Consider the following 56179-nt stretch of genomic DNA (forward strand, 5'->3'; position numbering starts at 1 on the left):
TAAACCACTAGCGTCGATCAAAATTGAAATGGGGCCAAGACCCCCGGATTCGGACCGACCAAGCAACAGGAGGAGTTACGTTGCTGTATTCCAAGATCATCCGCGGGGCCGCCATCGCCGCCCTTGGCCTTGCCGCGCAGACCGCCCTTGCCCAGGACGTGACCCTGCCGCGCGCAATGGTCTGGACGTCCTATGACCTCGGCTCGACCGGCTATGCCGAAGCCTCGGCAATGGCCGATGCGCTGGACAAGAAATACGGCACCACCGTGCGCCTGACGCCCTCGGGCACGGCCATCGGGCGGATGCTGCCGCTGGCCCGTGGCCGGGCGACCTTTGGCTTCATGGGCAACGAGATTTTCTTTGCCTCCGAGGCCGGCTTCGAATTCGCCGCCGCCGACTGGGGGCCACAGGACGTGCGTGTCCTGCTGGGCCGTCCCGCAGCCGTGGGCCTGATCACCGGCGAAGACACCGACATCCAGTCCATCCAGGACCTGAAGGGCCGCAAGGTCGGCTTCGTGCAGGCCAGCCCTTCGACCCTGATGAACACCAAGGCCGCCCTGGCCTTTGGCGGGTTGACCGTCGATGACGTCGAAGAGGTGATCTATCCCGGTTACGGCGCAATGGTGCAAGGTTTCATCTCGGGCGAAATCGACGCCGTCCCCGTCACGCCCACCGTCTCGGCCCTGCGCGAGGCAGAGGGCGGTCGCGGCGTGCGCTGGCTGGACATGCCGGGATCGGACGCCGCGGGCTGGGACCGCGTGCGCGCCTCGTCCTCGGTGTTCTCGCCGGTGTCGATGACCGTCGGCGTCAGCATCTCGGAAGAGGATCCGGCAGACCTCTTGGGCTACCGCTATCCGCAACTGACCACCTATGCAGACACAGACGAGGACGAGGTCTACAACTTCGTCAAGGCCCTGGACGAAAGCTTTGACCTCTACAAGGACGCCAACAAGGTGATCGACCGCTGGAACGTCGGCGAGGCCGGCACCTCTCCGGCCGGCGCGCCTTTCCACCCGGGCGCGATCAAGTACCTGCGCGAGATCGGCGTCTGGACGGCCAAGGACGACGCCTGGAACACGGCCCGCATCGCGCGCATCGAGGCCGTCAAGACAGCCTGGACCGCAGCCCGCGAAAAGGCCAACGCCGACGGTGTTTCGGACGACGACTGGCCCGACTTCTGGCAGGCCTACCGCGCCGAGGCGCTGGACTGATCCACTCTTTCGACCGCGCCGTGCCGCCCGCACTCCCGGCGGCGCGGTGCGGTCCCGACGCGTGCCAGCGTGCCAGCGGCCATACCCTCCCGCCTTCCGGATATCGCCATGCAGACCGACACACTCTCTCAGACGCAGGACCAGCCAAAGCCCTGGGCGCAGCCCGGTAGCAGGCTGACCGGCCCGGCCTGGTTCACTGTCCTCGTCCTGTCGACGGCGGGCCTGGCGATCATCATCAACCAGATCTTCAACCTGCAACTCTTCGGATTCCGCCCGATCAGCACGGCCTACTACTATATCATCGTGGGCCTGTTCATGCCCGTGGCCTTCCTGAACTCCCCCGCCCGCGCCGCCGATGCGAACCGCATTCGCTGGTACGACTGGCTGCTGGGCGCGGCTGTACTGGGAACCTGCCTTTATTTCGCGCTTCACGCCAACGACATCCTGACCCGCGGCTGGGAATTCGAGGCGCCCTTGCCGGTGGTCCTGATGGCGGGCCTGCTGGTGCTGCTATCGCTGGAGGCCGTGCGCCGCTGCGCGGGCCTACCGCTGTTCGTGATCTGCGCCGTTTTCGCGGCCTTCCCGCTCTATACCGGGCACATGCCGGGGTTCCTCTGGGGCGTGCAGTTGTCACTTTCGGAAACCGTTCTCAGCCATTCCCTGGGCGTTGAAAGCATCATCGGCATCCCGATCCGCGTGATCGCGGACCTGCTGATCGGCTTTATCGTCTTCGGCGTGGCGCTGACCGTTTCCGGCGGCGGCACCTTCTTCATGGATCTGGCCAGCGCCCTGATGGGCCATGCGCGCGGCGGCCCCGCCAAAGTGGCGATCTTGTCCTCCGGCTTTTTCGGCTCGCTTTCGGGCAGCGTGATTTCCAATGTCATCTCGACCGGCTCGATGACCATCCCGACGATGAAGCGCTGCGGCTATCCGGCGGCCTATGCCGGCGCGGTCGAAAGCTGTGCCTCGACGGGTGGCGCGCTGATGCCGCCGGTCATGGGGTCGGTGGCCTTTGTCATGGCCTCCTTCATGAACGTGCCCTACGCCGAGATCATGGTCGCCGCGGCGGTGCCGGCGCTGCTGTTCTACCTAGTCCTGCTGATCCAGACGGATTGCTACGCGGCGCGCAACGGCCTGCGCGGCCTGCCCCGCGACCAGCTGCCGAGGGTCTGGGTCGTGCTGCGATCGGGCTGGGTCTTCCTGCTCAGCCTCGGTCTGCTGGTCTTCCTGTTGCTGGCCACCAATGCCGAGGCGAAATCGCCCTTCTACATCACCGTGCTGCTGCTGATCACCGCCCTGGTGCGCGCCCGCAAGACCGGTGTCCTGACCCCGATCCTGACCCTGCTGATCGAGACCGGGGCCACCATCGGGATGCTGGTGGGTGTTCTGGCCGGGGTCGGCATGGTCGTCGGCGCGCTGGCGATCACCGGGGTCGGCAATGCCTTCAGCCGCGAGCTGCTGCAATACGCAGGTGGCAACGTCTACCTGTTGCTGGCCTTCGGCGCGTTGACCAGCTTCATCCTGGGCATGGGGATGACGGTCTCGGCCTGCTACATCTTCCTGGCCGTGGTGCTGGCGCCCGCGCTGGTACAAGGCGGCCTGTCAGAGATGGGCAGCCACCTGTTCATCCTCTACTGGGCGATGCTCTCCTACATCACGCCTCCTGTCGCGATGGCCGCCGTTGCCGCCGCGTCCATCGCCAAGGCGCCCGCGATGCGAACCGGTATCCTGGCGATGCGGCTGGGCGCGATCCTCTTCGTGCTGCCCTTCCTCTTTGTGCTGAACCCCAGCCTGATCCTGCAAGGCGAACCGCTGGAGATCACGCTGTCGGTCTCGACCGCGATCCTGTCCATCCTGATGCTCTCGGCGGCTTCTGAACGCTACATCTACGTGCTCGGGCGCAGTGCACGTCGCTGGGAGGCGCTGGTGCTGCTGGCGGGTGGGCTCTGCCTGCTGGTGCCTGATCTGGTCACCGACCTCGTCGGACTGACGGCGCTGGCGCTGATCATGGGTTTCGGGCTGGTCAACAAACCTGCGATGGCGGCCAGCACGGCCGGCCAGAAAGGCCTCGAATGACCCGCATTATCTCTGTCCCCCTGCCCGATGGCGGCCAACTGAACGCCCGTATCGACGGGCCGTCCGGGGCGCCCTGGGTGGCCTTTTCCAACTCGGTGATGACCGATCTTTCGATCTGGGACGCACAGGCAAGCGTCCTCTCGGACCGCTTCCAGGTGCTGCGCTACGACCAGCGGGGCCACGGCGACTCCAGCCTGCCCGACGGGCCGATGAGCTTTGACGGCTATGGCGCGGACCTGACTGCACTGCTGGATCATTGCGGGGTCACCCGCTGCGTCCTGATCGGCCTGTCGATGGGTGTGCCCACCTGCTTGGCCGCCGCCAGAGCCCGGCCCGACCGCGTCGCCGCCTTCGTCGTCGTGGATGGCGTCGCGCGCAGCGCAGCGGGGCGCGAGGCCTTCTGGACCGAACGGCGCGAGACCGCCCGCGCCGATGGCATGGCTCGGATCGCGGCAGAGACCGCGGCGCGCTGGCTGCCCGATGTGGATGCGGACGCCCCCCTGGCACAGGGCCTGACCGCCATGATCGCCGCGACCCCGGTCGAAGGCTTTGCCGCCGCGACCCATGCGCTGGCCTCCTACGACCAGTCCGCCGCGCTGACGTCTCTGACCTGCCCCGTACTGGGCCTGGCCGGGGAAAAGGACGGCGCCATGCCCGGCGCGATCCGGACCCAGTTCGACGCCCTGAACGACGTTCGTTTCAACACCATTCCTGGGGCGGGCCATGTGCCCAACTTCCAATGCCCCGAGGCCTTCAATGCCGCGCTGGCGCCATTCCTGGACGCCGTGGCCCAAGACCAACAGGAGCTCCCGTGATGCCCGGACCGCTGTCTCATATCCGTGTTCTCGACCTTTCGCGCATCATGGCCGGCCCCTGGTGCGGCCAGATCCTGGCCGACCTGGGCGCCGACGTCATCAAGGTCGAACGGCTGGGCGCCGGGGACGACACCCGCCGCTGGGGCCCGCCGTTCCTCAAGGACAGCGCGGGCAACACCACCAGGGAGGCCGGGTACTACCTGTCTGTCAACCGCGGCAAACGCTCGGTCGAGCTGGACCTGAAAACCGAGGAAGGGCGCGATGCCGTCCGCGCCCTGGCACGCGAATCCGACATCCTGCTGGAGAATTTCAAGACCGGCACGCTGGGCCGCATGGGACTGGGCTATGATGACCTCAAGGAGGTGAATCCGCGCCTGATCTATGCCTCTGTCACCGGCTTTGGCCTGACCGGGCCCCAGGCAAACGACGCCGCCTATGACTTCATGATCCAGGGCATGGGCGGCCTGATGAGCGTCACCGGCGGCCCGGATACGGAACCGGGCGGCGGCCCGCAGAAGGTGGGCGTGCCGATCATCGACATCATGACCGGCATGTATACCGCCATCGGCGCCCTGGCGGCGCTGGCCAACCGCGACCAGACCGGCAAGGGCGATCATATCGACATCGCCATGCTGGACGTTTCTGTCGCGATGCTGGCGAACCAGGCGATGAACTACCTGATTTCCGGACAGACACCCGCGCGGCGCGGCAATCGTCACCCCAATATCCAACCGCAGAACGTCTACCCGGTGCAGGACGGTTTCATCGTCCTCGCGGTGGGCAACGACAGCCAGTTCGTCCGGTTCTGCGAGGTCATCGGTCAGCCTGCCCTGTCCGATGATCCCAAATTCGCCACCAACGCCGCCCGGGTCGAGAACCTGGAAGAGCTGGAGACGCTGCTGATCGCGGCGCTCGCCGATCGCACGATCACCGCATGGTGCGAGGCCTTTGCCGCGGCGGGTGTGCCCTCCGGCCCGATCAACACCATCGACCGGGTGTTCGAGGAACCGCAGGTCAGGCACCGCCAGATGCTGCGCGAGATTCCGCATCCGCTGTCGGGCACGGTCAAGCAGGTGGTCAGCCCGATGAACTTTCGCAACGCGCCGCTGAGTTTCGACAAGGCGCCGCCGCTGCTGGGCGAACATACCGAAGAGGTGCTGCAGGCACTCGGACTGGGGGAGATGCAGACATGAAGAACGGACAGAACACCGCCAGGGTCGAGGGACGGATCAGCTTTCCCGACCCCGAGACCATGACCGCCGCCCAGCGCGAGGTCTATGACCAGATCATTTCCGGCCCCCGCCGGACCCTGGTCGGGCCGCTGCGTGCCGCGCTGCACAACCCGGCGCTGGCCGACCGCTGGCAACGCCTGGGCCAGGTGCTGCGGTTCGAGACCTCCTTGCCGACACGCCTGTCGGAACTTGCGATCCTTGTCACTGCGCGGCGCTGGAACAGCCGCCTGGAATGGGCCGTCCACGCGCGCGACGCGGACCGGGCCGGTCTTGACCCGGCGGTGGCCGAGGCGGTCCGTCTTTGCCAGCCGCCCAGCTTCGGCGGGGACGACGAGGCCCGCGAGATCTATGATTTTGCCCGCCAGATCGTGCAGACAGGCGACGTGAGCGGCGACACCTATGCCGCCATCGTCGCCCGCTGGGGTGAGGTCGGCGCGGTCGAACTGACCGCCGTCATTGGCTATTATTCGCTGGTGGCGATGACACTGAACGTCCACCGCATCCCCCTGCCCGAGGGCGTGAGCGCCTCACTTCCCGGCGAGGCCGGTGTGCTGGCCGAGCTTCCGGCACCGGCGGGGGCCTGAGCGATCATGTTCCACGACCCCCGGCACGACGCGCATGGGCTGGCGCATGGCCCCTGGATGGCCCTGATCGCCCCCCGCCCCATCGCCTGGATATCAACCGTCTCGGCGGAGGGGCTGCGCAACCTCGCCCCCTACAGCGCCTTCAACACCGTCGCGTCCAAACCGCCTTTCGTGATGTTTTCCTCCGATGGGCCCAAGGACACACTGGCCAACATAGAGGCGACCGGCGAGTTCTGCGTGAACATCCCCGGCGACGACCTGAAAGAGGCGATGAACGCCACCTCCGGCAGCTACCCGCCAGAGGTGGACGAATTCGCCATCGCCGGCGTCACCCCCGCCCCCTGTACCAATATCGCCGCCCCGCGCGTGGCAGAGGCCCCGATCTCGATCGAATGCCGTCTGAACCAGATCGTGAGGCTTACCCCTTCCACCGGCGCCCCCTGCCACAACCGCGTGGTTTTCGGAGAGGCCGTCGGCATCCACATCGCCGACCGAATCCTGCGGGACGGCAAGATCGCCACGGACCTGCTGCGCCCGCTCGCGCGGCTGGGATACCGCGACTACTGCACCGTGACAGAGACATTCGAGATGATCCGCCCGCAGGTGGAGCAGACAGGCACGAGGACCTGACGACCATGAGCCACGAAACCCTGACCCTGGAGGTCAGCGACCATATCGCCACCCTCACCATCACCCGCCCCCCGGTGAACGCCCAGAACAACCGCTTTCGCGACGATCTGGTCGAGGTGGTGGATGCGCTTGGCGACCGGTCGGATGTACGCGCCATCGTGATCACCGGCGCGGGCAAGGCCTTTTCCGCGGGCGCCGACCTGTCCGAACGTCCGCCCCAGGACCCCGGCCACTACACCGCGCATAATCGCCGCGTGCGGGCCAGCTTTGACTGCCTGCTGGAATGTCCCAAGCCGATCATCGCCGCCGTCAACGGCGCGGCCATCGGCGCGGGCTGTGTGACTGCGCTCTGCTGTGACATCATCGTGACTTCCGAAAAGGGCTTTCTGCAAATGACCGAGGTCATGGTCGGCCTCGCCGGGGGCGTGGCCCATGTGCGGCGCCACTTCGGGGAAAGCGACGCGCGCTTGATGATCTACACCGCCCGCCGCGTCTATGGCCCCGAGCTGTTGCGCATGAACGTGGCCTCGGCCTGTGTCGCGCCAGAGGATCTGATGGCAACCGCGCGCGGCATGGCCACCGACATCGCCCGGGCCAGCCCCTCGGCCGCGCGTGCGGCCAAGAAGAGCTTTCAGGTGACGGAAGGCCTGTCGATCTACGAAGGCTACCGGTTCGAACAGGGCCAGACCAAGGCGCTGTCCACCTCCGAGGATACCGCAGAGGCGATGGCGGCCTTCCGCGAAAAGCGCGCGCCGGTCTTCAAAGGCTGAGCGGCCCGGGGCGCTGCCGCCGGGCAGGTTCGACACACCAGTCTGCCCGCCTCTCCGTTCGGGCTTGCGGCCAAAGCGGTTCTTGCGCAATGGCCTTCCCGGGAATTCCGGAATAAGACGTCCGGCAAAGTTTCATCGCGCGGGAAGACCACCATGATACCCTATCGCTCAAAGACATCGACTTCCGGACGCAACATGGCCGGCGCCCGGGCCCTGTGGCGCGCCACGGGGATGAAGGACGGCGACTTCGGCAAGCCGATCATCGCCATCGTCAACTCCTTTACCCAGTTCGTGCCCGGCCACGTCCACCTCAAGGACCTCGGCCAGATGGTCGCCCGCGAGGTCGAGGCGGCGGGCGGTGTCGCCAAGGAATTCAACACCATCGCCGTCGACGATGGCATCGCGATGGGCCACGACGGCATGCTCTACTCGCTGCCCTCGCGCGAGATCATCGCCGACAGCGTGGAATACATGGTCAACGCGCATTGCGCGGATGCCATGATCTGCATTTCCAACTGCGACAAGATCACGCCCGGCATGCTGATGGCGGCGATGCGGGTCGATATCCCCGCAATCTTCGTCTCCGGCGGCCCGATGGAGGCCGGCAAGGTCAATGTCGATGGCAAGGACATCGCGGTCGACCTGGTGGACGCGATGGTGCAGGCGGCGAACCCCGACCTGAGCGATGAACAAGTCAATGCCTTCGAGGTCAACGCCTGCCCGACCTGCGGGTCCTGTTCCGGCATGTTCACCGCCAACTCGATGAACTGCCTGGCCGAGGCCCTGGGCCTTGCTCTCCCCGGGAACGGCTCGACCCTGGCCACCCACGCCGACCGCAAGGCGCTGTTCCTGGAGGCCGGGCGCCGGATCGTGGACCTGGCCAAGCGCCACTACGAGGGCGGCGACCCATCGGTCACGCCGCGCGGGATCGCCACCCATGCCGCCTTTCAAAACGCGATGGCGCTCGACATCGCGATGGGCGGATCCACGAACACGGTCCTGCACCTGCTGGCCATCGCCCGCGAGGCGGAGGTGGACTTTACACTGGACGACATGGACCGGTTGAGCCGGAGCACGCCCTGCCTGTGCAAGGTCGCGCCTGCGGTGGGCGACGTGCACATGGAAGACGTGCATCGCGCCGGTGGCATTTTCGGCATCCTCGGGCAGCTTGACGATGCAGGGCTGATCAACCGCGACGTTTCCACCGTCCATGTGCCGACCATCGGCGAGGCCATCGACCAGTGGGACATTGCGCGCACCAAGGATAACAAGGTGCACGAACTGTTCAGCGCCGCCCCGGGCGGTGTCCGCACGACAGAGGCCTTCAGCCAGGCCAGCCGCTATCGCAGCCTCGACACGGACCGCCAGAACGGCGTCATCCGGTCCAGGGAACATGCCTTCAGCCAGGATGGCGGGCTGGCCGTGCTGTTCGGCAACATCGCGCAGGAAGGCTGCGTGGTGAAAACCGCAGGCGTGGACGACAGCATCCTGAAATTCAGCGGACCCGCCAAGGTCTGCGAGAGCCAGGACGAGGCGGTGAACCGCATTCTCGGCAAGGAGATCCAGGCCGGTGACGTGGTCATCATCCGCTACGAAGGCCCGCGGGGCGGACCGGGGATGCAGGAAATGCTCTACCCGACCAGCTATCTGAAAGCGATGAAGCTGGGCAAGGCCTGCGCCCTGATCACCGACGGTCGTTTCTCCGGCGGCACCTCCGGTCTGTCGATTGGCCACGTGTCGCCAGAGGCGGCAGAAGGCGGCAACATCGGCCTGCTGGTCGAAGGCGACATCATCGAGATCGACATCCCCAACCGGACGATCAACGTGGCGCTCAGCGATGACGAGCTTGCGGCACGCCGGGCCGAGATGGAGGCCAAGGGCGACGCCGCCTGGAAGCCCGCCAAGCCGCGCAAGCGCAAGGTCAGCCGCGCGCTCAAGGCCTATGCCTCGCTGGTGGCCAATGCCAGCCACGGCGCTGTCCGGCTGGACCCGTGATCGCCTGAGCCTGCTGGAAACAGATGCGCCCCGAACCGGACTGCCGGTTCGGGGCGCGTTTCCTTTGAACGGACGGGATCGCACGGAGCTGCTCCGCTACCGCAGTTTGACCTCTATCTTCATCATGTCGCCGCGATAGATGCCATTGGCCAGCATGATGATATCGCCATTCTGGTTGACCACCGTCCGTTGCACACGGGCAATCGGATCGCCGATCGAGATGTTCAGTTGCGAGGCGGTTTCAAGGTCCGCCGCGCCGATGGTGACGATCTGGTTTGCGTTCACCACCGTCTGCCCGGGCAGATCCGCCACCAGCCGCATGGCCGTGACCTTGGTGTAATTCTCTTCCGGGATCAGATCGCAGATGCGTTCATCAACGTAGACATCCGCCAGCAGAAAAGCCTGGTCATCGCGGCTATGACGGCGCTTGAGGTGCCGGTAGGCCGGTGCGGCATTGCCGATGTCGCCATCATGGCGGGGCAGTTGCGCGCCGCGTTCATCGCCCAGGATCTCGATCACCGCGTTGTCGCGCGCGATCAGCAGGCCGGTCCAGTCCGTCTTGACCTCGCACCAGAGGTCGCGCTTGGGCTGTTCGACGACAAAGGTGCCCTTGGCGCGGTAGCGCTCGATCAGGCCTTCTTTTTCGAGAATGTCCAGCGACTGCCGGATCGTCATCGTCGCCACGCCGCATTGATCGGCCAGCTCCTTGACCGTGGGGATCTTGTCCCCCACGTCCCATTCGCCGGTTTCGATCCGCTGGCGAAACAGGCTGGCAAGCTGGATGTATCGCGACACATTGCTTTTTTGCAGAGCCTTCACGGTCGCATTTTCAGACTTCATACCGGTCATCGCGCCCTCTTTGCCACAGTCCTGCAAGAATAGAGCGAGCGGGGCACCACTTCAATCAATAAAGCTAGTTTTTAGATCAAGCGCCTGGGCGCGGCAACCTCGGCCGCACCCGGGCACGGGGTCAGAACGACAGGTGGCCCAGGGTGATCTCGTTCTCGCCCTCGCCTTGGTCGTTGACCACCGGGTTTGCGTCAACGGAAGGGCGCGCCACCATTTCGGCCTCCCAGTTGGCCAGCGCCGGGAAATGCCCGCGCCAGCCGCAATCCGGCCAGCGGAAATCCAGCTGCCCCAACGCACAGATCACCGCCACATGACCGATCCCGAAATCTGCCGCTGTCAGGCCCGGAACCTCGGCCTCCAGCCGTGCCATCGCGGCGCGGACCTTGACCTGCCATCCCCCTGTCACCGCCTCCCAGGAGCCGGTTTCTCGGGTCAGTTCGGTCCGCCAGAGGAGCAGGATATCCGTCAGCCCGTCGCCCAGCGCCTGCCAGGCCAGGTGATCCATCCGCGCCGACGGCTCCGACGGAAACAGCGCGGTCCCCGCCCGCAGGTCGAGGTATTCGCAGATCACCCGGCTGTCGAACAGCGCCTTGCCCTCTTCGGTGGTCAGGGTCGGGATCTTGCCCAGCGGGTTGTCCGCCATGACCGCCTCGTTCGGCGGCAGCGGCATGGCCACAACGGACCGTACCCGCTCCACCTGTTCGGCCAGGCCGGTTTCCTCCAACACGATCAAGACTTTGCGCACAAAAGGAGAGCGCGGCGACCAATGCAGTTTCATCATCTCAAGCGGCCTCCAAGCCGATGGCAATTCCCTGTCCCACGCCGATGCACATGGTGGCAAGCGCACGGTTCCCCTCGCCCCGCGCAAGTGCGCGGGCCGCGGTGCCGGTGATCCGGGCCCCCGACATGCCCAGCGGATGCCCCAACGCAATGGCCCCGCCACGCGGGTTCACATGATCCGCGTCATCCGGCAGGCCAAGGCGCCGCAAGACCGCAAGTGCTTGCGAGGCAAAGGCCTCGTTCAGTTCCACAAGGTCGAAATCCGCGGGCGTCAGCCCCAGCTGCGCGCAGAGTTTTTCCGTCGCGGGCGCCGGTCCCATCCCCATGATGCGCGGCGCAACACCGGCGGTGGCCCCGCCCGTGATCCGCGCCAGCGGTGTCAGCCCGTGGCGCGTGACACCGGCCTCGGTGGCCAGGATCAGCGCCGCCGCGCCATCGTTCACGCCGGAAGCATTGCCCGCCGTGACCGAGCCGCCCTCAAGGAAAGGCGTCGGCAACTTGCCCAGCTTGTCCAGCGTCGAGGCGCGCGGATGCTCGTCCGTGTCAAAGACCAGCGGATCGCCCCGCCGCTGCGGCACCTCTACCGGGACGATCTCTTCGCCCAGCACGCCCGAGGCGAGGGCCACCGCCGCGCGTTCTTGCGAACGCAGCGAAAAGGCGTCCTGGTCGGCGCGCGAGATGCCGAAATCGGCGGCCACGTTCTCGGCGGTTTCAGGCATCGACTCCGTCCCGTAGAACCGCTGCATCACAGGGTTGATGAACCGCCAGCCGATGGTCGTGTCCTCAACACTATTTGCCCTCGAAAAGGGAGTGGTCGCCTTGGGCATGACAAAGGGTGCACGGCTCATGCTCTCGACCCCGCCGGCGATGGCAAGATCCCCCTCGCCCAGGGCCAGCCGCCGCCAGGCCGACAGAACCGCGTCCATGCCGGACCCGCACAGACGGTTGATCGTCGTACCGGACACCGTCTCGGGCAGTCCGGCCAGCAAGAGCGACATGCGCGCGACGCTGCGGTTGTCCTCACCCGCCTGGTTGGCGCAGCCATAGACCACGTCCACCACCTCGGCCCAATCTATCGCCGGGTGCCGGTCCTGCAGCGCCCTCAAAGGCAAGGCGCCAAGATCATCGGCACGGATACCCGACAGGCTGCCGCCGTAGCCGCCGATAGGTGTTCGGACATAGTCGCAGATATAGACAGGCTGCATCATTGGCCCTCCAACGGGGTTGCGATCTGGTCGAGTGTCCGGGCAACCGGCCCGGCGCGGAACCCGTGGCCGATGGCCTGCGCGAGGTCGGCAAGGTCAGCCTCAAGTGTTGAGCGCGCCTGCCGGGCCGCCCAGTACAGCGGGCCACCGCGCCAACGCGGGAAACTATAGCCATTGGTCAGCACCACGTCGACGTCCGACGCCCGTTGCGCGATCCCCTCGTCCAGCAGGCAGGCCGCCTCGTTCACGATGGCCGCCAGCAACTGCCGCCGAATGGTTTCGGCGTCGTAGCTGCGTGGCGTGATCCCGGCCTCGGCGCGCGACGCCGCGATCAGGGCCGCGACCTCCAGGTCCAACGCGGTGGTCAGCGCCTCTTGATCCCGGTCGACGAGGGTCACCGGCAGATCCACGGCAAGGAAGGCGCGGGCAATCCCCTGCCCCATCGTCCCGCCGCCGACGCGGGTCACGTCGCGGGCCTGCCCCATGTCCAGACCATCGACAGAGGCCGCCTTGTGTTCCGCGAAAAAGAGATGACGCAAGGCAAAGGCGTCCTCGCTCAGCCGCAACCGGTGAAAGACGGCGCGTTCCTCGGCCAGTGTCGCGTCGGCATCACCGGTCGAGGCGCGGACCAGCCGGATCGCCTCTGTGACGTTAGGTCTGTTCCCACCTCGCGCCAGCATCTTGCGCGCCACGGCGTCGATCATCTCGGGCGGTTCCTTTGACGGTGTCAGCGTCTTGGCAAGGCGCTTGCCCCGCGTGTCTGACAAGAAGGCAAGCGCCGCCTCCAGCAGATCACCCTCGACGATGGCGTCGATCAGCCCGATGTCCAGCGCCTCTTCGGCGGGAATGCGGGCGGCGCGGCAGATCAGGTCGATGGCGCGGGACTGGCCGACAAGGCGCGGCAGGCGCTGCGGGCCGCCCGCACCGGGGACAAAGCCCAAAGACACTTCCGGCAGGCCGACCCGAGTGCCCGGCGCGGCAATCCGCCAGTCGCAGCCCAGCGCCAGTTCCAACCCACCGCTCAGCGCCTCACCGTGCAGCGCGGCCACCACCGGAAAAGGGGCCTGCTCGATACGGGCGATCATCTCCGGCACTTCCGGCGGCTCAAGGGGACGGCCAAAGTCGCGCAGGTCCGAGCCCGAAAAAAACGAGCGGCCCGCGCCGATCAGGACCGCGCCCCGGGCGCCCGCCTCCCGCGCCGCCGCGATGCCGGCAACGACACCCCGGCGCATCCCAAGCGACCCCACGTTTTCAGGCGGATTTTCGATTGTCAGGGCGGCAACCCCGTCCCGCATGTCGAAAGCAACCCGGCCCGGCGCTGCCCCCGGGTGGTCAGATGAGACCATCGTATTCACGTCTTAAAGCCTTTCGTAGATCTCAGTCAGGCGTCCCGGCGCGCAAGGCGCGGATCCAGGGGACCATGATTGCCGCGACTTCGGCGGGCTTTTCATCGGGCAGCGCGTGGCTGGCCCCGTCCACGGTCACCAGTTCGACCCTTGGTGCGAACTTGTGCAGATAGAAATCCCGCCCATCGGCCGGGCGGAACGGATCCTGCAGGCCGACGACGTCCAGGATCGGCGCGCGGCCCGAGGGCCACCAGCTGTCCCGGTCGGTCGCGGTGCGGGCGGCCCGCTGCGCGTGTACCAGCTTACCGGACCATCCCGACAGCCAGGGGCGGGGGTCGTGCCCCTCGGCGAAGAACCCCAGTTGCAGCGCGGCAAGCCTGTCGGCCTCCGGCGCCTCGCGGTCCATCGCGATCTCGATCGCGCGGGACAATTCCGGCGCCCATTTGCCACCGCCCGCCGCCAGCAGCACAATCCCGTCAACAAGGTCCGGACGGTCCTGCGCCAGGGTGCGCGCAATCCAGCAGCCGTAGGCGTGGCCGACAATCACAGCCCCGCCCGGACCGGCCTCGGCCTCCAGCGCCGCGCCGGCATCGGCGGCCAGGTCGTGAAAGTCGATGCCCTCCAGCGCGCCGGTACTGCCGCCCGTGCCACGCGGCCAGGGCAGCACGATACGCAGCCCGGCCTTTGCCAGGCAAGCGGCCAGGTGGGCAAAATCCTCGGGCCCGCGCCCCGTCGAGGCCACGAGGCAGAGCGTCACCGCCCCCGGGTCTTCCGGCCCCGAAACCGCATAGGCGATACGCGCCTTTCCATTCGCAACCGTCCTGACCCGGCCCGGAACCTCCACCGTCATTTCTGCCCTTTCCATCTTGTCATTTCAGCGTCACGCGCAGGCGCGCACTGTCGCCGCGATAGATCCCCTCGACCGCGAGGAACCTTTGCCCGGCCTCGTCGACGGCCACGCGCACCACCCGCGCCATGGGCTCTCCCAGTCGCACCGACAACGCGCTGGCGACCGAGAGGTCGGCGCCGGTCACGGTCAGCTCCTGTTCCGCGGCGGCTATCATCCGACCCGAGACTGCCGAGGCCATCTGCATTGCGGTCATGCTGTCCAGTGCGCCTTCGGGCAGTACGGCATAGGCGTGCTCCTCGACATAAAGATCCGCCACCAGAAAGGCCGCGCCCTGCCGCCAGTGGCGGCGACGGATGCGGCGATAGCGCGGGGCGCTGGCACCGGGCCAGTCGCCCTCGTTCAGGAAGGTTGGCGCGGTTGAGGGCACATCCTCCAACACCTCGATCCGGCTGCTGTAGCGCGCGATCAGCAGCCCCGAGAAATCCGTATGCACGGCGCACCAAGTGTCGCGTTCCGGGCGGCGGCGCACAAAGGTGCCCCTGGCGCGGAACCGCTCGATCAGCCCGTCCTCTTCGAGGATGTCCAACGCCCGCCGGACGGTCACGGTGGCCACGCCGCAGTCTGCGGCCAGTTCGGTGATCGTCGGGATGCGCTGATCCAGGGCCCATTCGCCCTGTTCGATCCGGCGGCGAAACATGCCCGCCAGTTGCAGGTAGCGCGACACCGCGCTCTTGTTCAGGGCCTCGGCAGTCGGGGTGGCAAGGGGCCGCGGCGCGTTCATGTGAGCGCACGCAGCACCCTGCCCTCCAGCCAGTTGGCCACGTTTTCCACCGCCTCGCGATAGTAGACGCGGTAATTCTCTTGCGTGACGTAGCCGATATGCGGCGTGGCCAGGACATTGGTCAGTCGACGATAGGCGTGGTCGGCGGGCAATGGCTCCTGATCGAAGACATCCAGCACGGCGCCGCCGATCCTCCGGCCCTCAAGCGCCGCGATCAGCGCCGCCTCATCCACGATGGGCCCGCGCGAGGTGTTCACCAGGACCGCGTCAGGCCGCATCCGCCCCAAAAGCTCGGCAGAGACCAGCCCCCGTGTGCCGTCCACCAGGGACAGCTGGATCGTGATGACATCGCTGGAGGCAAAGAGCGTGGACAAATCGACCGGCTCGATCCCCAGCGTTTCGGCGCGCGCCGAAAGGTCGGTGCGGGTCCAGCCGCAGACCTCCATGCCAAAGGCCTGGCCGAACCGCGCCATCTGGCGGCCCAGCTTGCCCAATCCGACAACCCCCAGCCGCTTGTGCTGCAGCGACCGCCCCAGCCCGGTCTGCCAGGGGCCACCGGCGCGGAAGTTCGCGACCTCTTCGGGCAGTTGGCGCATGAAGGCCAGCAGCCCACACCAGGCCAGTTCTGCCGCCGGGTTCCCGGCGGCGCCGGTGCCGCACACGGTGACGCCCAGATCGGCAGCGGCCTGCAGGTCGATGCTGCGGTTGCGCATCCCTGTCGTGACCAACAGCTTGAGCCTCGGCAGCCGCCGCAACAGCGACGCCGGAAAGGGCGTTCTTTCCCGCATGGCAACGATGACCGTGCAATCCGCCAACGCTTGGACCACCGCATCCTCGTCGCCCAGGTGGGTCTCGTAGCGGCGCAGGCTCACCCGTCCGTCCAACACGGACCAGTCGGCGCTGGCAAAAGCCGCGTCCTGATAATCATCGAGGATCGCACAGATGGGCAGGTCGGTCATTCTACGCTCCGGAAGGTGGCGAACGGGCCGGCCATAGGTGGCCGGCCCGCGCAGGCTCACTTGCTGATGCCCTGGGAGACGGCCAGCGCCTTCCACTTGGTCAGTTCCTCGTCGATCTGCTGGGCAAAACCCTCGGGCGTGCTCTGGAACAGGGTCCAGTCCAGCGGGGTCACGGTTGCGATGAACTCGGGGGTCTGCAGGACCTCGTTCACATCGGCATTGATCTTGGCAACGATGGCCGGATCGGTGCCCGCAGGGGCGAACATGCCCACCCACTGCTTGATCTCGAGGTCCGGAAAGCCAAGCTCTCCGGTGGAAGGCACGTCGGGCAGTGCATCGATGCGTTCGTTGCCCAGTACCGCCAGCGCCTTGACCTTGCCGGTCTTGAGGTTTTCACCCGCCGAGCTGATCGAGGACCCGTAGATGTCGGTTTCCTTGGACAGGATCGACACGACGGCGGGGCCGCCGCCCTTGAAATGCACCACGTCCACGTCGGCACCACTGTCGGCGATGAACTTCTCGATGGCGAAATGGGTGGTCGTCCCAAGACCCGCCGTCGCGGCGAACTTCGGGGCGTCCTTGCTCTGCGCGATGAAGTCCTCGAGCGTGTCGAAGCCGGAGTCCCCGTTCGTCACCAGCACGTAAGAGACGTGGCCCACGTTGGCGACGGGCACAAAGGCGTCACGCGAATCGAAGGGCAGCGAGGTCTGGATCGCGGGCGCGGTGACAAAGGCCGAGGTGGTCACCAGCAGCGTGTGGCCGTCCGGCTCTGCCTGGGCGACGATGGCCGTGCCCACCATCGACCCGCCGCCGGGGCGGTTGTCGATGACAATCGGCTGGCCCCATTTTTCTTCGAGATAGGGGGCAAGGTGACGGGTGAATACATCGGTGTTGCCCGAGGGTGAATAGGGAACGATGATTGTCACCGGTCCGGTGGGAAAGTCCTGTGCGGCCAGCGGCTGGGCCAGTCCCAGCGCCACGGCGGCTGCGGTCAGAATGGATTTCATGGGGTCTCCTCCTTGGTTGGATACGTTCGGGTCTTTGCGTCAAGTGGGCCTGTCTGTTGCCTCGGGGGTGTGATCCACCTCGCCCTCGGACAGCAGTTGACGCTTGCGGCTGCGTTCGGCGCTGACGACGCCCCAGATCAGCACGAGGCCGGTCAGCGCCATGATCGTCGCGCTGATGGGACGTTCGAAGAAGGTCATGAAGTCCCCCCGCGACAGCACCATCGCGCGGCGGAAATGCTCTTCCATCAGCGGGCCCAGGACAAAGCCCAGCAAGAGCGGCGCGCCGGGAAAGCGAAAGACCCGCATCAGGTAGCCCAGCACGCCAAAGGCAAAGACCATCCAGACGTTCAGAGGCGAAAAGCCCGAGGTGAAGGCGCCGATGCAGATGAAGGCCAGCACCGCGGGAAAGAGGATATGATAGGGGATCGTCAGCATCCGCACCCAGACCCCGATCAGCGGGATATTGAGCAGGAGCAGGATCAGGTTGCCGACCCAGAAACTCATGATCAGGCCCCAGAACAGCTCGGGCTGAGAGGAAATCAGGTTCGGCCCCGGCGCGACGCCGTGGATCATCAGCACGCCCAGCATCAGCGCCATCGTCGCGCTGCCCGGCACACCCAGGCTGAGCGTCGGGATAAAGGCGGTCTGGTCGGCGGCGTTGTTGGCGGCCTCGGGCGCCATGATCCCCTCGATCGCGCCTTTGCCAAAGCGTTCCGGCGTGCGCGAGATCCGCTTTTCGATGGCATAGGACAAGAAGGCGGCGATCGACGGGCCGGTTCCCGGAAGCGTGCCGAAGAATGACCCCATCGAAGCGCCGCGCAACATCGGGAACCAGGACCGGCGAACCTCGTCCCGGCTGGGCTTGATGGCCTTCAGCTTCAGGCTCTCGGGGTCGATATCGGCGGTTTTCACCCGGCGCACCGACATGATGATCTCGGCCACGCCGAAGACCCCCATCGCCAGGGCAATCAGGCTGACACCTTCCAGCAGGCCGAGGATGCCGAAACTGTACCGGATTGTCGCGCTTTGCGTGTCCATGCCGACCAGACCTATGATGATGCCCAGCACCACCATCGCCAGCCCCTTGATGGCCGACCCCTCGGATATGGTCGAGGCCGCGACCAGCCCCATCAGCATCAGGGCGAAATACTCGGCCGATCCGAATTGCAGCGCGTATTCGGCGATGACGGGCGTGAACAGCGTCAGCAGGATGATCCCGAAAGAGGCGCCAAAGAACGAGGCCACGGTGGTCATGAACAGCGCCACGCCGCCCCGGCCCTGTTTCGCCATCGGGTAGCCGTCCAGGCAGGTCACGGCATTGGCGGGGGTGCCCGGCAGGTTCAGCAGGATCGAGGCGGTCGAGCCGCCGTAGGTCGTACCGTACCAGATGCCGGCCAGCATGATCAGGGCCGTGGTCGGCTCCAGGTGGAAGGTCAGCGGAAACAGCATCGAGATCGCCGCCAGCACACCCAGCCCCGGGATCACCCCCACCAGCGTGCCCAGCAGAGCACCGAGGAAACAGTAGAAGATGTTTGTCAGGCTCAGCGCGACGCTGAAACCCAACCCGATATTGCTGAAGAAATCCATCAGAACGGCCACCGGATCAGGGGAATGGGCAGGCCGAGGCCGACGACGAAGACAAGCGGGGCCATCAGGCAGAGCGCCAGGCAGAGCAGAGCCAGGCTGACAGGCCGGATGCGCAACTCTGCCAGCGAAGAGATCACGACGATGGAGACGATGGCCGGGATCAGCCCCGCCGGCGTGATCAGCAGCGCAAAGCTGGCGACCCCGGCCAGGACGAAGAGCGGCGAAAAGACCCTGATGTCGGGGCGCTTTCCCGTCCGGCGCAGCGCCTGCAGCGCCAGCAGCATTCCCAGCCCGCCCAACACGACGCCAAGAATTGCCGGAAACATACCCGGTCCCATGCGTTGCAAGGTGCCCAGCGGGTAGGACTGGATGGCGACAAGACTGACGCCTGCACCCAGCGCAACCAGCAAAACGCCACCGACCAGATCGGTATAGTCTATCCTGTACATCTGCCTCCCCTCCCGGCGACCACCCCTCTGGCCGGTCCATGCGGTTTGCCTCGGACAACGCATGAGCGGTGCGAATCCTGAACGCCCCGCCATTAAAGATAGAAATATAGCTTTTTGTCAAATAGCGTTTTGAAGATAGCTCACCCTCCAGTCGCAACACCAGAAATATGTTAGACCTTCAGATATTTACCCATCACTGCAACGCTGCCCTACCGTCGACCTCTGCCTTCAATCACCGCGCCTGCCTCCCCGCTTGGCTACGTCGAACTCCAGCTTCGTAACGATACTCATGGACCTTATTGAATCATTCTTATAGCTCTTTATACTCCAGCCAAAGACGACGCCCGGTCAGCCCCCGACGGGCGCCTTGTTCCATCTCTGGAGGAAAGCGATGCGCATCTCCCCGGCGCTGCCGGTGCTCTTTCTTGCCGCGACCGCTGCGGGTTACCTGATGTCCCTGCTCGGCGCGCCGCTGCCCTGGATGATCGGGCCGCTTGTCCTGACGGCAGCGGCGACGGCCTCTGGGCTGTTCACCGAGCGGGTGCCGACGCGTATTCGCCCCTTCGGACAGATCACCGTGGCCACCTTCGTCGGCGCGCATTTCACGCCGGAGGCGCTGCACGCGCTTCTGGCCACCGCGCCCCTGCTGATCGCCGTCAGTCTCTGGGTGCTGATGGCCGCGATGCTTGTCGCCCGCCTGCAACGGCGGATCTTCGGCGGTAGCCTGGTGGCGAATTTCCTCGCGGTTGTGCCGACCTCGCCGGTCGAGGCGGTGGTGATGGCCGAACACCACGGGGTGCCCACGGCCCCGGTGATCCTGTCCCAGACCCTGCGCATCGCGCTGGTGGTCACGGTGATCCCGATCCTGCTCTATGCCGGGACGGACGGCCGCGCCCCGTCCCCCGAGGCGCTGCGCCGGGACGGCATACCGGGCGCCGCGCTGACCCTCGCAGGCGCCGCGCTGGGGCCATTGCTCTTTCGTGCCATCCGGCTGGCCAATCCCTTTTTCCTTGGCCCGCTCTTCATGGCGGCGCTGCTCTCCTCGCTGGACCTGCCCGCATTCGACGTGCCCGGACCGCTGCTGGCCGCGGCGCAGATTGTCCTCGGCACCTGGCTGGGCGGGGCCTTTCGGCGCGAATTGCTGGGCGGCCCGCTGCTGGGGTCCGCGCTGTTGTCCTCCGGCCTGCTGCTGGCGACCTGCGGCCTGGGCGCCTGGGCGCTGTCGCTGCTCTTTGCCGCGCCCTTTGCCACGGTCATGCTGGGCATCGCGCCCGGTGGCGTGACCGAAATGGCGCTGACCGCCGGGATCCTGGCGCAGGACGTGGCACTGGTCACGGCCATGCACCTCACCCGCATCTTCGTCATCATGCCCAATGCCGGCTGGATCGCGCGGCTGTCAAACCGGGCCGATCCTTCTGCCCGCCGCGATACCGGGCGCTGACCCGAAAAGGAGCCCCCAATGCCCCGAGCTTTCGACGGCCTGCGCGTCATCGATGCGACCCATGTCCTCGCCGGACCTTTCGCCTCTTACCAACTGGCCGTGCTGGGCGCCGACGTCATCAAGATCGACCGCCCGGACGATCCCGACCAGGTGCGCATCCAGGGCCCGGACCGGGCGCTGAACGAGGCAGGCATGGGCACCACCTACCTGGCGCAGGGCGCCAACAAGCGGTCCCTGGCGCTGGATCTCAAGACAGAGGACGGGCGCGCCGCGCTGCGCGCGTTGCTGGAAACGGCGGATGTCTTTGTGCAGAACTACCGGCCCGGCGCGCTGAAGGCCCTTGGGCTGGGCTATGACGACATGGCGGCGCTGAACCCGCGCCTTGTCTACTGCTCGGTCTCGGCCTTCGGTCACAACGGCCCGCGCCGCGAGGAAACCGGCTATGACAATGTCTTTCAGGCCATTTCCGGCCTGATGGCCGCCACCGGCACGCCAGAGGTCGCCCCGCTCAAGACCGGGGCGCCGGTGGTGGACTATTCCACCGGCTACATGACCGCCTTTGCCATTACAGCGGCCCTGTTCCAGCGCAGCCAGACAGGGGTTGGCCAGCATATCGACCTGGCCATGTTCGACGCCACGCTGATGTTGATGAGCACCCATGTCACCGCCCTGACCGCCGCAGGCAAAGCCCCCCGCCCAGAAGGCAACCGCTATGCCGTGGCGGGCCTTGGCACCTACGATTGTGCCGAGGGCAAGCTGATGCTGGGGGCCGCCAACCTGCGCCAGCAGAAACGCCTGTGGGAGGCGCTGGGACACCCCGAAATGGTCAAGCAATCGAACAACGAACGCTTTGACGACTACGACCGCGAAGAAGCCCTTCTGGCCCGCCTCCTCGCCACGCGCAGCGCCGCCGAGTGGGAGGCATTTCTACGCGACCATCGCGTGCCCGCGGGCCGGGTGCGCGGGTTGGACGAGGCGCTGGCAGACCCGCAGCTGGACCATCGCAGCGTCCTGCATGACCTGGACGCACCCGAGGGGCGCGACGGGACCTACAAGGTGCCGGTCGCGCCCTTCCTGATGTCCGCCGGAAATCCCGCCATCGACCGCGCCCCGCCGCGCATCGGCCAGCATTCGGCGGAGGTGCTTGCCGAAGCGGGATTCGATGCCGACAGGATCGCGCGGATGTTCGCAAGCGGGGCCGCCGCGAAACCGGAGTGACCGGGACAGCGACTCCGGATAGCACCTGGCCAAGATAAGCGAAGGGGCGGCACTTGCCGCCCCCTTACTCTTATTTCTTTTTCATCGCCGCCAACAGGGCATCGCCCAGCGCGCCCTGACCGCCGGACTTGCCCCCGGATTGACCACCCGACTGACCGGCCGATTGGCCGCCGCCATGCCGACCGCCGTTCTTGGGCGGACGTCCCTTGCCGCCTGCACCGGCAGACTTGCCCTTCGGTCCGGCGTCGCGCCCGGAGGCCTGTCGATCACCGCCATCCTTGCGCATCGACAGGCCGATCCGCTTGCGCGGAATGTCCACCTCTGTCACGCGCACGCGCACCACGTCCCCGGCCTTGACCACCTCGTGCGGGTCCTTGACGAACCGGTCGGCGAGCTGGCTGACATGCACCAGCCCGTCCTGATGCACGCCCACGTCGACGAAGGCCCCGAAGGCCGCGACGTTCGTCACCGTCCCTTCCAGCATCATGCCCGGCTTGAGGTCCTTGATGTCCTCGACCCCGTCGGCAAAGCTGGCGGTCTTGAACTCGGGGCGCGGGTCGCGACCCGGTTTTTCCAGTTCCGACAGGATGTCCTGCACCGTCGGCAGACCAAACCGGTCATCCACGAAATCTTCGGCCCGCAGGCCGCGCAAAGACGCGGGCTGGCCCATGATCTGGCGAATGTCGCGCCCGCAGGCCGAAACGATGCGACGCGCCACGTCGTAGGCCTCGGGGTGCACCGAGGAGGCATCCAGCGGCTCGTCCCCTTCGCGGATGCGCAGGAAACCGGCGCATTGTTCGAACGCCTTGGGACCCAGGCCGGACACCTTCAGCAGCGCCTTGCGCGACGGGAAGGCCCCCGTCGCGTCGCGATGGGCCACGATGGCCTCTGCCAGGCGCGGGCCCAGCCCGGCCACATGCGCCAGCAAGGGGGCCGACGCGATGTTCAGATCGACACCGACTGCGTTCACCGCATCCTCGACTACCGCCTCCAGCGCCTGCGCCAGGCGGCGCTGGTCGACGTCGTGCTGGTACTGGCCGACGCCGATGCTTTCGGGCGTGATCTTGACCAGTTCGGCCAGCGGATCCTGCAGGCGCCGCGCGATGGACACAGCGCCGCGCAGCGACACGTCCAGATCGGGAAACTCTTTCGCCGCCAGCTCGGAGGCCGAGTAGACAGAGGCCCCGGCCTCGGACACCACCACCTTGGTGGGCTTCGGCCCCTCGATCAGTTTCAGCGTGTCGGCCACCATGCGCTCGGTCTCGCGGCTGGCGGTTCCATTGCCGATGGCGATCAGCTCGACCCCGTGCTTTTTCACCATGCGCGCAATCGCCTCCTGCGCGCCGCGCAGGTCCATGCGCGGCTGGAACGGGTAGAGCGTCGCCGTCTCGACCAGTTTGCCGGTGGCATCGACCACCGCCGCCTTGACGCCCGTCCGAATGCCCGGGTCCAGACCCAGCGTCGGGCGGTTGCCGGCGGGCGCGGCCAGGAGCAGGTCCTTGAGATTGCGGGCAAAGACGCCAATCGCCTCTTCATGCGCGCGACGGCGCAAGTCGGTCAGCAGGTCCACATACATCGACAGCGACAGCTTGACCCGCCAGGTCCAGCCCGCCGCCGCCCGCAGCCATTGATCACCCGGCCCGTCGCCGGGAATGCCGATGGCGGTGCAGACGATACCGACAGCCCGGGTGGCGCCCTCTTCGCCCTCGGGCGCAATCTCGATTGTCACCACCTCTTCCTTGGCGGCGCGCAGGATCGCAAGGGCCCGGTGGCCGGGGATCTTGGACCAGCTTTCGCGGTGATCGAAATAGTCGCTGAACTTGGCGCCGGATTCTTCCTTGCCAGGCTGCACCCGCGCAGTGATGACCGCCTCGCGCATCATGTAGTCGCGCAGCCGACCCAGCAGATCGGCATTCTCGGTCAGCTCTTCGGCCAGGATGTCGCGCGCACCTTCCAGAGCGGCCTTGACGGTTTCGACCGCCTCGCCGGTATAGCCCTCGGCCAGCTTGGCCGGGTCCGCAGCGCGGTCTTCCTCGATCGCGCGCAAGAGCGGCTCCAACCCGTTTTCACGGGCGATCATCGCCTTGGTCCGCCGTTTGGGTTTGTAGGGAAGGTAGATGTCTTCCAGCGTCGCCTTGGTGTCGGCCTGCGCGATGGCGCGGGCCAGGTCGTCGGTCAGCTTGCCCTGCCCCTTGATCGTGTCGAGGATCGTGGCGCGCCGCGCCTCCATCTCGCGCAGGTAGGTCAGCCGGTCCGCCAGGGTGCGCAACTGGGTGTCGTCCAGGCCCCCCGTCACCTCCTTGCGGTAGCGGGCGACAAAGGGCACCGTCGCCCCCTCGTCCAGCAGCCCGACCGCTGCGGTGACCTGTGCCGCGCTGGCGGCAATCTCGGTGGCGATGGTGCGGGCGATGCGGTCGGCGGTGTTGCTCACGTGCGTCCTCCAGGTCTGCGGTACGCCGTCTTAGCCAAGCGGGCGGGCGCCGCCAAGGGTGATCGCCGCGCGCAGCCAAGATCGCGGTTTTCCGCTGGGCCGGATCAGGGTGCCGACAGGTAATCGGCCGAGACATAGCCCGTAACCGCGGGCGCATCGGCCAGCGAGACCCGGCACCAGAGCTGTCCCAGTTCGGTCACGCAATCGCGGCGCACAAGCGCCGTGCCGTCCGGCAGGCCCAGCTTGACCTTGTAGCCCAGGCCCGGCCCGTAGCGCAGCTTCAGCAGCTCGTCGGGGCCTGCGCCCTTGACCACGGTGCGTCCGCCCGTCACGCCGCTGCAGCTGGCAGCAAGCAAAAGGGCGCCAAATATCGCGAGTTTCTGTCTGCTCATGTTCCGGCCTCTGTCGTTTCTTGTTTTTCCCTCCTTGCCGTGCCCGGCAGGCGGTCGCAACAGGATCACGCTTTTTCACGCCGGGGTCGAGTCCCCCGTGCCCGCGCCGGGCGGCGGCCTCAGGCCGCCGCCGCTTGTGCCTCTTTCCGGGCCCGCGCGTCTGCTTTTCGCGCGCGCGGGAAGAAGCTGTAGTAGAACACCGGCGCCGCGATCAGCGTCAGCACAGAGGCAAAGCCGAGGCCCCCCATGATCGTCACCGCCATCGAGGCAAAGAAGGCGTCCGAGAGCAGCGGGATCATGCCCAGGATCGTCGTGGCCGCGGCCAGCACAACCGGCCGCAGACGCGAGGTGGAGGCATCCAGCACCGCCTTGCGGAAGGGCACACCCTCGGCCCGGACCAGGTCGATTTCCTCGACCAGAACGATGCCGTTCTTGATCAGCATCCCCGACAGGCTGAGCAGGCCCAGAAGCGCGGTGAAGGAGAACGGCAGACCGGTGCCCAACAGGCCCAGCGCGACACCGTTCACGCTCATCGGGACCAGCAGCCAGATGACGACCGGCTGGCGGATCGTGCCGAACAGCAGGACAGAGATCAACACCATGATGATCAGGGACAGCGGCAACTGCTTGCCCAGCGAGGACTGCGCCTCGGTCGAGCTTTCGTATTCGCCCCCCCATTCAAGGACATAGCCCTCGGGCAGGTCGATGGCCTCGACCGCGCCGCGCACCTGCGCAAAGACGCTGGAGGCGTTCACCCCCGCCGGCACACCCGCCTGGACAGAGATCGTCGGCACGCGGTCGCGCCGCACCAGGAAGGTGTTCTGGGCTTCCCAGGCGAACCCGTCGGTGATCTGCGCCACCGGGATATAGGTGCCCGCCGCCGCCGAATAGACCGGCAGGTCGACAAGGTGGCCCGCGCCCTCGCTTTGGGCCGTATCGGTGCGCATCACGATCGGGATCAGGCGGTCGCCCTCGCGGTAATTGCCGACCGGCAGGCCATCGGTGCCCAGTTTCAACGCCTGGGCCAGGGCCTCGCGGGTGACGCCCGCCGCCTTGGCGCGTTCGTCGGCAAAGCGTGGCACGATCACCAGTTCCCGTTCGCGCCAGTCCGTCCGCAGGTCCTGCAACTGGTCCGAGGCGCCAAGCAGCGCGGCCTCTGCCTGTTCCGCCAGTTGGCGCAGGACCACCGGATCCGGCCCCGAAAATCGCGCCGCGATGGGCGCCCCGCCGCCGGGACCAAAGGCCAGCCGTTCGGTGCGGAACTCGCCCGAGGTCAGCGCGCTGCGGCCAAAGGTTTCCAGCTCGGCCCGCAGCTGCGGGATCTGTCCAAGGCTTTCGGCCCGGATGATCAGGTGACCGTAGGTCGGCAGTGCCTCTTCGGGTGCGTAGGTCAGCATGAAGCGTGTCGCGCCGCCACCGATGAACGTCGCCACCGAGGTCACGTCGTCCCGTTCGGCAAGCCAGTTTTCCAGCAGGGTCATGTCGTCCGACACCTGGTGGATGCTCGACCCCTGCGGCAGTTTGTAATGGACGTAGAACAGCGGCGTGTTCGAGTCCGGAAAGAACTGCTGCTTGACCTGGCCAAAGCCGATGTAACACAGGACAGTCACCGCGATCAGCGCGAGGATCACCAGGTGGCGCAGGGTCAATGCCGCGGAAAGAACCGCGCGATAGGCCCGGAACAATGGGCCGCCATAATGGTCCGCGCTGTCACCCGACCCGACCTTGAAGAAGTAATGAGCCAAAAGCGGCGTCGCCGTGATCGCCAGCACCCAGGACAGCAGCAGCGAGATCCCGATCACCGCGAAGAGCGAGAACAGGAATTCCCCCGTCGCGTCCGGCGACAGGCCGATCCCGGCAAAGGCCATGATGCCGATCACCGTCGCCCCCAGCAGCGGGGTCTGAGTCTTCTTGGCAACGTCCTCGGCGGTGTCGCGGGCGGATTTGCCCTGCGCCATGTCGCCCTGCATGCCCTCGGCCACGACGATGGCGTTGTCCACCAGCATCCCCATCGCGATGATCAACGCCCCGAGCGAGATCCGCTCCATCTCGATCCCGAAGATCGCCATCAGGAAAACGGTGCCCACCACGGTCAGCAGCAGCGTCGCGCCGACGACCACGGCCGCGCGCCACCCCATGAAGAGCGCCAGCACGATGACCACGATGGCCACCGACATGGCCAGGTTCAGCAGAAAGGCATTGGAGGCCTCATCGACCACCACATGCTGTTGATAGATCGGGTGCAGTTCGACCCCGGCCGGCACGTCGCGCATGATCTCGGCCAGCCGCGCATCCACGCTCTTGCCGACTTCGACGATGTTCAGATCGGCCTTGCCCGCGACACCCAGCGTAAACGCTTCCTCCCCTTGAAAGCGGATGATTTCCTTGGGGTCGGTGACGCGCGACCGCGTGACCGTCGCAATGTCCAGCAGGTCGATCACGTCACCGCCGACACCGATGGTCAGGTTGGCGATGTCCAGGACCGTATCGCTGCCGCCGGGCGCCTGCAGGCGGACATCCTGCGCCGGGTAGGACACGCTGCCCGCAGGGGTGCGCGTGTCGGTGTTGGACAGGGCCGCGCCGATGCTCTCTGGCGCAATCCCCAGGTTGGTGACGATAGAGGTGCGCGCATCGACATAGATCGCCTCGGACGGCAGCCCGGCCACGGCCACGTCGGCCACCCCGTCCACCGCCAGCAATTCGCGGCGCAGGTATTCCGAGATCTCATGCACCTCGGCATCGGTGAACCCCGGCGCCGTCACCGCGTAGAACACGCCGAACACGTCGCCGAAGGTATCGTTCACGATCGGTGTCCCCGCTTCGGGCGGCAGGCCGCGCCGGGCATCCTCGACCCGGTTGCGCAGCTTGGTCCAGATGGCGGGCAGTTCGGTCCCGTCGTAAGTGGATTCGATATTGACCGAGATCCGGCTGACACCGGGCTTGTTGGACGAGGTTATGAAGTCGATCTCGCCCATCTTCTGGATCTCGGATTCGATGGGTTCCGACACCTCGCGCGCCACCTGCTCGGCGGAGGCGCCGGGGTATTGCGTGATGATGATGGCGTTCTTGATCGTAAAGGCGGGGTCTTCGAGACGGCCGATCGTGGAAAATCCCCAGATGCCGCCCAGAAGGCAGCCCAGCATGAGGAGCCAGGTGATCAGCGCCTTGTCGATGGAGGCGCGCGCGATGGACATGGGCTTACTCCCCGATACGGGTAAAGGGGCGCACGGCCTGACCGTCGCGCAACTGAGACGCGCCGGTCATGACGATCCGCGTCCCGTCGGCGGGGCCCTCGATCATGTAGAGCTTGCCGTCATCGTGCAGCTCGATCCGGACCGGGGTGCGCCGCACCGTGCCATTGTCGAAAACCATGACAGAGGCCTTGCCGGCCGCATCGTAGACAAGGGCCGTGGCCGGAAGGATGACGCCATCGGGCGCGGCGCCTTCGAGAGTGGCAAAGACAGTCACAGATGCGCCGGGAAAGACGAAATCGCCCGGGCTCTCGGCAAAGCCGAGGGTGATCCGATAGGTCTGGCCGACACTGGATGTTTCCGTCTCGAACTCGCGCATTTCCAGCGGATACATGGCGGCGTCACCGGGAAATTGCGCGACAAAGGTCACATCCGCCTTGGCACCGGCCTGGCGGAACAGAACCTCCGGCACCTGGATGTCGACACGCAGTTCCGAAACATCGTGTAGCCGGACCACCGGCGTCCCCGCCGAGACGGTCTGGAAATTCGCCACCAGCCGCCGCGCGACAAGCGCGTCAAAGGGCGCTTTCAGAGTGGCGTGTTCAAGGTCGTCCTGCGCGGTTTCCAGCGCGATCTCGGCCAGGCGCAGCTGGGTTTCGGCATCGCGGACCTGGACGGCGGACACCGCCTGCCCGCTCAGGCTTTCAAAGCGTTGCGCGTCCCGTTGCGCCTTGTCGTAGTTCACCTGCGCCTGCGCCACCGCCCGTTCGTAGCCCGAAATGTCCAATTGCGCGATCAGCGCGCCTTTTGGTTTGGATGTGCCCTCTTCCGCTTCGAGGATCTCAAGCTGTCCGCCCACCTGAAAGGCAAGATCCACGGTCTGTCGTGCCGTCACCTGGCCAAAGAACTGGCGGCGCTGCACGACCGGGCGCGACGACAGCTCCATCAACTTGACGGGTTTGGGCGCGTCGGGAACGGCCTGCCCTTGTGCCAGGGCGGCGGCGGGAAGGATCAGGGCGACGAGGGAAAGAACGGAAACAAGATGGCGCATGGTGCTTTTTTCTGTCGAAAGAATGGGGCGGCTGCCTGCAGGTAGGCGACACAACCGAAAAAAGCAAACCGTTTAGTTCAGTTTTATCCGAGAGAGCGGGCCGGCCTTGAAAAAACCTGCCGCTGCGATGCTCTTTTGCACCGACCGAACCGCGACAGGGAGCGGGCCTCGCTCCGCGCTCCCTGCCCTTTGGCCCCTATTCAGTCGAGAAAAGCCTTCTCGACCACGAAATGACGGGGCGCGGAATTGGCCCCCTCTTCAAGGCCATGCGCCTCGCAGAGGCCGATGATGTCCTTGTTCAGGGCGAGGTTGCCGCAAATCATCACGCGATCCTCATCCGACGACCAGGCCGGCAGACCCAGTGCGTCAAAGACTCGCCCGTCGCGGATGTGGTCGCTGATCCTGCCCTCGATGTCGGACGGATCACGGGTGGTCGTGGGATAATACCGCAGTTTGTCGCCAACCAGTTCGCCGATCAGCGGATCGTCCGGCAGGGCGGAAACGATTTCTGAGCCATAGGCCAGTTCGGCCTTGGTGCGGCAGGTATGGGCAACGATCACCTGATCATAGCTTTCCCAGGTCTCGGGGTCGCGCAGGAGCGAGGCAAAGGGGGCGATACCCGTCCCGGTACAGATCATCCACAACCGCTTGCCCGGCAGCAGGGCGTCCAACACCAAAGTCCCCACCGGCTTGGGCCGCAGGATGATCTGGTCGCCGGGCGTGATCTTTTGCAGGCGCGAGGTCAGCGGACCGTCCGGCACCTTGATCGAGTAGAACTCCAACTCGTCGTCCCAGGACGGCGAGGCGATGGAATAGGCGCGCAATAGCGGCTTTTCGCGCCCGGTTTTCTCATCGGTCTGCATCAGGCCGATCATGACAAATTCGCCCGAACGAAAGCGCAGGCTGCGCGGGCGGTCGACACGAAAGGAAAACAGCGTGTCGGTCCAGTGCGTGACCGCCGTCACCGTTTGCGCGTCGGGCAGGATCTTTGCAGGGGTGGCGATGTTCATGGCGCGTCTCCTCAGGCGGCTTCGGTGGCGGGGTTTTCGGAAAACCGGGTGGTCAGCTTGTCGGGCTTGCCGTCCATCTCATCCGCACTCGGCAGCGGGTCCTTCGCCTCAAGAATCACCGGCCAGCGCGCGGCGTACTTGGCGTTGAAGGCCACCCACTTTTCCATGTCGCTTTCGGTATCGGCGCGAATCGCGTCGGCGGGGCACTCGGGTTCGCAGACACCGCAGTCGATGCATTCTTCGGGGTCGATCACCAGCATGTTCTCACCCTCGTAAAAGCAATCCACGGGGCAGACCTCTACGCAATCGGTGTATTTGCAGGCGATGCAATTGTCTGTGACGACATAGGTCATGGGGGCGTTCCTCTCTGTTGCCCCTCTGGATTGCCGCAACGCAGCACCCCCGTCCGTCAACTAATTGCTATTTCCCTAGTCACCATTTCGGCAGCCTGTCCCCAGCACGACAGGAGTAGACTGATGATCGACCAGATGATGACCGATGCCGGCGGGACATGCCTGACCGTAACCTGGGAAGACGGCGGGCAAAGCCACCTTTCGGCCAAGATGCTGCGGGTAAATGCCCGGGACGCATGGACAAAACGGGAAATGATCGACACCGGCACCGTCACCGTGGCGCCGGGACTGACGATCACCGGCATTCACCCGGTGGGCGGCTACGGCGTGAACCTGTGGTTCTCGGACGGGCACGACAAGGCGATCTTTCCCTTCGTCTACCTGCGCGAACTTTCCGACACCCACGACAACTAATTGACATAACCCGTGCCGCACTGCGGCGCAGGTTGATCCCGACACAGAATTCAAGGAGCCCCTGGCATGGACGAGATTCTCGACGGTCTGACGCAGATCGACTGCGATATCCTGGTGATCGGCGGCGGCACCGCCGGTCCGATGGCCGCGCTCAAGGCCAAGAAGAAGAACCCCAAGGCCAATGTGGTACTGCTGGACAAGGCAAACGTGAAGCGCTCCGGCGCGATCTCGATGGGCATGGACGGGCTGAACAACTCGGTCATTCCGGGTTATGCCACGCCCGAGCAGTACACCAAGGAAATCACCGTCGCCAATGACGGCATCTGCGACCAGGCGGCGGTCTACCGCTACGCGTCGGAATGCTATGGCATCATCCAGGAACTGGATGATTTCGGCATCCGCTTTCAAAAGGACCAGAACGGCGAATACGACGTCAAGAAGGTGCACCACATCGGCACCTACGTCCTGCCGATGCCCAATGGCGACACGGTCAAGAAGGCGCTGTACCGTCAGTTGCGCAAGGCGCGCATCAACATCGTCAACCGCTACATGGCCACCCGCCTGCTGACCGGCGAAGGCCGCATCGCGGGCGCGGTCTGCGTCAACACGCGCACGGCGGAATTCCTGGTGGTGCGGGCCAAGGCGGTTATCATGGGGCTGGGCGCGGCCGGGCGGCTGGGCCTGCCGACCTCGGGCTATCTCTATGGCACCTATGAGAACGCGTCGAACTCTGGCGAAGGCTATGCGATGGCCTATCACGCGGGGGCTGGGCTGGCGAACCTCGAATGCTACCAGATCAACCCGCTGATCAAGGACTACAACGGTCCCGCCTGCGCCTATGTCGCCGGTCCGATGGGCGGTTACACCGCGAACGCGCAGGGCGAACGCTTTATCGAGTGCGACTACTGGTCGGGCCAGATGATGCAGGAGTTCTACGACGAACTGCAGGGCGGCAAGGGGCCGGTCTACCTCAAGCTCAACCACCTGGCCGAGGAAACGATCAGCGAAATCGAGCGCGTCCTGCACATCGTGGAACGCCCGACGCGCGGGCATTTCCACAAAGGCCGCGGCACCGATTACCGCAAGCAGATGATCGAGATGCATATCTCCGAAATCGGCTTCTGCTCGGGGCATTCCGCCTCTGGCGTCTTTGTCGACGAACACGCGCGGACGACGATCCCCGGCCTATATGCGGCGGGCGACATGGCGAATGTGCCCCACAACTACATGCTGGGGGCCTTTACCAACGGGGCCTTTGCCGGACTCGATGCGGCCGATTTCATCGCCGACGTGGATTTCGCCGCCTTCGACGAGGCCGAGGTGGAAGCAGAGCGCAACCGCGTCCTGGCGCCCACCAAGCGCGACGACGGCATCCCGCCCAACCAGATCGAATACAAGACCCGCCGCCTGGTCAACGACTACCTGCAACCGCCCAAGGTGACGGCCAAGATGGAACTGGCCCAAGAGCGTTTCGATGAGGTCCGCGAGGACATGGAACAGGGGATGTTCGTGCGCGACTCGCACGAGTTGATGCGCGCGCTCGAGGCGTCCTCGATCCTGGATTGCGCCGACATGGCGGCCAGCGCCTCGCTCTACCGGACCGAAAGCCGCTGGGGCCTGTATCACAACCGCGTGGAATACGACCGCGATGACGAGAACTGGTTCTGCCACACGATCCTGACCAAGGGCGCCGACGGCAAGCCCGCGCACCACAAGCAGGAGGTCAAACCCTACATCGTGGAAATCGCCGAAGACGAGAAGGACGCCTACAACAACCAGCGCGTCGGTGCCTCGGTCGCGGCGGAATAACGAACAGAAGGAGACAGACAGATGCCTCTCGCCCAAACCGCGACCACCGTTCCCGTTACCGTCAACGCCGATCTCTGCATCGCCGACAAGGGTTGTACCGTCTGTGTTGACGTCTGCCCGCTCGACGTGCTGCGCATCGCCGAGACCGAAGACGGTTCCAAGACGGCCTACATGAAATACGACGAGTGTTGGTACTGCATGCCCTGCGAGGCCGACTGCCCGACCGGCGCCGTCACCGTGAACCTTCCCTACCTGCTGAAGTGAGGACCGAGATGAGCGGATTATTCGAAGATTTCGACGACATCGCGGACCTGGCCGAAGGGCTGGATGATCCTGTGCCCGGCGCGCGGATCATGGCGGTGATCGACCTGACCGACAGCGCCGACCCGGCGGCCATTCCCCACCTTGCCCGCGCCATCGCCGACGAGGATGCCGGCGTGCGCAAACAGGCGGCCCAGGGCCTGACCGACTTTGACGGGCCAGAGGTCGCCGCGGCGCTGGTCTCGGCCCTGACCGACCCGGACCCGGCGGTTGTTGCGGCGGCTTCGGTGTCGTTGACGGAACTCAAGGACCCCGCCTCTGGCGATGCGATCCTGCCCCACCTGGGCGACGCAAACGAGGTCAAGCTGACCGCCTGCCTTGCCGGGATCAAGGAGTTGCGCCGACCAGAGGCCATGTCGCCAGCGGTTGCGGCCTTGAAACACACCGCCCCGGGTGTGCGGGCGCAAGCCGTGGGCGTGATCGGCTGGCTGCAGGACGAAACCTCCCTGCCCGCGCTGCAGGAGGCCGCCCATGATGCGGATGTCAACGTGCGGCGGACGGCGCTTGCGGCGATGGGGTTCTCAAAGTCGGAGGCCGCGCAATCGGCCCTGATCGCGTCCCTGACCGACCCGGAATGGATCGTGCGAGAGGCGGCAGCGGAAACGCTTGCGAAATCCGGCGGACCGTCTTGCATCCCGGCCCTGCGCGGTGCCTTGGCCGACGACTATTGGCAGGTGCGGCTGAAGGCCGTGCGGTCGCTGGGCAAGCTGGGCGCAACCGAGGCCGCGATGGAAATCGCGCCGATGATGGACCTGCCCGTGCCCAACCTGCGCAAGGAATGCGCTGCCGTGCTGGGCGAACTCGCAGTGCCGGAAACGGCCTCGTACCTGAAGAAATATGCCGACGACAACGACCCGGACGTGCGCAAGAACGTGCGTTGGGCGCTGGAGCGCATGGCCGCCTGAAAAGGCGCGTTCCCACTGAAATCGCTGCATTTTTAATCTCCCCGGGCTCTGACCCTGGGGGGATTTTCATGCCTTGCTGACGCCAATTAACATACTGTTTTAAAACGATAATTTAATAATCGATTCGGACAGCCCCAGTCCAAATTGCGGCGCACTAGCGGTCATGGGCCGCAAATCAAGCACAAAAACAGGGCAATTCGGGAATCTGGTCCAAAAGCACCCCCGCGACCTTTTACAGAGCGCATTGAAGGGCCGGATACTGCTGGAGGAACGATCGACGACTTCTCGGAAACTCACAGGAGAGACGTGATGAAGACCTTCCTAAAGACCACCCTTACGAGTACCGCCCTGGTGCCCCTGGCGTTCGCCGCATGGGCCGAAGAGATCACAATTGCGATCGGGCACCAGTCAATGTGCACCGATACCTATACGGCGGGTATCGTCGTCAAGGAACTCGGCCTGCTGGAAAAGTACCTGCCCACGGATGGCGAATATGCCGACGCGGAATGGAACATCACCTGGTCCGACTATAGCTCTGGCGGGCCGATCACCAACCAGATGCTGGCCAACAAGCTGAACATCGGCGTCATGGGCGACTATCCCCTGATCGTGAACGGCGCCAAGTTCCAGGAGACCGACAGCCTGCGGTCGATCTATGTCGCGGGCACCGGCTACAACCTCAAGGGCTCGGGCAACGCCATCGTCGTGCCGGTAGAGAGCGACATCTACTCCATCGACCAGCTTCGCGGGAAATCGGTCTCGACGCCGGTCGGGTCCGCCGCCTGGGGGATGCTGCTGAAGGCGATGCAGGACAACGACATGCCCGCCGGCGAATACGTCCTGAAGAACCAGAGTCCCGCCGTGGGCGCCGCCAATATCGCGGCCGGCAAGATCGACGCGCACAGCGATTTCTGCCCCTGGTCCGAGATCATGGAATTCCGGGGCACGGGCCGCAAGATCTATGACGGCTCCGAGGCCGGCGTGCCCTACCTGCACGGCGTTGTCGTGCGCGAGGATTTTGCCGAGGAATACCCCGAGGTCGTCGAGGCCTTCCTCAAGGCCGTGATCGAGGCCGGCGACTGGATCCGCGAGGACCCGATGCGCGCCGTGACCGAGATGGAGACCTGGACCGGGGTCGAGAAAGAGGTGCTGTACCTCTATTTCTCCGAGGGCGGGCACCTGACGCTGGACCCGACGATCAAGACCGAATGGGTCGATGCGCTGAAATTCGATCACGGCGTCCTGGTGCGTGAAAAGGCGATCCCGCCGCTCGATTTCGAGGCCTGGATCACCGAGGACTACATCAAGGCCGCCTACGCCGACATGGGGCTGGACTATGAGGCCGACAAGGCCGCGACCATCGACCCCAAGGAGGCCAATGCCGGGCTTCCCGCCGAGATCTGGCATGCCCGTGACGGCGTGTCGACCTACGAGACCATGCCCGAGTTCCTTGCCGCCGTGGCCACCATGCGCGGCACCGGGGCCAAGCTGAACGCCACCTATGTCTATGACAGCGAGACCGGGCTGAAACTCTTTGGCAAGACGGCCTTCTGGGTCAAGGCGGACGAGGATTACGCCACTTTCCTGCGCAAGGGTGAGGCCGAGGATTACGCCGCGACCCATGCGGGCGAGGTGATCACCTTCGACGCCGCCATCGCGGATTTCACCTCCGAGGGCTGACCCCTTTCCCTCCAGAACAGGCCCGGGGCGGACGTTCCGCCCCGGGTACGCAGCAAGCTCCACCGGAGGCACGCCATGTCCCAAGCGCTGAAGACGACCGAGACCCCGCCCGTAAACGCCACGCCGGAACCGGCAGTTGTGGCCAGCCCAGCGCCGCCACCGGCCGGGCCAACCCTTCGCCTGCCCCGCATCAGCGCCGCGCAGATCGGCAACCTGGGGCTGGTCGCGCTGTCGCTGACGCTGGGCGTGCTGGCCTGGCACCTGCTGACCGCCAACAAAGTGGATTTCTACATCAACTTCCAGAATGTCCCCTCGCCCTGGCGCGTCTTTGACGCTTTCGTCGCGCATGTGCAGACCGGGATCTTCTGGACCCATATCGGCGTCTCGATGCGTCGTATCCTGATCAGCTATTCGCTGGCCTGCGCCCTTGGCATCGGGATCGGCCTGGTGATGGGGCGCTCGCGCCTCGCCCGGTCGCTGATCATGCCCTACATCGAGGTCGTCCGCCCCATTCCCGCCGTGGCCTGGATCCCTCTGGCGATCCTGATGTGGCCGACCGAGGAAAGCTCGATCATCTACATCACCTTTCTGGGCGCGCTCTTTCCCATCGTGCTGAACACGCTGCACGGGGTCGAACAGACACCCGAGGTGCTGGTGCGGGCCACGCAATCCCTTGGCGCCTCGCGCTGGGATGTGTTCCGGCATGTGGTCATTCCGGCCGCCCTGCCCTCGATCGCCGCAGGCCTGGCCATCGGCATGGGGGTCAGCTGGTTCTCGCTCTTGGCTGGAGAGATCATCTCGGGGCAATACGGCATCGGATATTTCACCTGGAACGCCTACAGCCTGATCAATTACCAGGACATCGTGGTGGGCATGCTGGTGATCGGTTTCCTGGGCACCGGCTCGACCGCGGCGGTCAAGCTGCTGACCGCGCCGATGCTGGCCTGGCAAAAGAGGACGCGGTGATGGCCCCTCTGTCCATCATCGCGGGCGAAATCCGACAGCGCTGGCGGCCCCTGCTGATCTGGGGCGTCCTCTTTGCCGCGCTGCACCAGGTGGCGATGTTCCTGGCGCTGGTGCTGCGGTTCCGCGACTGGCCCAACTACGTCACCTTTTATGACTGGCCGGGCAACGTGCTGCACATCATCCGCTCCACGCCATCGGTGCGCGACATGATCGGGATCATCCGCGAGGAATGGCTGATCGAGATCGGACGCATGAACTACGACTACGGCACCGGCATCTCCGAGTGGAGCCTGAACATCATGCCCTCGCGCCTGCTGGTGCTCTGCCTGCTGGGGGCGATGGTGGGGCTGGCCTTCTCATTGCTCCGCCGCAACGCCTGCGCCGCGCCGACACGCGCCGGGCTGAAGGCAACAACCGGGCTGGGCGCCTTCATGGTGGCGCTGACCAACGTGACAATGAGCTGGGTTGTCTGCTGCGCCACCCCCACATGGGTGGTCGGCCTGGCGATGCTCGGCCTTGGCACCTCGACCTCGCTGGCGCTGGAACGCTCCGGCCCGCTGCTGTCGGTCATGGGCTTCGGCCTGCTGACGGCGCTGATCCTCTATCTCGCGTGGCGCAAATCGCGTCCCGCTCAACAGTCAAAGGGAGTCCCGGCCCATGCTTGATATCCTGAAATTCAAGGCCCCCCAGCAACGCGACGACATCGGCAAGGGCCGGATCGAGGTCAAGGATGTCTCGATCACCTTCGGCAAGGGCAAATCGGCCTACCGCGCCACGGAAGCCACCGACATCACCATCGAGGCGGGCGAATTCGTCTGCATCCTGGGGCCGTCGGGTTGCGGCAAGTCGACCTTGCTGAACGCCATCGCCGGATATGTCGAACCATCGACCGGCGCGGTCCTGGTCGACGGCAAGGAGGTGCGCAAACCGGGCCCGGACCGGGGCATGGTCTTTCAGCAATATTCGCTGCTGCCTTGGAAAACGGTCTATGAAAACGTGGCTTTCGGCCCCCGCATGGCCGGGCATTCCCGCACCGAATCCGGATCGACCGCCAACACCTTCCTCGAACTGGTGGGGCTGAAGAAATTCGGTGACCGTTACCCGGCGGAACTGTCGGGCGGGATGCAGCAACGGGTCGGCATCGCGCGGGCGCTGGCCAATTACCCGTCGGTCCTGCTGATGGACGAACCCTTTGGCGCGCTCGACGCGCAGACACGCCTGATGATGCAGGAAAGCCTGCTGGATATCTGGCGCAAGTTCGGCACCACGGTTGTCTTTGTCACCCATGACGTCGACGAAGCGGTGTTCCTGGCCGACCGCGTCCTGGTCATGAGCGCGGCGCCGGGGCGTATCATCGAGGACGTGCGCATCGACCTGCCCCGCCCACGTTCGACCGACATGGCCACCGAACCCGCCTACATGCAGGCCCGCCAGCACTGCCTTGCCACGATCAAGGCCGAAAGCCGCAAGTCCTTTGAAAGCCAGAACGCATGAGACGCCTTGCCCTCATCTTCTCGCTGATCGCCGCGCCATTGTGGGCTCAGGTGCAGGGGGTCGAACTGGACGACCCCGTGGCCCTGCCCGACTTTCACCTGGAAAACGACCGGGGCGAGACCTTCGACAGGGACACACTGACCGGGCACTGGACGCTCGTGATGTTCGGCTTTCTCTCCTGCCCCGATGTCTGCCCCTTCACCCTGGGCAATCTCGAGGCCGCCGTGACAGAGACCTCGATGCGCGTACGGCCAGACAATGTGCCCCAGGTGGTCTTTGTCTCGGTCGATCCGGCGCGGGATGCTGAAACAGTCAGCGACTACGCGCGCTATTTCCACCCCGATTTCAAAGGCTTCACCGGCGCGCGCGACCAGATCGACACCCTGATCCAGGCGACGGACAGTTTCTATCGCCTGATGAAACCGGATGCCTCGGGCTATTACGAGGTGCAGCACAGCGCCTCGGTTTCGGTGATCGCACCGGACGGCACGCTGCGGGCCAAGCTGCAGCCGCCGTTTGACCCCGGCGCCACCGCCGAATTCCTTGCCCGTCTGCAGATCGCCTACCGCAGGAGCCTGAACCAATGACACGTTTCCTTGCATTCATCCTCACACTGGTGATGCCCCTCACCGCCTCTGCCGGTGATCTTTCGGTTACAGTCGCCGTCGTGCCGCTGGCCCCGCCGGGCGTCATGGCCCATGCCGCATATTTCAACCTGACCAATGACGGCGCTGAAACACGCCGCCTGATCGGAGTCCGCGCCGAGGGCTACGCGATGGCCCATCTGCACCGCTCGGAGGAGATGGCGGATGTGGCCACCATGACGGCGGTGGATGCCATCGACATCGCCCCCGGTCAGAGCATCGTCTTCAAGCCTGGCGGATTGCACGTCATGCTGATGCATCCCGCCGCGATGCAGGCAGAGGGCGACACGGTTCTGCTGACCCTGAAGTTTGCCAATGGGGAAACCCTGCCGGTGCAGGTTCCGGTCACAAGGTTGCGGCATGGGTCCTAAAGCCGCGTTCATCGCCACGACGCTGGCACTGGCGACCCCGGCCGGGGCCGATTTCGACGCCGAGGCCTTTCCGCCCTACGAACGCTGCGCGCTCTGCCACGGGCTGTTCGGTGTTTCGGCCAACGCGCGCTTTCCCAATCTCGCGGGACAGGAACCGGTGTACATCGAAAACCAGATCCGCGCCTTCCTGTCGGGTGATCGCCACAACGACGGGGGACAGATGACAAGCATCGTGACCGAGCTGAAACCCGAGGACATCCCGGTGGTCGTCGAATGGTTCTCGACCCAGGATCCCCCTGCCCCGGCGCCCGAGGGCAATGCTGCGGGCCGCGCCCTCTACGATGCGCAGAATTGCGGCGATTGTCACGATGCCGGATCCTCCTACCTGGGCGTCCCGCACCTGATGGCGCAGCACGCGGATTACCTGGCCAAGCAGATGCGGGAGTTTCGCGATGGCGTGCGCGGCACGCACCTGGGCTGCCTTCCGCACGGGCCGATGATGCCTGCCGATGACAGCGACATCACGGCGATTGCCGCCTACCTTGCTTCGGTGCCGCGCCCATGACGGACGAGAGCGACATCGACAATACCGGCCCCGGCGCGATCTACCTGTCGGAATATTTCCTCGAACTCAACGAGGGCGCCGGGTTCCTTGCCGGCCTGTCCCCGGATCAGCGCAAGACCGTGCGCAAGCTTGGCACGCGCTGCAGCTTTGCCAAGGGTGAGGGCATCTTTCACCAGGGCGCGGCCCACACGGGCGTCTGGGTGATCGAGGAAGGCCGTGTGCGGACGTTCTATACCGGCCCCTCAGGGCGCGAAATCACCCTGGCCTACTGGAGTCCGGGCCATTTCGTCGGCGGACCGGAGGTCTTTGGACGCGGTCGCCACGTCTGGTCGGCGGACGCGCTGGAGGACTGCCAGATGCTGTTCCTCTCCGGGACCAGCCTGCACCACCTGGTCCGGGAAGTGCCCGAAGTGGCGATTGCGGTGATCGACGGGCTGGTGGCCAAGGGCAAGAGCTATTCCGCGCTGATCCAGATGCTGGGCACGCGCACCGTGTCCGAGAGGCTGCGGCAACTGCTTGTCATCCTCGCCGATGCGCATGGGCGCGAGGAAGGTCGGACCATCGTCGTGGACCGGACCCTGACCTATGAACAAATCGCCGCCATCGTCGGCGCCACCCGGCAATGGGTCACGCAATCATTGGACAAGTTGAAATCCGCCGGCGTTCTCGAAATTACCCGAAACGAGATCATCATCCACAACCTCGAAAGCCTCGAAGAATGAACCTGACGCGCGTCTCGCCGCCGCTGTCGACCCTGCGCGCCCGCGCCGAAGAGCACCTGCCCGGTGTGGCGGTGGCGGTCGTGATCAGCATAGCCGCCTTCGCCATCGCCGCGCGCTATGACGCGCCGGTCATGTTGTTCGCGCTGCTGCTGGGCATGGCCATGTCCTTTCTGTCCGAGGATGAACGCACCGCAACCGGAATCCGGCTGGTGGCCTCGACAGGGTTGAAACTGGGTGTCGCCCTGATGGGGCTGCGCATCTCCTTCGAACAGTTGTTCGATCTTGGCCCCGTTGTCTTCCTGCTCATCCTCCTGGGCAGCGCGAGTACCATCCTGCTGGGCCTGGCCATCGGGCGGGCGATGGGCTGGTCCGGGTCTGCGGCGCTGATCGCCTCCGGCGCGGTCGCGATCTGCGGCGCCTCTGCCGCCCTGGCGCTGGCATCAGTCACGCGCAGCTTTCAGGGCAAGGATGATCACACCTTGCTCGTCATCATGACCGCGACGGCCCTTTCGACGGTTGCCATGATCTTCTACCCGGTCCTCCTTGGGCTGGCCGGGTTCGACGTGCTGCAAGAGGGCATCATCCTGGGCGCCTCCATCCACGATGTCGCGCAGGTGATCGGGGCCGGGTTTTCCGTGTCCGAGACCACGGGCGAGACCGCCACACTGGCCAAGATGACCCGGGTTGCGATGCTGCCTGTCCTGCTCTTGCTGGTGCCCACCGGGACAGGCCAGGCGCGCGGCGGCTTTCGCCTGCCCTGGTTCGTCGTTGCCTTCGTCGTCCTCATGGCGCTCAACCAGGTCATCGCCTTGCCCGCCGAGGTGTTGGAAAGCAGCAAATCGTTGTCCGGCGCGCTGCTGGTGACCGCCGTTGCCGCACTGGGCCTGGGCAGCGCGCCCCGCAAACTGCTGCGGGCCAGCGGCGGGGCCTTTGCCCTGATGGCCGGCCTGTCGCTCTGGCTGCTGGCCGTTGCCGCGCTGGGTGTCTGGCTCTGGGGCTGACCACCCGCTCATCGCAGGACGATGAGTGCCCCGGCCAGCAACAGCACCAGCGACAAGAGCGGCTGCAGTCGTCCCGGGGCCAAGGCCTGTGCCCAGCGGGCTCCGGCGATGACGCCGACGACCACCGGCACCGCAAGCACCGCCACCAGTTTAAGGTCGATCACGTTCAGAACCGCAAAACCGATACAGGCACAGCCAGTCACCGGAAGCTGGATCACCTGCGCCATCCCGGTCACCTCGCGCGGATCCTTCCCCAGCCAGAGCAGCGGCGGCATCAACAACAGCGGGCCGCTGGTTCCGGACAGGGAAGACCCCAGCCCCACCACGCCGAAGAGCGCGCCGAACGCGGATGAGGACATGCCGTCGGACCGGGGCGGAGCGGCGGTGCGGCTGCGAAGGCTGCCCACGAAACCAAGGGCACAGACCGCCACCATGCCAAAGGTGATGGCCCCGGGCGGCACGACGGGCAGCAGGACCGCCCCGGTTATGGCACCCAACCCGGCCGGAACGAAAGATGCCAGCGCCGCCCGCCTGTCGACCCGACCGTGCCGGGCAAAGACAAAAGACCCGGCGAGCCCGGAACAAAGAGCAACCGTCATGCCCACCGGGATCGCCTGGGCGATCGGGACATCGCAGATCAGGGCGACCATCGGGACAAGCAACACGCCCCCGACCGAGGTCGCGCCCATGAGGCCCCCGATCACAAGCGCAGAGGCCGCCAGCGCGGCAAGCTGAAGAACAGAAATATCCATACCCGTTTCAACCAGATTCCGCGCGGTTCCGCAGACTAGTTGTTGTCACCAAGAGGCTGAAAAATGGGAATATTTCGGAATCTCCCCTGCACCTCGCCCCTGCCGTTGCGCAATGCGATTTGGTTTCGCTGGCCCCGGCAATTCTCGCCCCCTGACGCACAGCCTGCGCCATCCCCGGACACGGCGGCTTCGGAGAGCCGCGAACCTTCAGAAGGCTTGTATTTGCAAGCGCCCAAAGCAGGTTTGCCCCCTTCGCTTTCCGCTCAATTGCTCCGTCCAATCGACCCGGTCCTGAGCCGGCGCCCTGCATGGCGCCACCCGGCCAGTGCCAATGTAAAGCCAGTCCAGCGGCGCCCGTGAACGTCATCGAAACGGCCCACCCGACATCCTCGGCGAGCGCTTTCGCGGCATCCCCTGTGCCCAGGACGACGACAAAGACGGTCGACATCACGGATGCGCAAGTCATCAGGCCAGGGTTGCGGGAAAGCCGCCCCCGTTGTGCCTGCGCGGCGCCGGACTTGGCTGCGGTTTTGTTGGCCGCAAGGAACAGCTGGAAAGCCGGCGTCAAGACAATCAGCGCGGCGACATACCCCCTACCCCGAAAAGTCTTGGCAAGCAGGCCAGACAGATCAGCCCGATCATGATCTGCACCAGGCCCATAACCATCACTCGGCTCGCACCCAGCCGGTCGGTCAACCAGCCCGCCTGAACGCCGGACAGGGTGGCGACCGCGGGCCCGACAGCGAGAACCAGACCGACATGCGCCTCGCTCAGCGCCAGCGAAAAGGACAGGGAGAAGGCGCCGACCACCAGGGTGGACATCATGAGGGTCCCGATTGCGAGGTTCGTCGCGAAACCGATGCCCTCGCCCCGGTCCCTCGGCAAGTTCACCGGCACAAGCGGCGCCGCCATGCTGGTTTCAACGATCACGAAGAGACCGAAGGCGATCAGCGCGGCGAACATCAAGACAGAAGGAGACACCGGAACGCTGGTAACTCCCCTGCTTGTTGCAAACGCATATGCCGCGAGTGCGGCCACAAGCACCAGAGTTCCCGGCACGTCCAATTCGCGGACCGAGACGATCTTTCGCTGGGTGTCGTGCCTGACCGATCCGGCAACGAGGGCCAGCGTCGCAAAGCCGAACCTGGCGAGCAGCCAGAAGGCCAGTCACCAGCCGCTTCAGGCCAACAAGGAAGGGGAAATTCGTCGCGCGGGATAATCGGTACAGCGGGCGGGAAGCCGTCGTCTGATGCCGTCGTGTGCATGGCAGCTACGCGCTTGTCGATCATCTCTTTGTTTTCGAAACAAAACGGAGATCAGGCTTGTTCGTCCGCAGGCGCCTGCACAAGTCCAGCCTCCAATGCGAACCAGACCATTTGAGCATCGGTCTGGAGACCCAGCAAACTCTTGATTTGATAGTGGTTGTTTCTCACTGTCTTCAGGCTGATCGACAAGGCCTCCGCGACTTGCTCTGCCGACCAACCGCAGGCCAGCAAGCGCAGGATTTCCGTCTGCCGCGTGCTGAGATCGCCAAGGCGGGTGTTTGTCCCGGAGATACGATCTTGGGCGATGGCTTCGATGACATCGGGCGAGATCACCGTGCGGCCGTCCAGAACCCCGAATATGGCCTTGATCAGGGTGTCGGGTGAACTGCTCTTGGTCACATATCCCGCGGCGCCTGCCTCGATCGATTTCAATGCGAAGGCCGCCCCCTGATGCATCGTGAAGACGACGACAAGGGCGCTTTCGTCGTATTGCTGGATGTGCCGGATCGCCTCGATGCCGCTGGTTCCGGGCATGGTCACATCCATCACGATCAAGTCCGGTTCCGTTTCACGAAAACGGATGTAGGCGGTGCGCGCATCCTCGGCTTCGGAGACGATGTGCAGGCCCGGTTGCAGGTCGATCAGTCTGCGGTATCCTTCGCGGACAACCGGATGATCGTCGACGATCATGATGCGGTGATCGCTCATGCGGCACGCCCCACAATCGCCCCGGGGACAGTCACCCTCACGCGCACGCCATCCTCCGTCTGCTGCATGTTCAAGGTGCCGCCCATCGCGCTTGTCCGCTCGGCAATCCCGAGGAGACCGTGACCCGTCGTGTCAGGCGCCAGCGTTCCGCCGCCATCGTCTTCGACCGTCAGCGTGATGCGCGCGCCGCTTTGCTGCAAGCTGACGTCCACATATGTCGGCGCACCGTGACGCATCGCGTTCGTGACGCATTCCTGCACGATCCGGTAGATATCAAGTGCCATCGCATCATGTATCGCACTTTCATCCACGTTGCATCCGAGGGTCAGTTGCACACCGCGCTGCGCCTCCCAGCCCGCCATCATCGTACGCAGGCTGGCAGCGAGGCCGACGTCATCAAGATCCGGGGGGCGGAGCCGGGCAAACGCGCCGCGCAAGCACTCCATCATGTCGCGAATGTTGCTGCCAATAGCGCCCGCGTCACGTTCGATATCGGGACGATCCGCAGCTGCGGCGTAGGAGATGGACGCGGCCAATGCTGCCGTGGCTGTCAGCGTCTGTCCGAACTCGTCATGCAGGTCGCGGGCGAGTTGCTGTCGCTCGACATCCTCGACCTCAATCAACTTTCGTGTCAGGGCGCGACTTTGCGCGGCACTCGCGCGCAGCCGGTCCGACAATTGATTGACCGCCATCGCAATCCGCGCGAACTCACGCGCGCCGCTCGGCTCCACTCGTGTCTCAAGATCACCGCGAGACAAGCGATCAAGCCCCGAGACGATTCCGCGGACGGGGCCGAGGCGCCAGATGATCGTGATGGTCCCGAGCAGCAGAACGCCCGCGCCCATCGCCAGGGTTTGCCACAGCGCAAGACGCGTCCGTTGCCAGGCCAGTGTCGATGCCGCCACGGGATCAAAAGAGGCCTCAATGCGAAACGCGCCGTTTGGAGATGCCGAGCCGGTCCGCAAAACGGGCGTCGGCGGCTTGATAAACCACTCAACCGTCTCACGAAACCAGGCTGGTGCGATCGGGCCGAACACCTGCCATCCCGCGCAAAGCCGCCGCTCGGTAATCAGGCCCTGTTCGTAGCGGATGCAGCTACCGGGCGCCATCACGCTGAGAAGCTTGATCGAAGTCATCTCGGCATAGAGCGGATCACCCATGCGCGGTTCCATGTGGTAGTTCCGTTCCAGCACGTAACTCGCCCGAACAAGCGTCCTTTGCGTATCGTTCCTTGCCGATTTGTAGGCGTCGCCGGCCGCCAGCCCGAGTGTGAGCGCACCGGCCAGTAGAGTGACCAGCCAGAGCGTGACGACAAGTCGGATGCGAAGGCTCATGTCATATTCTCCAGCAGCGATTCCCCCGTAAGATCGGGCAAATCGGCCCGCGTGTCTCGGGCAATTTGCCCGACTTTGCCGGACACGGGGGGTAATCGCTTTCCTGTGCCAGGGGTTTCGTGGTTCCATCCGGACTGGGCAAAGGAGGAGCCAATGGAGGATAATGCAGCCGCGCAAACGGGCACCGAAGCGGAGCCTGCGGCACTCCTTGCCGCCCGGATGGAGGCCGGGCTCGTGGGGCATGGTGCGCTGGTTGAGCGATTGATGATCGCGCTTCTGACCGGCGGTCACATCCTGATCGAAGGTGCTCCGGGCCTCGGCAAGACCCGATCCGTCCGGCGGCTCGCCGATGGTGTCGAGGGCAGCTTCGCGCGTATCCAGTGTACGCCCGATCTCATGCCGTCCGACATCACCGGCACGCAGGTGTATCGGCAAGACAGCGGCGAGATGGCTTTTATGCCCGGCCCCGTTTTTCGCAATCTCGTTCTGGTGGACGAAATCAACCGGGCGCCGCCCAAGGTTCAGTCGGCGCTGCTTGAGGCGATGGGAGAGGGCCAGGTCACAGCAGGCGGGCAGACCCGGATCCTGCCGGAGCCATTCATGGTCGTGGCCACGCAGAACCCGCTTGAGCAGGAAGGCACATTCCCCTTGCCGGAAGCGCAGCTCGACCGCTTCCTGATGCATGTCCTGCTGGATCTGCCCGACGTGGATACCGAAATGCAAATCCTCGACCTGGTCGAGACGGAATTGCGAATTCATGAGAGCCCTGAAGGACCTGCACTGGATCATGCCGCCCTTGCAGAGATGAAAGAGCAAGTTCTGCAGGTTCATGTCTCGCCTGCGTTGAAGACATACATCGTGGCGCTGGTTATGGCGACGCGACAGCAAACACCTGAGATCGATGCGACGGACCGCATCGGCCACGCGGTCAGTCCGCGCGGGACGCTTGCCTTGGCGGCGACGGCGCGGACGCGGGCGTGGTTGCGTGGACGCGCCTATGTGGTGCCCGAGGATGTGGCGGCTTTGGCCCCCGACGTGCTCTGCCACCGCATGGCACCGACATGGCGTGCACAGGCTGCGGGCGATACAGCGCGGAAGATCCTTGCCGACATCCTCTCTGCGGTGAAACCGTTGTGAGCTTGCCAAAGGCATCCGGGGCTGAAGTGTCGCTCGACCGTCTTATCGCCCTCGGCAGCTTTGCCGCGGCAAAAGGCGTGACCGGACGGTCCCACGGGACGGCGGGCGGCCTCTCTGGTCCGCGTCGCGGCGAGGGAGGCGATCTTTTCGACCTGCGTCCCTACCAGCAGGGTGACGATGTGTGCAGGATCGACCCCGCTGCAACGGCCCGCAGCGGCCGGCCGCAGGTGCGCAGCCGTCACGAGGAGGTAGAGGAGACGATGCTGCTTGTCGCGGACTTTCGCAGCTCCATGCTCTGGGGCACCCGCGGTCGGCTACGGTCCGTCGCAGCAGCCGAGGCCTTGGCGCTGGACGGATGGTGCGCGGTTCTGGCCGGTGCCCGCGTCGGTGTACTCATACTTGGCGACAGCGACGTTGACTACGTGGCCCCACGCTCGCGCGAGACGGCGATGTTGCGCGTGGCAAGTGCCCTTGCGCGGGCCCATGTCCTGGCGCTGGACGCTCGGGGGACGGTTCCTGCCACCCTTGCGACCCTGCTTGGTGGCATTTCTGCGCGCGCGGCACCTGGAACGGTGGTGCGTCTGGCGACCGGGCTTGATGATCCCGGTGCCGATTTTGGTCCCGCTGCGGCGGCGCTGATGCGAAAATGTCAGCTTGGCGTGCTGTTGGTGCAAGACGCTGTCGAGATTGAACCGCCCAGGGGCATCTTTGCAGCACAACTCGGTCGCCGCATTGCCCGAGGCCGATTTGGCGCGTCCGGCTCGGCGGAATTCCTCGAAAATCACGGAATCCCCGCCCGGATCGTGCGCGCGCCACAGCCGATAGACGAGCAGGCCGCATGACCCCCGAAGAGCTTGTCGCTGGTCTTGCCGATGTACGGGTGCCCGAGAGCTTCGCCCGGTTCGGAGTACAGGATGCGCTGGCGGCCTGTGCGCTTGGGCTTCTGGCAGGCTTGCTGATCTCGGCGCTGCTGAAGCTGGTCACAGGGCGTCGAACCACCTCATTGGAGAAGACCCGCAAGGCGATCGCCGCACTGGCCCTGCGGGATCGCCAGCTCCGGTTGACAGGCCTGGCGGCACTTCTTCGCCGAAATGGCGGTAGGGCACCCGAAGGATTGCAAAAAGCGCTCTACGATCCACAGGCATCCTTCGATCCCGCAAAGCTGGAGTCTGCCGTGCTGGCAGCGGCCAAACGGGGACCGAAACGATGAGTCTTGCCACGCCTTGGGCATTGTTGCTGCTGCCTTTGCCATTCCTCCTGCTTCGCCTTTTGCCTGCGCAGCAGAACAGAGGCGCGGCCCTGGCGTTACCACCCGCGATCGGGGAGGTGTTTCACGCAACCGATGCCAAGCCCACGCGGCGACATGCCCGGTCAATCGTGCTTTTTCTGGCATGGGCCACGCTCGTCGTGGCAATTGCTGGCCCCCGCGCGGAACGCATTCTTGACGTCGTGCCCGCCTCGGGCCGCGATATCATCCTCGTGCTGGACCTCTCGGGCTCGATGGAACGCGAGGATTTCGATCTCGACGGCGAACAGGTGTCACGGCTGGTCGCCGTCCAAAGCGTCGGCTCGCACTTTGTCCGGGGCCGGACGGGGGATCGGGTCGGGCTGGTCGTCTTCGGAGACCGGGCTTATGTGGCCGCCGCCCTGACGCACGACGTCTCGGCGGTCGCACGGGTCATCGAAACGGCGCAGATTGGCGTGTCGGGCAAGTCCACGGCCATCGCGGACGGTCTTGGGCTGGCGATGCGGCGCCTGAGCGAGCGTCAGGCAAAGAGCCGCGTTATCGTGCTCTTGTCAGACGGGCAGGACACCAGTGGGGCCGTTGACCCCGTCGCCGCTGCATTGAAGGCCGATACAATGGGCATGCGAATCTACACCATTGCGCTTGGCCCGGACGGTCTCGAAACTGCACCGCGCTCGCGGGATGCGGTGGACAGCGAAGTTCTGCGCCAGATTGCGGGCGCCGCAGACGGTGAGGCGTTCCGCGTGCGCACAACAGAAGACCTTGCCGTGGTGACCGATGCCATCGACCTGCTTGAGCCAAGCCTCGCCGACGCGCCGCCGATCCGTGCCTGGCAGGAGTATTGGCCCTGGCTCGCAGGGGCCTCCTTCGCTCTGCTTGCTGCCGCGCTCATCCTGCAGGCGCGTGAGACGGCATGATGGCCGACTGGGGCATCGAATGGCTTCGCCCGCTATGGCTGATCGGTGCCCCCCTGGCGCTGCTCGCAGGCGTGCTGGTCACAATCATGGCAAGTGGCCTCGCCCGGTGGCACAGGATAATCGACCCGGATCTGATGATCGCACTGACCAGGCTTGGCCACGTGACGGGGGGGCGCCGCGACCACGGACCTTGGTTGCTGGGCTTTTCTGGCGCGCTCATCGCCTTGGGACTTGCCGGACCCGCTCAGCGTGATCCCGATGCGCCCGCGTTGCGCAATCTGGATACGGTGATGGTCCTTATGGATTTGTCCCCCTCCGTTGTCGAAGGCGGTGGCCTCGACGATGCACAGGCCGCCGTGTCGCGCCTGATCGATCGGCATGGGATGCGGCCCTTGGCCCTTGGCGTCTATTCCGCCGAGAGCTTCCTCGTCAGCGTCCCAACCGAGGATCCCGCCGCCCTGCAAACGGTCATCGCTGTCGTGGACGAGCAGACGATGCCCGTCGGCGGAAGCAAGCCCGACCGCGCGCTGGACCTGGCAAGCCAGACGCTGGAGGACTCGGCAGCCGTCCGGCCCGACGTCGTGCTCGTTTCCGACGGGGGCGGCACGGGACCGGAGGCGCAGGACCGTGCCCGGCAGATGGCGGCCAAAGGGATGCGCGTCTCGGCGATATTCGTTGCACCCGATGGGCCGCCCTACGGCATGCCTGCACCCAACCGCGACGGGCTGCTGGCCGTGACCGACGCTGGCGGTGGGATTACTGTCGATGCCACGAACATCGGGAGGCTGGAGGCCGTCCTTTCGGAACGAAACGGTGACGCGAAATCGGATCCCGAGCAGCGGAGCCTGCGTTTCATTGACCGGGGTCGGTGGTTCCTGCTTGCCGCTCTGCTGCCACTCGGGTTCATGTTCCGACGGAGACGGACAACGTGACCCGCTTTTCGATGTCCATTCTCGCCGCCGCTCTATGCTGCGCCGCGGCGGCTGGCCCCGAGGCATGGGCCAAACTGGTTTGGCACGCCGGTTTCCCGGAACTCGCACTGCCCTTGATCGACGAGTCCGGGGCGCGGGGGGCCGCGCTCTACCAATCCGGACGCTTTGCCGATGCCGATGCGGCCTTCGCCGAAATGGGCCGCGCCGCCACGTACAATCGGGGGCTGAGCTTGGCTGCGACGGGAAAGTACAGCCTTTCGGTCGCCTATTTCGATGCCGTTCTGTTCGCAAACCGCTATGACGCCGATGCGCGGCACAATCGTGATCTTGTCGCGGGCATGGTCGATCCGGTGATTGGTGAGTCACGGGGCCACGGACGCATCGAAACAATTCTATCGGGGGACGGCATCGAGACCGCTCCGTTCGACCCGAACGATCCGTCACAGCCGATTCAGGAGGAACAGCGCAACCCGGTCCGGGCCAGCCTCAACCGACCGGTCACGGGCGAGCGATCCGCGGCGGCAGATGCAAAATGGCTCGATTCCCTGTCGGACGCACCCGGAGAGTACCTGACCGGCCGCCTCGCCGCAGAGATGGAGCGTCGGCGGAAAGAAGGCACAGCGCATCGTGAAGAGGCCAGCCGATGGTGAGATTGCTGACCATTCTCCTGCTGCTGGCCAGCCCGCTTGCCGCACAGGACCGCGACACACTGAACCTCGAACTTGTTCTCGATGAGCGTGATGCCACGCCGCTGGTGGGCGAGATGGTTCTTGGGACAATTCGAGGCATCTATCGGGAAACCATCGCCAACGAGGACCTCAAACTGCGGGACATGACCGATTTCGACTGGGCTCGCCTTGGCCAGGACGACTGGAGCAAACAGCGCATTGACGGCCGCACGACTCTGGTTTTCGAGCGGCGCATCGCTTTTTTCCCAAAACGCTCCGGGACGCTTGAAATCCTGCCTATCGCCCATGAGCTCGAGATCCAGGGCGCGAGTGGACAACGAGAGATCGTGCTCGTCAGATCGGCACCGGTGCGCATTGAGGTGGGCGAAAAGCCGGCAGGCGCCGGTGATGCCTGGTTGCCGGTGCGCGCGCTGGAAATCTCGGAAACATGGAGTGCGGACGCGGCGCGACTTGAGGACGGTCAAAGCGTGACGCGCCGTGTCGTGCTGCGCGCGCTTGGGGCCACGCCAGAAATGATGCCGGAACAACCGCCGTTGAGAGAACCCTGGCTGATCACCTTCACGCCGCCCGCGGAACGCGATTTCCAGGTCACGAAACACGGTCCGGTCACGACTCTTGTCTGGTCGTGGAGCCTTCGGCCAATCACCGGCGAGCCGGGGGTCATACCCGAAGTCTCCATTCCCTATTTCGACACGGAAGAACGGATGCCTCGCAGCGTCACGATGCCCGCTGTCCCAATAGGTTACGCGAGCTTTGAGGACAACGCCTCATCCGGCTGGCGCAAGGATCCCGGCATCGGTTGGGGCCATCTCGGCATCCTGACTGGGATCGCCCTGCTGGTTGTGGCGCTTGCGATGCGGGGTCGCTTGGGACCTGCATCGGTGCTCCTGCAGTTGCGCATGCAGGTCCACCAGCGCCAGGAGCTGAAGCGCTTGAAGCGCTATGCCGAAAGCGGCGACGCGGCGCGCTTCCGCATGCTCGCACAGCGTCTATTGCAACCATTTGGGCCAACGCAGGAACCTCACCAAAGTGTTCGGCAAGTCGACAAGGAGCTCTTTGGCGGCGACCAGCGCGCGGGCACAGCTGACCTGCGATCAATCTTCCGCGACGTGCGCCACACCATCCTGTCAAGGAACAATGGCTCCTGAACAAGGGTGTGAGATAAGTGGGTCTGACCTGCCCCCTGCGGGTCGCTCACTCATAACGAGAGTCTGCAGGTTGGATCTGGGTATTCCGGTTCCCCGTCTGGGGCAAGCGCGCCGGGCGCGGATCCGTCAAATTGCTCAAGCGCCCAGCGCGCTTGCAGCGGGGGCTGGTTGTCCAGGGACGAGTGCGGCCTGACGGTGTTGTAGACGTAGCGCCAGAGGGCCAGCTTGCGCCGTGCGTCGTCCAAGCTGTCGAAGATCTCTTCGTTCACCAGTTTGTCCCGGAGGCTGCCGTTGAAACTTTCGAGGACGGCCTTCTGCCGGGGCTTGCCAGGATCGACATAGTGCCACGGCACGGTGTTCTCGTCCGCCCGTTTCAAGATGGCCCGACTGGTGAACTCGGTCTCGTTATCGCTGACAATGCCGCCGGGCTTGCCATAGATCCGGGTCAGGGCGCTGCGCTCGCGAGCCACTCGTGCCCCTGACAGACTGGTATCGACAACCATGCAAAGGCATTCCCGCGCGCAGTCGTCGATCACTGCCAGAATCCGGAACTTCCGAGACGCACCGAAGCTTTCGGAAACGAAGTCCGAGGACCAGCGCGCGTTGGGTTGTCCAGCGGTCGGCACCGGCCCACTTGTCCCACGCACCCGTCTTCAACCACGTCGCTTCACGGACAGACCTTCCTCGCGTTAGATGCGATACAGCTTCTTGTGGTTCATGATCATGCCCTTGCGTTCCAGCAGCACGCCGATCCGGCGGTAGCCGAACCGACGACGCTTTCCAGCGATCTCCCGCATCTCCTTGCGGATCTCGGTACTGTCCCCTCTCGCACATGCTTTGCATGTGCTGCCGAGCAGCGGGACGGGCGTTAACGCCGGACTGCAGGCCCGGCGTTGCGAGATGTCATGATCCCGCATCACCCGGAGCGCCGCCTCTCGCCGCTTCGTCAATGTCGTCAGCTCTTTCCCAGCAGGTCTTTCAGCACGAGGTTGTCCAGCATGGTATCGGCCAGCAGGCGCTTGAGCTTGGCAGTCTCATCTACGATGGGCCTTCAACCTCGCGGCCTAGGACACGTCCATCCCGCCATACTTGGACTTCAGCTTGTAGAACGTCGCGGTGCTCAGGCCGTGCCTGCAGCACACACCCGCTGGAGTGCAACCTGTCCCCCAAAGGGACCGAGATCTGCTATCGCTTCCCGAGTGTCCAAGGCTCGGCGCCGCACACGTCCACGAAGACGCGATAGACGGATGTGGTGGCGGTAATGAACATCCTGTGCCCATCGCGCCCTCCGAAACACAGATTCGAAACGACCTGAGGAACCAGGATCTTGCCCAGCCGAGTGCCCTCGCTATCAAAACAATGTACACCGTCTGCTGCCGACGACCACAGGTTGCCCATGACATCGCAGCGCATCCCATCCGGCAGGCCATCGTCGATCTCGGCAAAGATGCCGGTGTCGCGCAGGTCACCGCCTTCGACGGCAAAACGGCGAATGACCGAAGGCACCTTGTCGTCGTGGCTCGATCCGCTTTCGGCGATGTAGAGCGTCTTTTCGTCGGGCGAAAAGCACAGGCCGTTCGGTTGGCTGAAATCGGTGACGACGGCGCTCAGCTCGCCGCCAGGCGACAGGCGGAATACGTTGCGGCCGGATTGTTCGGGATCACTGCGATAGCCCTCGAAATTCGAAATGATGCCGTAGGTCGGATCGGTGAACCAGACAGCCCCGTCCGAACTGACGACAACATCATTGGGCGAATTGAGCCGTTTGCCGTCAAACCTGTCGGCGAGAACGGTCAGTGACCCGTCGATCTCGGTCCGGACCACGTCGCGCATGCCATGACGGCAGCCTACCAACCGCCCCTGGCGATCCCGCGTGTTGCCGTTGTTGAATCCGGACCCGGAGCGGAAAACTGACACGCCGTCTTGCTCGGACCATCGCATGATCCGCTGGCTCGGGATATCCGAGAACAGCAGGCAGTCGTGATCCCCGAACCAGACCGGCCCTTCGGTCCAGGTGAAACCCTCTGCGATCACCTCCAGCTGCGACATGGGATGGATCAGCGCGGCGAACCGGTCATCATGGATTTCCAGGTGCGGCGGCAGTGTAATCATGTCCGGGCCCTCCTTGAGCTGGCGGCGATGACGATCGCGATGATGATGGTCCCGGTCAGCACGTTGCGCACGCCCGCCCCTGCCCCGTAGCTGTTCAGCATCGAGACCACGAGGAACATGAACAACGCGGCGCCCCAGACGCCCGGCACGTTGGAGTTGCCCCCGGCGATGGAACTGCCGCCGATCACGACGACGGCAATGGACATCAGCAGGTACTCCTGCCCCATGTTCAGCGCCGCCCCGCCCGAAAAGCTGGCCAGCAGGTAACCCGCCAACGACGCGAACACGGCGACGGAGATGTAGGTGGACGCGCGCACCAGTTCGACCGGCACGCCCGCCAGCCGCGCCACGCGCAGGTTTTGCCCCGTCGCCAGCAGCCACCGCCCCCAGACCGAGCGTTCCAGCACAACCCAGACAAGGATGGCCAGGGCCAGGCCGACCCAGGCCACGTTGGGCAGGCCCAGGAAACGTCCGGTGGCAAAATCGGCCAGCCCAGCAGGCGGTTTGATCCGCAGGCCCCGGTTCGACCAGATCGCCAGCGATTGGTAGATCAGCGAGGCCGCCAGCGTCGCGATGATCGGCGGCAGACGCAACAGGAAGATCAGCGCGTAATTTGCCACCCCCGTGCCGAAACCGACCGCCAGCGCGATGACGAGGCCGAGAAAGGCTGTGCCGGGATCGCTGCCCATCGCCTTCAGCGCCAGGGTGGCGGCCAGGGTCATGGTGGCCGGGATCGACAGGTCGACGTTGCCGGGTCCCAGGGTGATCACCAGCATCTGCCCCAGCCCGACGATGGCCGCGAAGGCGCCGAAGGACAGTGCGGCGTACCCCAGCTCTCCGGCGCCGCGCCCCGAGGTGAGGCCGAGGGTCAGCGAGAACGCCGCCGCCGCAGCCAGCCAGGACCAGAGCCAGGGCCTGCTCAGAACGCTCATGCCTCACTCCCCTTCTGGCGAAAGATCAGCCGGGCGGTCAGCACGAGAATCAGGATCGCGCCTTGTGCGCCGATCTGCCAGTCCGGCGAGAGGCGCATGAAGGACAGAAAACTCGCCGCCAGTGTCAGGGTGAAGGCACCAATCACCGCGCCGGTCGGGCTGACTTTGCCGCCGGTGAACTCGCCGCCGCCCAGGATCACGCCCGCGATGGACAAAAGCGTGTAGCGCAGCGCGATGTTGGCGTCAGCCGAGGTGGCAAGACCCACCAGCGCCATGCCCGCAAGCACGCCAAAAAGCCCTGCCAGCCCGTAGGCTAACGCCTTGAGCCGGATCACCGACCAGCCCGCCCGCGCGACCGAGCGCGCGTTGCCGCCCACGCCGCGCAGCACCGTCCCGATGCCAGAGCGCATGATCAGCAGATGGGTGACGGCGGCGATGATCACCGCGGCGACGACGGCCATCGGCGCAAACGGCGGCTTGACCGTCATCAGCGTGCGCAGCCAGCCGGGCGCGGCACCGCCGGGCGAAGGCAGGATGAACAGCGCGATCCCACCCCAGACAAAGGACATGCCCAGCGTCACCACGATGGCGGGCAGCTCTAGCGCGTGGATCACCGCCCCCAGCACAGCGTAGGACAGGACCAGGGCCAGCAGGATCAGCAGCCCCAGCATCGGCGCATCGTTCAGGAAGGTCGCCGTGACACAGGCCGCAAGGCTGACGAAGGCGCCCAGAGACAGGTCGATGTCGTTGACCATGATGATCATCATCTGCGCGATGGTTGCCAGCGCGATCGGCACCGCGAGGTTGAACAGCAGGTTCAACCCGAAATAGCTCATCGCACGCGGTTGCATGTAGAACGTCGCGGCCAGCAATACGGCAAGCGAGACCACTGGAAGAATGATCCGGTGGCGGGCAAGGAAAGTCATGACGCCTCCTGCATCTCGAAGGAGGCTTCGAGGATCTTCTCTTCGGTGATTTCCGCGCCGGTCAGTTCGGCGCTGATCTCGTGGTTGCGGAAGACGAAGACTCTGTCGCACTGGCAGACCTCTTCGGTTTCGGTCGAGTACCACAGGAAGGTGCGCCCGCGGGCGGCCTCGGCGCGAATCATGGCATAGACGTCCTGCTTGGTGCCCACGTCCACGCCGCGCATCGGGTCATCCATGATGACCACCGGTGCCGATGAAGCCAATGCACGGGCAAAGAGCACTTTCTGCTGGTTGCCGCCCGACAGCGACAGGATCGGGTTTGCGACGTCTTCGGTGCGGATGCCGATGCGGGTCTTCCAGTCCTGCGCCACCCTGGCCTCGCCCTCACGGTCCACCAGTCCATGCCGCGCCCCCTGCGGCAGGATCGAGACCGAGATATTGCGCAGGATCGACCAGAGCGGCAAGACCCCATCGCGTTGCCGGTCGCCGGCGACAAAGACCACCTCGGGTGCTTTACCCGCCCGCCACGCTGACGAGCGCGACAGGTAAAGCCGCGCCAGCGCCGCCGCCTGCCCGTGACCGGCCAGGCCCGACAGGCCCACGATCTCGCCCTTGCGGGCGATCAGGCCCTGGTCGGTGCGCACGACCTCCGTCCCGAAATCACGCGCTGTCCCGGTCGCGTCCGCCGTGTCGGCTGTGACGTGGCCCATGGCATCCACCAGACCCTGACGGGTGAAGTCTTCGGCCGGGCGCTCGGCCACGACCTTGCCGTCTTTCAGCACGACGATGCGGGTGGCGACCTGGAACACCTCGCCCATCATGTGCGAAATGAAGATCACCGCACCGCCCGAGGCGCAAAAGCGTTTGACATGGACCAGCAACTGATCGGCGATGCCCGCGTCCAGCGACGAGGTCGGCTCGTCCAGGATGACCAGCCGCGCCTCGGTGCCGCGCGGGGCGAACCCGATGGCGATCT

Annotated in this window: 54 protein-coding genes and 1 pseudogene (1 of these 55 cut by a window edge); 30 read left to right on the top strand and 25 right to left on the bottom strand. The window is 65.3% G+C overall.

Translation table 11 applies throughout. The features are described from left to right. Positions 1-80: 80 nt before the first annotated feature. The 8 genes from KZZ07_RS17905 to ilvD all read left to right on the top strand — a co-directional run bounded on the left by KZZ07_RS17905 (position 81) and on the right by ilvD (position 9313). Positions 81-1211 (top strand): TAXI family TRAP transporter solute-binding subunit, encoded by a 1131-nt coding sequence (locus KZZ07_RS17905; RefSeq protein ID WP_219516212.1) that lies wholly within the window; start codon positions 81-83, stop codon positions 1209-1211. A 108-nt stretch (positions 1212-1319) separates the two neighbouring features. Continuing rightward, positions 1320-3287: a TRAP transporter permease gene (locus KZZ07_RS17910; protein ID WP_255564432.1), complete on the top strand. Its 1968-nt coding sequence runs from the start codon at positions 1320-1322 to the stop codon at positions 3285-3287. Next, positions 3284-4102, top strand: a complete 819-nt coding sequence (locus KZZ07_RS17915; protein WP_219516213.1) for an alpha/beta fold hydrolase — start codon at positions 3284-3286, stop codon at positions 4100-4102. The genes KZZ07_RS17910 and KZZ07_RS17915 overlap by 4 nt, the downstream gene beginning before the upstream one ends. Further along, positions 4102-5295, top strand: a complete 1194-nt coding sequence (locus tag KZZ07_RS17920) for a CaiB/BaiF CoA transferase family protein (protein WP_219516214.1) — start codon at positions 4102-4104, stop codon at positions 5293-5295. Before KZZ07_RS17915 ends, KZZ07_RS17920 begins: the two co-directional genes overlap by 1 nt. Then, complete coding sequence (locus tag KZZ07_RS17925; protein WP_219516215.1) at positions 5292-5918, top strand: carboxymuconolactone decarboxylase family protein; 627 nt, start codon at positions 5292-5294, stop codon at positions 5916-5918. The genes KZZ07_RS17920 and KZZ07_RS17925 overlap by 4 nt, the downstream gene beginning before the upstream one ends. Before the next feature lie 6 nt (positions 5919-5924). Then, the gene (locus KZZ07_RS17930) at positions 5925-6548 is read left to right on the top strand and encodes a flavin reductase family protein (RefSeq protein ID WP_219516216.1); all 624 of its coding nucleotides are present in this window, start codon (positions 5925-5927) and stop codon (positions 6546-6548) included. Positions 6549-6553: 5 nt separating this feature from the next. Then, positions 6554-7318 (top strand): enoyl-CoA hydratase/isomerase family protein, encoded by a 765-nt coding sequence (locus tag KZZ07_RS17935; protein WP_219516218.1) that lies wholly within the window; start codon positions 6554-6556, stop codon positions 7316-7318. A 153-nt stretch (positions 7319-7471) separates the two neighbouring features. Further along, entirely contained in the window at positions 7472-9313 is a 1842-nt protein-coding gene (gene ilvD, locus KZZ07_RS17940; RefSeq protein ID WP_219516219.1) for a dihydroxy-acid dehydratase, read from the top strand. 96 nt (positions 9314-9409) lie between these two features. Here ilvD and KZZ07_RS17945 read toward each other — a convergent pair whose 3' ends face one another. From KZZ07_RS17945 to KZZ07_RS17990, 10 genes are all read right to left on the bottom strand, one after another. After that, complete coding sequence (locus tag KZZ07_RS17945) at positions 9410-10108, bottom strand: GntR family transcriptional regulator (protein WP_300531229.1); 699 nt, start codon at positions 10106-10108, stop codon at positions 9410-9412. A 175-nt stretch (positions 10109-10283) separates the two neighbouring features. Continuing rightward, the gene (locus KZZ07_RS17950) at positions 10284-10943 is read right to left on the bottom strand and encodes a glutathione S-transferase family protein (protein WP_255564433.1); all 660 of its coding nucleotides are present in this window, start codon (positions 10941-10943) and stop codon (positions 10284-10286) included. Between the two features lies 1 nt (position 10944). Further along, complete coding sequence (pcaF, locus tag KZZ07_RS17955; protein ID WP_219516279.1) at positions 10945-12147, bottom strand: 3-oxoadipyl-CoA thiolase; 1203 nt, start codon at positions 12145-12147, stop codon at positions 10945-10947. Then, positions 12147-13493 carry an enoyl-CoA hydratase-related protein gene (locus KZZ07_RS17960; protein WP_255564434.1) on the bottom strand — a complete coding sequence of 449 codons (1347 nt, stop codon included), beginning with the start codon at positions 13491-13493 and terminating at the stop codon, positions 12147-12149. The genes pcaF and KZZ07_RS17960 overlap by 1 nt, the downstream gene beginning before the upstream one ends. Before the next feature lie 31 nt (positions 13494-13524). Further along, on the bottom strand, positions 13525-14343 hold the full coding sequence (locus KZZ07_RS17965) for an alpha/beta fold hydrolase (RefSeq protein ID WP_219516222.1): 819 nt from the start codon (positions 14341-14343) through the stop codon (positions 13525-13527). A gap of 19 nt (positions 14344-14362) precedes the next feature. Beyond that, on the bottom strand, positions 14363-15124 hold the full coding sequence (locus KZZ07_RS17970; RefSeq protein ID WP_219516223.1) for a GntR family transcriptional regulator: 762 nt from the start codon (positions 15122-15124) through the stop codon (positions 14363-14365). Then, positions 15121-16083 carry a D-2-hydroxyacid dehydrogenase family protein gene (locus KZZ07_RS17975; protein ID WP_219516224.1) on the bottom strand — a complete coding sequence of 321 codons (963 nt, stop codon included), beginning with the start codon at positions 16081-16083 and terminating at the stop codon, positions 15121-15123. Before KZZ07_RS17975 ends, KZZ07_RS17970 begins: the two co-directional genes overlap by 4 nt. Before the next feature lie 56 nt (positions 16084-16139). After that, positions 16140-17090: a Bug family tripartite tricarboxylate transporter substrate binding protein gene (locus KZZ07_RS17980; RefSeq protein WP_219516225.1), complete on the bottom strand. Its 951-nt coding sequence runs from the start codon at positions 17088-17090 to the stop codon at positions 16140-16142. 39 nt (positions 17091-17129) lie between these two features. Then, the gene (locus tag KZZ07_RS17985; RefSeq protein WP_219516227.1) at positions 17130-18677 is read right to left on the bottom strand and encodes a tripartite tricarboxylate transporter permease; all 1548 of its coding nucleotides are present in this window, start codon (positions 18675-18677) and stop codon (positions 17130-17132) included. Beyond that, positions 18677-19126, bottom strand: coding sequence for a tripartite tricarboxylate transporter TctB family protein (locus KZZ07_RS17990; RefSeq protein ID WP_219516229.1), 450 nt, complete (start codon positions 19124-19126; stop codon positions 18677-18679). The genes KZZ07_RS17985 and KZZ07_RS17990 overlap by 1 nt, the downstream gene beginning before the upstream one ends. A 391-nt stretch (positions 19127-19517) precedes the next feature. Here KZZ07_RS17990 and KZZ07_RS17995 point away from each other — a divergent pair, with 391 nt between their 5' ends. Next, on the top strand, positions 19518-20567 hold the full coding sequence (locus KZZ07_RS17995; RefSeq protein ID WP_219516231.1) for an AbrB family transcriptional regulator: 1050 nt from the start codon (positions 19518-19520) through the stop codon (positions 20565-20567). 18 nt (positions 20568-20585) lie between these two features. Beyond that, a complete protein-coding gene (locus tag KZZ07_RS18000; RefSeq protein WP_219516233.1) occupies positions 20586-21785 on the top strand; it encodes a CaiB/BaiF CoA transferase family protein in 1200 nt (399 codons plus the stop codon). 70 nt (positions 21786-21855) lie between these two features. Here the strand turns inward: KZZ07_RS18000 and KZZ07_RS18005 are convergent, their stop codons facing one another. The 6 genes from KZZ07_RS18005 to fdxA form a co-directional block, all read right to left on the bottom strand. Beyond that, positions 21856-24216: a Tex family protein gene (locus KZZ07_RS18005; protein WP_219516234.1), complete on the bottom strand. Its 2361-nt coding sequence runs from the start codon at positions 24214-24216 to the stop codon at positions 21856-21858. A 104-nt stretch (positions 24217-24320) separates the two neighbouring features. Next, positions 24321-24608 (bottom strand): SH3 domain-containing protein, encoded by a 288-nt coding sequence (locus KZZ07_RS18010; protein WP_219516235.1) that lies wholly within the window; start codon positions 24606-24608, stop codon positions 24321-24323. Between the two features lie 119 nt (positions 24609-24727). Then, positions 24728-27802, bottom strand: a complete 3075-nt coding sequence (locus tag KZZ07_RS18015) for an efflux RND transporter permease subunit (RefSeq protein WP_219516236.1) — start codon at positions 27800-27802, stop codon at positions 24728-24730. Positions 27803-27806: 4 nt separating this feature from the next. Continuing rightward, a complete protein-coding gene (locus tag KZZ07_RS18020) occupies positions 27807-28850 on the bottom strand; it encodes an efflux RND transporter periplasmic adaptor subunit (RefSeq protein ID WP_219516237.1) in 1044 nt (347 codons plus the stop codon). Positions 28851-29050: 200 nt separating this feature from the next. Next, positions 29051-29860 (bottom strand): ferredoxin--NADP reductase, encoded by an 810-nt coding sequence (locus KZZ07_RS18025; protein ID WP_219516238.1) that lies wholly within the window; start codon positions 29858-29860, stop codon positions 29051-29053. An 11-nt stretch (positions 29861-29871) separates the two neighbouring features. After that, positions 29872-30213, bottom strand: coding sequence for a ferredoxin FdxA (gene fdxA, locus KZZ07_RS18030; protein ID WP_219516239.1), 342 nt, complete (start codon positions 30211-30213; stop codon positions 29872-29874). A gap of 123 nt (positions 30214-30336) precedes the next feature. Between fdxA and KZZ07_RS18035 the strand changes: the two genes are divergently transcribed. The 13 genes from KZZ07_RS18035 to KZZ07_RS18095 all read left to right on the top strand — a co-directional run bounded on the left by KZZ07_RS18035 (position 30337) and on the right by KZZ07_RS18095 (position 41105). Next, on the top strand, positions 30337-30627 hold the full coding sequence (locus tag KZZ07_RS18035) for a gamma-butyrobetaine hydroxylase-like domain-containing protein (protein WP_219516241.1): 291 nt from the start codon (positions 30337-30339) through the stop codon (positions 30625-30627). Between the two features lie 66 nt (positions 30628-30693). Then, complete coding sequence (locus tag KZZ07_RS18040; protein ID WP_219516242.1) at positions 30694-32436, top strand: fumarate reductase/succinate dehydrogenase flavoprotein subunit; 1743 nt, start codon at positions 30694-30696, stop codon at positions 32434-32436. Positions 32437-32457: 21 nt separating this feature from the next. Next, positions 32458-32700 (top strand): 4Fe-4S dicluster domain-containing protein, encoded by a 243-nt coding sequence (locus tag KZZ07_RS18045; RefSeq protein ID WP_043144807.1) that lies wholly within the window; start codon positions 32458-32460, stop codon positions 32698-32700. A gap of 8 nt (positions 32701-32708) precedes the next feature. Beyond that, a complete protein-coding gene (locus KZZ07_RS18050) occupies positions 32709-33662 on the top strand; it encodes a HEAT repeat domain-containing protein (RefSeq protein ID WP_219516243.1) in 954 nt (317 codons plus the stop codon). A 309-nt stretch (positions 33663-33971) separates the two neighbouring features. Beyond that, positions 33972-35342, top strand: coding sequence for an ABC transporter substrate-binding protein (locus KZZ07_RS18055; RefSeq protein ID WP_219516244.1), 1371 nt, complete (start codon positions 33972-33974; stop codon positions 35340-35342). 75 nt (positions 35343-35417) lie between these two features. Further along, entirely contained in the window at positions 35418-36308 is an 891-nt protein-coding gene (locus KZZ07_RS18060) for an ABC transporter permease (RefSeq protein WP_219516245.1), read from the top strand. Next, on the top strand, positions 36308-36973 hold the full coding sequence (locus KZZ07_RS18065) for a hypothetical protein (RefSeq protein ID WP_219516246.1): 666 nt from the start codon (positions 36308-36310) through the stop codon (positions 36971-36973). Before KZZ07_RS18060 ends, KZZ07_RS18065 begins: the two co-directional genes overlap by 1 nt. Beyond that, positions 36966-37802 carry an ABC transporter ATP-binding protein gene (locus KZZ07_RS18070; RefSeq protein WP_219516247.1) on the top strand — a complete coding sequence of 279 codons (837 nt, stop codon included), beginning with the start codon at positions 36966-36968 and terminating at the stop codon, positions 37800-37802. Before KZZ07_RS18065 ends, KZZ07_RS18070 begins: the two co-directional genes overlap by 8 nt. Beyond that, complete coding sequence (locus tag KZZ07_RS18075) at positions 37799-38389, top strand: SCO family protein (protein ID WP_219516249.1); 591 nt, start codon at positions 37799-37801, stop codon at positions 38387-38389. The genes KZZ07_RS18070 and KZZ07_RS18075 overlap by 4 nt, the downstream gene beginning before the upstream one ends. Beyond that, positions 38386-38817, top strand: a complete 432-nt coding sequence (locus KZZ07_RS18080) for a copper chaperone PCu(A)C (RefSeq protein WP_219516250.1) — start codon at positions 38386-38388, stop codon at positions 38815-38817. Before KZZ07_RS18075 ends, KZZ07_RS18080 begins: the two co-directional genes overlap by 4 nt. Continuing rightward, positions 38807-39382, top strand: coding sequence for a c-type cytochrome (locus KZZ07_RS18085; RefSeq protein ID WP_219516251.1), 576 nt, complete (start codon positions 38807-38809; stop codon positions 39380-39382). Before KZZ07_RS18080 ends, KZZ07_RS18085 begins: the two co-directional genes overlap by 11 nt. After that, positions 39379-40104, top strand: coding sequence for a Crp/Fnr family transcriptional regulator (locus tag KZZ07_RS18090; protein WP_219516252.1), 726 nt, complete (start codon positions 39379-39381; stop codon positions 40102-40104). The genes KZZ07_RS18085 and KZZ07_RS18090 overlap by 4 nt, the downstream gene beginning before the upstream one ends. Further along, positions 40101-41105 (top strand): YeiH family protein, encoded by a 1005-nt coding sequence (locus KZZ07_RS18095; protein WP_219516253.1) that lies wholly within the window; start codon positions 40101-40103, stop codon positions 41103-41105. The genes KZZ07_RS18090 and KZZ07_RS18095 overlap by 4 nt, the downstream gene beginning before the upstream one ends. A gap of 8 nt (positions 41106-41113) precedes the next feature. Here the strand turns inward: KZZ07_RS18095 and KZZ07_RS18100 are convergent, their stop codons facing one another. From KZZ07_RS18100 to KZZ07_RS18115, 4 genes are all read right to left on the bottom strand, one after another. After that, entirely contained in the window at positions 41114-41857 is a 744-nt protein-coding gene (locus tag KZZ07_RS18100; RefSeq protein ID WP_219516254.1) for a sulfite exporter TauE/SafE family protein, read from the bottom strand. Between the two features lie 573 nt (positions 41858-42430). Next, positions 42431-42820: an MFS transporter gene (locus tag KZZ07_RS18105; RefSeq protein ID WP_219516255.1), complete on the bottom strand. Its 390-nt coding sequence runs from the start codon at positions 42818-42820 to the stop codon at positions 42431-42433. Between the two features lie 353 nt (positions 42821-43173). Continuing rightward, positions 43174-43830, bottom strand: a complete 657-nt coding sequence (locus KZZ07_RS18110) for a response regulator transcription factor (RefSeq protein WP_219516256.1) — start codon at positions 43828-43830, stop codon at positions 43174-43176. Beyond that, positions 43827-45164, bottom strand: coding sequence for a HAMP domain-containing sensor histidine kinase (locus tag KZZ07_RS18115; RefSeq protein ID WP_219516257.1), 1338 nt, complete (start codon positions 45162-45164; stop codon positions 43827-43829). The genes KZZ07_RS18110 and KZZ07_RS18115 overlap by 4 nt, the downstream gene beginning before the upstream one ends. A gap of 153 nt (positions 45165-45317) precedes the next feature. On the opposite strand from KZZ07_RS18115, the gene KZZ07_RS18120 reads away from it, so the two are divergent. From KZZ07_RS18120 to KZZ07_RS18150, 7 genes are all read left to right on the top strand, one after another. After that, positions 45318-46301 (top strand): AAA family ATPase, encoded by a 984-nt coding sequence (locus tag KZZ07_RS18120; RefSeq protein ID WP_219516280.1) that lies wholly within the window; start codon positions 45318-45320, stop codon positions 46299-46301. Continuing rightward, a complete protein-coding gene (locus KZZ07_RS18125) occupies positions 46298-47143 on the top strand; it encodes a DUF58 domain-containing protein (RefSeq protein WP_370631198.1) in 846 nt (281 codons plus the stop codon). Before KZZ07_RS18120 ends, KZZ07_RS18125 begins: the two co-directional genes overlap by 4 nt. Further along, the gene (locus tag KZZ07_RS18130) at positions 47140-47511 is read left to right on the top strand and encodes a hypothetical protein (protein ID WP_219516260.1); all 372 of its coding nucleotides are present in this window, start codon (positions 47140-47142) and stop codon (positions 47509-47511) included. Before KZZ07_RS18125 ends, KZZ07_RS18130 begins: the two co-directional genes overlap by 4 nt. 197 nt (positions 47512-47708) lie before the next feature. Beyond that, the gene (locus KZZ07_RS18135; RefSeq protein WP_370631199.1) at positions 47709-48464 is read left to right on the top strand and encodes a VWA domain-containing protein; all 756 of its coding nucleotides are present in this window, start codon (positions 47709-47711) and stop codon (positions 48462-48464) included. Continuing rightward, positions 48461-49396 carry a vWA domain-containing protein gene (locus KZZ07_RS18140; RefSeq protein ID WP_255564435.1) on the top strand — a complete coding sequence of 312 codons (936 nt, stop codon included), beginning with the start codon at positions 48461-48463 and terminating at the stop codon, positions 49394-49396. The genes KZZ07_RS18135 and KZZ07_RS18140 overlap by 4 nt, the downstream gene beginning before the upstream one ends. Continuing rightward, entirely contained in the window at positions 49393-50046 is a 654-nt protein-coding gene (locus tag KZZ07_RS18145; RefSeq protein WP_370631200.1) for a hypothetical protein, read from the top strand. Before KZZ07_RS18140 ends, KZZ07_RS18145 begins: the two co-directional genes overlap by 4 nt. Then, on the top strand, positions 50040-51233 hold the full coding sequence (locus tag KZZ07_RS18150; protein WP_219516262.1) for a hypothetical protein: 1194 nt from the start codon (positions 50040-50042) through the stop codon (positions 51231-51233). Before KZZ07_RS18145 ends, KZZ07_RS18150 begins: the two co-directional genes overlap by 7 nt. A gap of 50 nt (positions 51234-51283) precedes the next feature. Here KZZ07_RS18150 and KZZ07_RS18155 read toward each other — a convergent pair. The 5 genes and pseudogenes from KZZ07_RS18155 to KZZ07_RS18175 all read right to left on the bottom strand — a co-directional run. Further along, positions 51284-52393: pseudogene (locus tag KZZ07_RS18155) on the bottom strand (IS3 family transposase); the annotation flags it as partial. 25 nt (positions 52394-52418) lie between these two features. Next, the gene (locus tag KZZ07_RS18160; RefSeq protein WP_219516263.1) at positions 52419-53345 is read right to left on the bottom strand and encodes an SMP-30/gluconolactonase/LRE family protein; all 927 of its coding nucleotides are present in this window, start codon (positions 53343-53345) and stop codon (positions 52419-52421) included. Then, positions 53342-54277, bottom strand: a complete 936-nt coding sequence (locus tag KZZ07_RS18165) for an ABC transporter permease (protein ID WP_088671471.1) — start codon at positions 54275-54277, stop codon at positions 53342-53344. The genes KZZ07_RS18160 and KZZ07_RS18165 overlap by 4 nt, the downstream gene beginning before the upstream one ends. Further along, positions 54274-55203, bottom strand: a complete 930-nt coding sequence (locus KZZ07_RS18170) for an ABC transporter permease (protein WP_043145529.1) — start codon at positions 55201-55203, stop codon at positions 54274-54276. Before KZZ07_RS18170 ends, KZZ07_RS18165 begins: the two co-directional genes overlap by 4 nt. Next, positions 55200-56179: the 3' portion of a sugar ABC transporter ATP-binding protein gene (locus KZZ07_RS18175; protein ID WP_219516265.1), read on the bottom strand. 445 nt of this gene lie beyond the right edge of the window; 980 of the gene's 1425 nt are visible here — the last part of the coding sequence; the start codon falls outside the window, past its right edge — the gene reads right to left on this strand; its stop codon occupies positions 55200-55202. Before KZZ07_RS18175 ends, KZZ07_RS18170 begins: the two co-directional genes overlap by 4 nt.

It is taken from the genome of Mameliella sp. CS4, from assembly GCF_019392335.1.
Taxonomy (GTDB): domain Bacteria; phylum Pseudomonadota; class Alphaproteobacteria; order Rhodobacterales; family Rhodobacteraceae; genus Antarctobacter.

Bases quoted from the DNA above. Each gene is read 5' to 3' on its own strand.
- KZZ07_RS17910 (WP_255564432.1), top strand. From the start codon at position 1,320: ATGCAGACCGACACACTCTCTCAGACGCAGGACCAGCCAAAGCCCTGG.
- KZZ07_RS17915 (WP_219516213.1), top strand. From the start codon at position 3,284: ATGACCCGCATTATCTCTGTCCCCCTGCCCGATGGCGGCCAACTGAAC.
- KZZ07_RS17920 (WP_219516214.1), top strand. From the start codon at position 4,102: ATGCCCGGACCGCTGTCTCATATCCGTGTTCTCGACCTTTCGCGCATC.
- KZZ07_RS17925 (WP_219516215.1), top strand. From the start codon at position 5,292: ATGAAGAACGGACAGAACACCGCCAGGGTCGAGGGACGGATCAGCTTT.
- KZZ07_RS17930 (WP_219516216.1), top strand. From the start codon at position 5,925: ATGTTCCACGACCCCCGGCACGACGCGCATGGGCTGGCGCATGGCCCC.
- KZZ07_RS17935 (WP_219516218.1), top strand. From the start codon at position 6,554: ATGAGCCACGAAACCCTGACCCTGGAGGTCAGCGACCATATCGCCACC.
- ilvD (WP_219516219.1), top strand. From the start codon at position 7,472: ATGATACCCTATCGCTCAAAGACATCGACTTCCGGACGCAACATGGCC.
- KZZ07_RS17950 (WP_255564433.1), bottom strand. From the start codon at position 10,943: ATGATGAAACTGCATTGGTCGCCGCGCTCTCCTTTTGTGCGCAAAGTC.
- pcaF (WP_219516279.1), bottom strand. From the start codon at position 12,147: ATGCAGCCTGTCTATATCTGCGACTATGTCCGAACACCTATCGGCGGC.
- KZZ07_RS17960 (WP_255564434.1), bottom strand. From the start codon at position 13,493: ATGGTCTCATCTGACCACCCGGGGGCAGCGCCGGGCCGGGTTGCTTTC.
- KZZ07_RS17965 (WP_219516222.1), bottom strand. From the start codon at position 14,343: ATGACGGTGGAGGTTCCGGGCCGGGTCAGGACGGTTGCGAATGGAAAG.
- KZZ07_RS17970 (WP_219516223.1), bottom strand. From the start codon at position 15,124: ATGAACGCGCCGCGGCCCCTTGCCACCCCGACTGCCGAGGCCCTGAAC.
- KZZ07_RS17975 (WP_219516224.1), bottom strand. From the start codon at position 16,083: ATGACCGACCTGCCCATCTGTGCGATCCTCGATGATTATCAGGACGCG.
- KZZ07_RS17980 (WP_219516225.1), bottom strand. From the start codon at position 17,090: ATGAAATCCATTCTGACCGCAGCCGCCGTGGCGCTGGGACTGGCCCAG.
- KZZ07_RS17985 (WP_219516227.1), bottom strand. From the start codon at position 18,677: ATGGATTTCTTCAGCAATATCGGGTTGGGTTTCAGCGTCGCGCTGAGC.
- KZZ07_RS17990 (WP_219516229.1), bottom strand. From the start codon at position 19,126: ATGTACAGGATAGACTATACCGATCTGGTCGGTGGCGTTTTGCTGGTT.
- KZZ07_RS17995 (WP_219516231.1), top strand. From the start codon at position 19,518: ATGCGCATCTCCCCGGCGCTGCCGGTGCTCTTTCTTGCCGCGACCGCT.
- KZZ07_RS18000 (WP_219516233.1), top strand. From the start codon at position 20,586: ATGCCCCGAGCTTTCGACGGCCTGCGCGTCATCGATGCGACCCATGTC.
- KZZ07_RS18010 (WP_219516235.1), bottom strand. From the start codon at position 24,608: ATGAGCAGACAGAAACTCGCGATATTTGGCGCCCTTTTGCTTGCTGCC.
- KZZ07_RS18015 (WP_219516236.1), bottom strand. From the start codon at position 27,802: ATGTCCATCGCGCGCGCCTCCATCGACAAGGCGCTGATCACCTGGCTC.
- KZZ07_RS18020 (WP_219516237.1), bottom strand. From the start codon at position 28,850: ATGCGCCATCTTGTTTCCGTTCTTTCCCTCGTCGCCCTGATCCTTCCC.
- KZZ07_RS18025 (WP_219516238.1), bottom strand. From the start codon at position 29,860: ATGAACATCGCCACCCCTGCAAAGATCCTGCCCGACGCGCAAACGGTG.
- fdxA (WP_219516239.1), bottom strand. From the start codon at position 30,213: ATGACCTATGTCGTCACAGACAATTGCATCGCCTGCAAATACACCGAT.
- KZZ07_RS18035 (WP_219516241.1), top strand. From the start codon at position 30,337: ATGATCGACCAGATGATGACCGATGCCGGCGGGACATGCCTGACCGTA.
- KZZ07_RS18040 (WP_219516242.1), top strand. From the start codon at position 30,694: ATGGACGAGATTCTCGACGGTCTGACGCAGATCGACTGCGATATCCTG.
- KZZ07_RS18045 (WP_043144807.1), top strand. From the start codon at position 32,458: ATGCCTCTCGCCCAAACCGCGACCACCGTTCCCGTTACCGTCAACGCC.
- KZZ07_RS18050 (WP_219516243.1), top strand. From the start codon at position 32,709: ATGAGCGGATTATTCGAAGATTTCGACGACATCGCGGACCTGGCCGAA.
- KZZ07_RS18055 (WP_219516244.1), top strand. From the start codon at position 33,972: ATGAAGACCTTCCTAAAGACCACCCTTACGAGTACCGCCCTGGTGCCC.
- KZZ07_RS18060 (WP_219516245.1), top strand. From the start codon at position 35,418: ATGTCCCAAGCGCTGAAGACGACCGAGACCCCGCCCGTAAACGCCACG.
- KZZ07_RS18065 (WP_219516246.1), top strand. From the start codon at position 36,308: ATGGCCCCTCTGTCCATCATCGCGGGCGAAATCCGACAGCGCTGGCGG.
- KZZ07_RS18070 (WP_219516247.1), top strand. From the start codon at position 36,966: ATGCTTGATATCCTGAAATTCAAGGCCCCCCAGCAACGCGACGACATC.
- KZZ07_RS18075 (WP_219516249.1), top strand. From the start codon at position 37,799: ATGAGACGCCTTGCCCTCATCTTCTCGCTGATCGCCGCGCCATTGTGG.
- KZZ07_RS18080 (WP_219516250.1), top strand. From the start codon at position 38,386: ATGACACGTTTCCTTGCATTCATCCTCACACTGGTGATGCCCCTCACC.
- KZZ07_RS18085 (WP_219516251.1), top strand. From the start codon at position 38,807: ATGGGTCCTAAAGCCGCGTTCATCGCCACGACGCTGGCACTGGCGACC.
- KZZ07_RS18090 (WP_219516252.1), top strand. From the start codon at position 39,379: ATGACGGACGAGAGCGACATCGACAATACCGGCCCCGGCGCGATCTAC.
- KZZ07_RS18095 (WP_219516253.1), top strand. From the start codon at position 40,101: ATGAACCTGACGCGCGTCTCGCCGCCGCTGTCGACCCTGCGCGCCCGC.
- KZZ07_RS18100 (WP_219516254.1), bottom strand. From the start codon at position 41,857: ATGGATATTTCTGTTCTTCAGCTTGCCGCGCTGGCGGCCTCTGCGCTT.
- KZZ07_RS18105 (WP_219516255.1), bottom strand. From the start codon at position 42,820: ATGTTCGCCGCGCTGATCGCCTTCGGTCTCTTCGTGATCGTTGAAACC.
- KZZ07_RS18110 (WP_219516256.1), bottom strand. From the start codon at position 43,830: ATGAGCGATCACCGCATCATGATCGTCGACGATCATCCGGTTGTCCGC.
- KZZ07_RS18115 (WP_219516257.1), bottom strand. From the start codon at position 45,164: ATGAGCCTTCGCATCCGACTTGTCGTCACGCTCTGGCTGGTCACTCTA.
- KZZ07_RS18120 (WP_219516280.1), top strand. From the start codon at position 45,318: ATGGAGGATAATGCAGCCGCGCAAACGGGCACCGAAGCGGAGCCTGCG.
- KZZ07_RS18130 (WP_219516260.1), top strand. From the start codon at position 47,140: ATGACCCCCGAAGAGCTTGTCGCTGGTCTTGCCGATGTACGGGTGCCC.
- KZZ07_RS18140 (WP_255564435.1), top strand. From the start codon at position 48,461: ATGATGGCCGACTGGGGCATCGAATGGCTTCGCCCGCTATGGCTGATC.
- KZZ07_RS18150 (WP_219516262.1), top strand. From the start codon at position 50,040: ATGGTGAGATTGCTGACCATTCTCCTGCTGCTGGCCAGCCCGCTTGCC.
- KZZ07_RS18160 (WP_219516263.1), bottom strand. From the start codon at position 53,345: ATGATTACACTGCCGCCGCACCTGGAAATCCATGATGACCGGTTCGCC.
- KZZ07_RS18165 (WP_088671471.1), bottom strand. From the start codon at position 54,277: ATGAGCGTTCTGAGCAGGCCCTGGCTCTGGTCCTGGCTGGCTGCGGCG.
- KZZ07_RS18170 (WP_043145529.1), bottom strand. From the start codon at position 55,203: ATGACTTTCCTTGCCCGCCACCGGATCATTCTTCCAGTGGTCTCGCTT.